Below are 56,873 nucleotides of genomic sequence, written 5' to 3'. Positions count from 1 at the left end.
TGCGCGCCGCTGCCAGCGAGGATCACTTCCAGTACCTGGGGCGAGATCTTGCAGCCGCAACCCGCGCCGTGGCTGTACTGGGTAAGGCGAATCGGCTCGTTCATGGTGGACCTCAAGCTATCAAGTGGACGGGATTCTACCAGACAGCAAAAGGCCGGCTGGGCTCTTGTGAGCACAGCCGGCCTGTTTGTTTCAACGCTTACTGGCGGGCAGCGAGCAAACGCTTGTGGCGGTTGCGCCGCGCGATGTTCAAGCACTCGATGGCTGCCGAGAAGGCCATGGCCGCGTAGACGTAGCCTTTTGGCACATGGGCACCGAAGCCTTCGGCGATCAGCGTCATACCGATCATGATCAGGAAGCCCAGGGCCAACATCACCACGGTCGGGTTATCGTTGATGAACTTGGCCAGCGGTTCAGCCGCCACCAGCATCACAATCACCGAGGTCACCACGGCAATGATCATGATCGGCAAGTGTTCGGTCATGCCCACCGCCGTGATGATGCTGTCGATTGAGAACACCAGGTCAAGCAACAGGATCTGCCCGATGGCCGCCGCGAAACCAATGGTCACGGCGTTGCCAACCGTTGCTTTCTCTTCGGGCTCCGGATCCATGCTGTGGTGGATCTCGGTAGTCGCCTTCCACACCAGGAACAGGCCGCCGGCGATCAGGATCATGTCCTTCCAGGAAAACGCCTGGCCGAACACCTCGAACACCGGCGCCGTGAGTTGCACGATAAACGCGATGGTACTCAGCAGGCCCAGACGCAATATCAGCGCCATGCTGATACCGATGCGCCGTGCCTTGGCCCGGTGCTGCTCGGGCAACTTGTTGGTGAGAATCGAGATGAAGATCAGGTTATCGATGCCCAGCACGATTTCCATGACGATCAAGGTGGCCAGTGCGACCCAGGCCGTGGGGCTGGCAGCCAGTTGTAAAAGGTAATCCATGGTTCAGTCCTGACGTTGTGCTGGGAAATTAGGCTTCTTTGCTGTTCGATTCAGACGCTTGTTCTTGCTGATCGTCCTTTTTTTGCGGCGTGATCAAGCCTTGAGTCGCTTCACTCAATGCCTGCTCGGCGGCCTTGTGGGTGTCATCGATGGCTTGCTTGGCCGACTCAGTGGCTTTGCCCAGCACCTGCTGTGCGCTTTTTTCCACCTGATCGCAACCGCTGATCATCACTAATGAAAGCGCAAGCAACGACGCCGCACCGAGAGAATTGAGTTTCATGATGTATTCCTCGTTAGAACCATTGGGTCCAAATAGTGGCCCCGCGATAGCGAGGCATTCTATGCAGGCAAACACTTCAGGAAAATTCGTATTTTTTTCGCTTATACTTCGGTTTTTACGAAGTGACTACACCGATGCTCAATTACCGACAGTTGCATTACTTTTGGGTAGTGGCCAAGACCGGCAGCATCGTGCGCGCCTGTGAGCAGTTGAACCTCACCCCCCAGACCATCAGCGGACAGATCAGCCTGCTGGAGCAAACCTTCGGTATCGCGCTGTTTCAACGGGTCGGCCGCCAGCTTGAACTCACCGAAGCCGGGCGTCAGGCCCTGCCCTACGCCGAACAGATGTTCCAGACCGGGAATGAATTGGAGGCCATGCTGCGCGCGCAACCCAATGAACAGCAGATTGTGTTTCGCGTCGGCGTCGCGGATGTGGTGCCCAAGTCCATCGTTTACCGGCTGATCGCACCGACCATGGAGTTGAGCGAGCCGATCCGTATCACCTGTCGCGAAGACAAACTCGAACGGTTATTGGCCGACCTGGCGATCCAGCGCCTGGACCTGGTGATTTCCGACAGCCCCATGCCCACGCACCTGGACATCAAGGGCTACAGCCAGAAGCTGGGCGAATGCGGCATCAGTTTTTTCGCCACCCAGGCACTGGCTGACCGCCATCGCGGCGATTTCCCACAATGCCTGCAAGGCGCGCCGTTGCTGATCCCAGGCGCAGAGACCGTGGTACGCAGCCGTTTGCAGCGCTGGTTCGCCGAGCAGCAGATCCAACCGAAAATCATCGGTGAATTCGACGACAGCGCCCTGATGCAAGCGTTTGGCCAATCCGGCAGCGGGATTTTTATCGCCCCCAGCGTGATCGCCGATGAGGTTGTGCGCCAGTACGGCGTGGCGTTGATCGGCCAGACCGATGCAGTCACCGAGTCGTTCTACGCGATCTCGGTGGAGCGCAAGGTCAAGCATCCCGGCATTGTGGCGATTACCGAGGGCGCACGGCGCGAGTTGTTTACCGCCCTGCCCTGACCGGTCAGGCGCTGGACGCGACCGGTTGTCTGGCAGTCATCAACCATAGCGCCAGCAGGATCGACACCAGGATAAACGCGGATGCTGCAAACCCCAGTCTGCCCAGGCCAAAAGTGTCGATCACATGCCCGCCGACCAACGCCCCCAGACCAATGCCCAGGTTGCCCGGGCAATGTTCAGCGACGCGGCAAAGGCCGGGGCATGGGGCGCGGCCTTCATCAGTCGCACATGGCTGACCAGAAACATCGCGGCCTGGGTGACGAACCACACGGCCATTGCCGCCGCCAGGGCCAACGCCGGAGTGAATCGCCGGCACCAGCGCCACCATGCCCGCGATCATGAACCCGCAGAACACCATGGACGCAGCCCGGCCTGGGCGCGGGTGACCGAATGCCGCACAGGTCGGGCCGTTGGCAGCGGCATGCTAGACTTCGCGCCCTGTTTCTTACAGAACATTCCGCCCGTACTGCTGCGTCCTATTAAAAAAACTAGAGACAACTGTTTATGACTGCTGCCCCCACCCTGTTACAACGACTGATGCGCGTCAGCCTGGTCACCCAAATCGTCATCGGCCTGATCGCCGGGATTCTGCTGGCCCTGCTCCTGCCCGAGGCCGCCAGGGCTACCGGTTTTATTGGCAAGGTGTTTGTTACGGCGTTGAAAGCTGTGGCGCCGATCCTGGTGTTTGTGTTGGTGATGGCGTCGATTGCCAACCATAAGCACGGCCAGGAAACCCATATCAAACCGATTCTGTTCCTGTACTTGCTCGGCACCTTTGCCGCAGCCGTCGTGGCGGTGGTTGCCAGCATGTGGTTTCCGTCGTCGCTGGTACTCGCCAGCCATGACGTCACCGTCAGCGCGCCGGGCGGCATCGGCGAGGTGCTGCAAAGCCTGCTGCTGAGCGTGGTGGACAACCCGGTGAGCGCACTGATGAACGCCAACTTCATCGGCATCCTGGCCTGGGCCATCGGTATGGGCATCGCCATTCGCCATGCGGGCGCTACCACCCGCACCGTGCTGGACGATTTGTCCAACGGCGTGACCCTGATCGTACGTGTGGTGATCCGCTTTGCGCCGCTGGGTATCTTCGGCCTGGTCGCGTCGACCCTGGCCACCTCCGGCTTCGGCGCACTGCTCGGCTACGCGCACCTGCTGGTGGTACTGATCGGTTGCATGCTGTTCGTGGCACTGGTGGTCAACCCGGCGATCGTGTTCTGGAAGCTGCGTCGCAATCCCTACCCACTGGTGCTGATGTGCCTGCGTGAAAGCGGTATTACCGCGTTTTTCACCCGCAGTTCGGCGGCGAACATCCCGGTGAACCTGGCCTTGAGCAAGCGCCTGGGCCTGCATGAAGACACTTATTCAGTGTCGATTCCACTGGGGGCCACCATCAACATGGCCGGGGCCGCGATCACCATCACGGTATTGACGCTGGCGGCCGTGCACACCCTGGGCATCAGCGTTGATCTGCCAACCGCCGTGCTGCTGAGTGTGGTCGCCGCCGTTTGTGCCTGCGGCGCCTCGGGCGTGGCCGGCGGCTCGCTGCTGCTGATCCCCCTGGCCTGCAGCCTGTTCGGTATCCCAAGTGAAATCGCCATGCAGGTCGTGGCTGTCGGTTTCATCATCGGTGTGTTGCAGGATTCTGCGGAAACCGCACTCAACTCCTCCACCGACGTGCTGTTCACCGCTGCCGCGTGCCTGGGCAAGGGCGAACAGGCGGCTTAACCAGATACAAAAAAGCCCAGGGTGGTTCTTGATTGAACCACCCTGGGCTTTTTTTGTGAGCGGTGCTTAGAAAGCGCCCATGTAATCACGCTTGCCCACTTCCACACCGTTGTGACGCAGCAAGGCGTAGGTGGTGGTGACATGGAAGAAGAACTGCGGCAGGCCGTAGGTCAGCAGGTAGGATTGGCCGCTGAAGCGCTTCTCTTTAGGCGTGCCCTGGCGGGTGATGATCTCGATGCCTTCCTTGCCGTCGATCTGTGCTGGCGTGATGGTATCGACGAATGCCAGGACCTTGGCGATCAGCGCTTGCAGCTCGGCGAAGGTCACTTCGTTGTCTTCGTATTTCGGCACTTCGATTTCAGCCAGGCGGGCGGATACGCCCTTGGCGAAGTCGACGGCGATCTGCACCTGGCGCACCAGCGGAAACATGTCGGGGAACAGGCGCGCTTGCAGCAAGGCGTCAGGGTCGATGTTCTTGGCGGTGGCGTGGGCTTCGGCTTTGTTCAGCACATCGCTCAGGGCGTTGAGCATTTGCTTGAAGACTGGGATGGAGGCGGCGTACAGGGAAATAGTCATGACAGTCTCATCGGTAATGGCAGGGTTGGAACCAGCGGCGATTATAGCCATGCCTGCCGCTTGTCTTTTATTTTTTCAGGATTAGGCTAGTGGGCTTCACTGCATAGGGAACGCGCGATGACCGCCGAGCACGACACCGACACCCCTGAGCCGCGCCTGAACAGCACGGAAATCCGCATTCTGGGCTGCCTGATCGAAAAACACGCGACCAACCCGGAAACCTACCCCCTGACCCTCAATGCCCTGGTATTGGCCTGCAACCAGAAGACCAGCCGCGAGCCGGTGATGAACCTGACCCAGGGCCAGGTCGGCCAGAGCCTGCGCGCGCTCGAGGGCCAAGGCTTTACGCGCTTGGTGATGGGCAGCCGCGCCGACCGTTGGGAACACCGCGTGGACAAAGCCCTGGAGCTGGTGCCAGCACAGGTGATTCTGATCGGGCTGCTGTTTCTGCGCGGCCCGCAGACCGTCAACGAGCTGCTGACCCGCAGCGCACGCATGCACGACTTTGAAGATGCCGAGCAAGTGGTGCATCAGCTCGAACGCCTGATCTCGCGCGGGCTGGCGCTGCTGGTACCGCGTCAGGCGGGGCAGCGCGAAGACCGTTACACCCATGCGCTGGGGGACCCGGCCGATATCGAGGTGATCATGGCCGCGCGGGGCAATCCGGTGGAGCGTGGGGCTGGTGTGCCTGTGGAGCGCATTGAAGAACTGGAAGCGCGGATCGCGGCATTGGAGGAGCGCCTCGCACAGCTGGAACAGGCCTGACTCGGTAAAAAATGTGGGAGGTGGCCTGCCCCTTCCCACATGGCTCAACCCTCTTTCTTCAGCTTCGGGCAAACGCCACGGCCTTTTCGAACTGTTCCTGGGTCGGCCGAACGCCGGTGTACAGCACGAACTGCTCCAACGCCTGGATCGCAATCACTTCCAGGCCAGTGATCACCCGCTTGCCCTGGGCCCGCCCTCGCACGATCAATGGTGTTTCGGCGGGGATCGCCACCACATCAAACACCGTCTCGGCGTTATCAACAGCATCAGCGTCAAATGCCAGCGCGTGCGCCTCAGGCCCGCCAGTCATGCCGATCGGCGTTACGTTGATCAACATCTGCGGGCGTAATTCTCCCAGTTCGGCTTGCCACGCATAACCCAGGTTCTGCGCCAATTTGCGCCCTGTGGCTTCGTTACGCGCCACAATTACGCCGTTGGCATAGCCACCATCACGCAAGGCACTGGCCACGGCCTTGGCCATGCCTCCGCTGCCGTGCAGGGCAAAGGTCGACGCCTGCGGCACTGCGTGTTTTTTCAGCAGTTGCTCGATGGCGATGTAGTCGGTGTTATAGGCCTTGAGGTGGCCGTCGGTGTTGACGATGGTGTTCAACGAGTCGATGGCTTGAACCGAATCGTCCAGTTCGTCCACCAGGACAATGGCCGCTTCCTTGAAGGGCATGGACACCCCGCAGCCCCGCACGCCCAATGCGCGTATACCGCCGATCGCGCCGGGTAAGTCCTGGCTGCTGAACGCCTTATAGTAGAAATTCAGACCCAACTGTTCGTACAGGTGGTTATGAAAGCGCAGGCCGAAATTCCCGGGACGCGCCGACAGCGACATGCACAGCTGGGTGTCCTTGTTGGGGTGCATCTGCATGGATAACTCCTTTGAGTAAGCAAATCGGTACAGACCTTACACAACCTTTACCTTGCGGCCGTGCTGTTTTTCAGAAATACGTTGTCTTAAAAGTATCCCCGCGACATTACTTGAGTCTATTGATTGCAGACCACAAGCGCAGGGGCTAACCGAGGAATGACCATGATTCGTACAATCCCCAAGATCGCCTTGCTGGTGGGTGCACTCGCGATGGCAGGCCAGGCTTCCGCCCACGGTGGTGGATGGGCTGGGCCGGCCGCCTTGGGTGCCCTGGTCGGCGCCGCCGTGGTGGGCTCCGTGGTTGCCAGCCAACCCCGTGAGGTCTATGTGCAACAGCCGGTCTACGTGCAGCCGCAGCCGGTGTATGCCGCACCGCCGCCGGTCTATTACGCCCCACCACCACCGGTGTATGTGCAGCAACAGGTGTATTACCGCCCGGCACCGGTGTATTACGGCCCGCCGCGTGGGTATTACGGCCCGCCCCATGGTTATTACCGTCGCGGCTGGTAAGCCTTGCGCATCACGCCTGAAACCGGGCCTCGCCTTCGGCGGGGCCTTTTTTTGCGTGTGACGTCCGGTTTTATCGCTCCAAGGTCGCTCTGAGAACAATGCCCCGGCCAAAATCCCACATTATTCAAGTCGAAAGTCTACTTGCCCCACGGGGCCCGGCGCTGTCATGTTTGTGTCACGACACGCTTTCACTATCCTTCCTGTCCACCCAATAACAACAAGGACGACTGACCATGCCCACACAAAACCCGCATCGCACCGCTGGCCTCTGTACGTCCAGCAAGGTCTATAGCGCCCTCACTGAACTCAAGCACCTGGAAGGCCACCGCAGCGCGAAGTTTCTGGCGTTGCTGGCAGAAAATCTGGTGCGCAAGGGCCTGCTCAATGAGCAGGAAGTGGTGAGCATGCTTGATCAGGTGGTCGACTGACGCCTGGCGTTGATGTCGACTATCGAGCCAGGTGATTTTTCCTGAGCCGCCCGCCCCCGTAAGGTGACCTCCATTGCGATTGGAGGTATCTATGCCCACTGTTCAAATCATGTCCGTCATCGGCAGCGCCGTCCCCGCCCCGCTTCGCGCTCTGGGTGTGCTCGCCTGCTGGTACCTGGTACGCGATGGCGAGGCCATCAGCGGCCCGCTTACGTCCTTGTCCGCCGCCGAACAACAACTGCAGCAAGCCACCCGCTTCCGGTTGCACGCCTGAGGTTACGGCAATGGCAGTTTGACCCGCGGTTTGCTTTCGACAAACAGCGCCCAACTGGAGATGAACAGCGCCGCCACCAGCGGCCCGATCACAAATCCGTTGAGGCCAAACACCGACAGGCCGCCCAGGGTCGAGATCAGGATCAGGTAGTCCGGCATCTTGGTGTCCTTGCCCACCAGAATCGGGCGCAGCACGTTGTCCACCAACCCGATCACAAACACACCGAACAAGCCCAGCACCACGCCCTGCCAGATCGAACCACTGAGCAGGAAATACGCAGCCACCGGCGCCCATACAATCCCCGCGCCCACCGCCGGCAGCAGCGACAGAAAGGCCATCAACACCGCCCAGAGCAACGCGCTGGGAATGTCCAGGAACCAGAAAATCAAACCGCCCAACGCGCCTTGGGTCACGGCCACCAGCACGTTGCCCTTGACCGTGGCGCGCACCACCCGGTTGAACTTGAGCTGCAACCGGCGTTTCTGCGGCTCGGCCAGCGGCACTGCGGTGCGAACCTTGCGCACCAGTTCCGGGCCGTCGCGCAGCAGGAAGAACAGCAGGTACAGCATGATGAAAAAGCTCACCAGGAAATCGAACGTACCCTGGCCGAAGCTGAACGCCTGGGTAGCGAAGAACTGGCTTCCCTGCATCGCGCTTTTGACGATTTTCTCGCGCAGCCCGTCCAGGTCGCCCATACCGAAGCGGTCGAGCAAATGCTGGAAGTACGGCGGCAGGAAGTGCTTGAACTGCTCGATATAACTGGCCACGTCGAGCTTGCCGCTCTCAATGTTCTTGTAGAGCGTCGCCCCCTCTTGCACCAGCAAGGCGCTGGTGATGATCACCGGCAAGATTGCGATCACCAGGCACACCGTCAGCGTGGTCAGGGAGGTCAGGTTGCGGTTCCAGCCAAACCGTTGCTGCAGTCGACGTTGCATCGGCGCAAAGATGATTCCCAGGATCACCGCCCAGAACACCGCGCCGTAGAACGGCAGCAATATCCAGATGAAGGCGATGGTCACCAGCGCCAGCAGCAACAGCAGGGTTTTGAATTGCAGGTTAGTTTGATTCATGTCCGATCCATGTCAAAAAAGCAGGCCGCGCGTGTGCGTCCCGGTGCTTAGTCCACCGCAAATCCTGGGAGTGCCATCTTTGTTGCGCTAAGCGTAGACGCAGATCAATAAAGCCCGGTGTCGCTTGCACTACCCTCGCGCCTTTTTGCGACCCAAGCCCATGCCCCCAGTCATCGCCCCCGAACTGCTCGCCCCTGCCGGCACCCTGAAAAACATGCGTTACGCCTTCGCCTATGGCGCCGATGCGGTGTACGCCGGTCAGCCGCGTTACAGCCTGCGCGTGCGCAACAACGAGTTCGATCATGCCAATCTCGCTCTTGGCATCGATGAAGCCCATGCACAGGGCAAGCGCTTCTATGTGGTGGTCAACATCGCCCCGCACAACGCCAAGCTCAAAACCTTCCTCAAGGACCTGACCCCGGTGATTGCCATGGGCCCGGATGCGCTGATCATGTCCGACCCCGGGTTGATCATGCTGGTGCGTCGGCACTTCCCGCAGATGCCGATTCACCTGTCGGTGCAGGCCAATACGGTGAACTGGGCCAGTGTGGAGTTCTGGCAGCAGCAAGGGATTGGCCGGGTGATTCTCTCGCGCGAGCTGTCCCTGGAGGAGATCGACGACATCCGCCAGCAGGTGCCAGCCATGGAGTTGGAGGTGTTTGTGCACGGCGCGTTGTGCATGGCCTATTCCGGGCGCTGCCTGCTGTCGGGTTATATGAACAAACGCGATGCCAACCAAGGCAGTTGCACCAACGCGTGCCGCTGGAAATACCAGGCCACGCCGGCGGTGGAAAACGCCACGGGGGATATCGTTCAGCAATACCAGCCGGAACCGACCCTGGGCATCGGCACGCCGACCGACCAGGTGTTCCTGTTGCAGGAGGCCAACCGCCCCGATGAGCAGATGCCCGCGTTCGAGGATGAGCACGGCACCTACATCATGAACGCCAAGGACCTGCGCGCGGTGCAGCATGTGGAGCGCCTGACCCACATGGGCGTGCATTCGCTGAAGATCGAGGGCCGCACCAAGTCGCACTTCTACTGCGCGCGCACCACCCAGGTGTATCGCCAGGCCATCGACGATGCCGTGGCCGGTCGCGCCTTTGATCTCAGCCTGATGACCAATCTCGAATCCCTGGCCCAGCGCGGCTACACCGAAGGATTCCTGCGCCGCCATGTGCACGATGAGTACCAGAACTATCAGAACGGCAGCTCAGTCTCCGAGCGCCAGCAGTTTGTCGGCGAGTTCACCGGCGAGCGTCGCGGTGAGCTGGCCGAGGTCAAGGTGAAAAACCGCTTTGCCGTGGGCAATCACCTGGAACTGATGAGCCCGGCCGGCAACTTTCACTTTGATTTGGACACTTTGCACAGCAGCAAGGGGGAAGCCATCGAGGTGGCGCCGGGAGACGGGCACACGGTGTATATACCTGTGCCCGCGCAGATGGACCTGCGTTTCGCGCTGTTAATGCGTGACGTCTGACGGCTTCAGATCCTGAACTGACCGACCAGTTGCCCGAGGCGCTGACCAAGGTCCGCCAGGCTGCGAGAAGTTTGGGCGCCCAGTTGGGTTTCATCGGCGACTGTGTCCACTGCCACGGCAATCTGATGCACGCTGCGGTTGATCTCTTCGGCCACCGCAGTCTGCTGCTCGGCCGCGCTGGCGATCTGTGCGTTCATGGAGTTAATGGTGCCGATCAACTGAGCCATGGTGTCCAGCGACGCCCCGGCTTCGTTGGCCTTGGCCGAGGTGCCGTCGCCGGCATCACTGGAGCGGCGCATGGCGTCCACGGCGGCTTCGGTGCCTTTTTGCAGGCGGTCGATCATGCCCTGGATTTCCTGGGTGCTGGTCTGGGTGCGACTGGCCAGGGCGCGCACTTCGTCGGCGACCACCGCAAAACCACGGCCGGCCTCGCCTGCCCGCGCAGCTTCGATGGCAGCGTTGAGGGCCAGCAGGTTGGTCTGTTCGGCAATCGAACGGATCACGCTGAGCACACTGACAATCGATGACACATCCTGCTGCAAGCTGTCGAGGGACACGCCGCTGCTGCGAATGTCGTTCACCAGCGCATGGATCTGCGCGATGCTGCCGTCCACCACGCGCTTGGCGGCCTGGCCTTCGGCGTCGGTCTGTTGCGCCGCCACCGATGCACCCTGGGCGCTGCGTGCCACTTCTTGCGCGGCGGAAGACATCTGGTTGATCGCGGTGGCCACCTGATCGGTCTCATGGCGCTGACGCTCCATGGCCTGCTCCGAGCGCTGGGCCTGGTCGGACACCTGGCCCACCAGCCCGGTCAATTGCGCGGTCATTTCGGTGATCTGGCGCACCAGACCATGGATCTTGTCGACAAAGCGGTTGAACGCCCCCGCCAGGTCGCCCAACTCATCCTGACTGGTGATGGCCAGGCGGCGGGTCAAATCGCCTTCGCCGGCGGCAATGTCATCGAGGTTGGCTTTCATCAAATGCAGCGGCCGCAGGATGGTATTGGCCAGCAGCATGCCGGCAGCCGCGATCACCAGCAGCACCACCACGGCCAAGCCCAGGATGCTCAACAACACGCCTTCCATGCGTTTTTCGACCTTGGCCTCGACCACTGCTACCTGGGCTTCGATGCCATCAAGGTTGACCGACGTCCCGATCACCATGTCCCATTTGGGCAGGTATTCGGTGTAGCCCATCTTGGGCACCAGTTCGGTCTGACCGGGTTGGGTCGAGCTGTATTGCAGGTAGTGCGTGCCGTCCTTGCCGACCTTGACCAGATCGCGGTTGACGTAAACGCCGTTGGGATCGCGGTTGTCCTTGAAGCTTTTGCCCACGCCATCGGGGCTGTTGCCTTTGAACAGGCGGATAGTCTCGGAGTCGTAGCCGAAGAAGTAGCCGTCCTTGCCGTAACTGGTGTTGGACAACAGTTTGACCACCTGGGCCCGGGCGGCCGTATCGCCGGGCGCAGCCGCGTCGTAGAGCGGCTTGATGGTGGTCATGGCCACTTCCACATAACTCTGCAGCGTGGCCTTGGCATCGTTAAGCAGGCGCTGGCGGGTTTCATCCACCTCATTGCGCGCCTGCCCCTGGAGAATCCACACGGTGGTCAGGCTGATCACCAGAGCAAACAGCAACACCGGTACAACGGCGAGGGACAGGACTTTGGCCTTCAGACTCAGACGCATGGCTTTTCTCTCTTATTGGGCGACTTGAGAGGTATATCGGCCGCGGGCGCAGGTTCTGTAGACGGCAATGTGTTTGTGGGTGGGCTTGTTGGGGGAATCTGATATGGCCCGCTCACCACAACAAGCCCCATTCACCACCGCAGCTCCCTCACAGATAGCCACGAGGGCGGACAACAAGGATCAAAGCGTCATCGCGGCCAGCCAGCCAAAGGCCAGCAATGGCAGGTTGTAGTGCAGAAAGGTCGGCACCACGGTGTCCCAGATGTGGTGGTGCTGGCCGTCGCTGTTCAGGCCGGAGGTCGGGCCCAGGGTGGAGTCCGACGCAGGCGAGCCGGCATCGCCCAACGCGCCCGCCGTGCCGACGATGCACACGATGGCCATCGGGCTGAATCCCAACTGCACGCACAGCGGCACAAAAATCGCGGCGAGGATCGGCACCGTGGAAAACGACGAGCCAATGCCCATGGTCACCAGCAAGCCCACCAGCAGCATCAGCAAAGCGCCGACGCCACGGCTGTGCCCGATATAGGCCGCCGAGGCTTGCACCAGCGAACGCACGTCGCCGGTAGCCTTGAGCACCTCGGCAAAGCCTGAGGCGGCGATCATGATGAAGCCGATCATGGCCATCATTTTCATGCCTTCGGTGAACAGGTCATCGGTGTCGCGCCAGCGCACGATGCCCGACACCGAGAAGATCAGAAAGCCGGCCAGGGCGCCGATGATCATCGAGTCCAGCCACAGTTGAATGATGAACGCCGCAGCAATCGCCAGGCCGGCCACCAGCAGGGTCAGTGGGTTGTACTGCACCGCCACTTGCTCGACCCGCTCGATTTTCTTCAGGTCGTACACGCGCTTTTTGCGGTAGCTGAAAAACACCGCCACCAGCAGGCCGACCACCATGCCCAGGGCCGGCAGGCTCATGGCGTGGGTCACGTTGACCTGGCTGATGTCCACGCCGCCGTTGGCCACATTGGCCAGCAGGATCTGGTTGAGGAAGATATTGCCGAAGCCCACCGGCAGGAACATGTAGGGGGTGATCAGACCGAAGGTCATCACACAGGCAATCAGACGGCGATCCAGTTGCAGCTTGGTCAGCACATAAAGAAGCGGCGGTACCAGCAGCGGAATAAACGCAATGTGGATCGGCAGGATGTTCTGCGAAGCAATCGCCACCCCCCCCAGCAGGCCGATCAACAGCCATTTGACGTGGCTGCCGCCGCTGGCTTCCTGGCGGTCGACCAGCAACAGCGCCTTGTCGGCCAACGCGTGGGCCAGGCCGGACTTGGCAATCGCCACCGCGAACGCTCCAAGCAGCGCGTAGGACAACGCCACGGTCGCCCCGCCGCCCAGGCCGCCGTTGAACGCCTTGAGCGTGGCCTCGATGCCCAGGCCACCGGTCAAGCCACCCACCAGGGCGCCGACGATGATGGCGATGACCACATGCACACGGGACAGGCTGAGCACCAGCATGGTGCCGACCGCGGCGATGACTGCGTTAATCATGGTTACCTCAAGCAGAAACATAAAAAACAGGCATGCCCACGCCTGGGTGGCCGTTGGCTGGAAACCCGCGTGCAGGCTTTAAAGGAGGTCTTATTAGAGGGCGCGCACTTTGCAGCAGGCGGGGCCACATGTCAAAAAACGACGCCGATTTCAGGTTTAAATTGAACGTTTGAATAAAGAAGCGTCTGTGGCGGCCGATACGCCTTTCTCTGTGTGTTCAGGTAAGGATGTACCGATGTCGCTTAGACAACTCTCCATTCAATGGAAAATCACCCTACTCGCCGGCCTCTGCCTGCTGGGGATCGTGACCCTGCTGGTGGGGTTGTCGTTGTACCGCATGGCGCAGAGCTCGGAGCAGGTTCAGGCCGCCAGCATGCACATGCTCGATACCGCCGCGCAGGCGCGCATTGAGGCCCAGGGCGAAGCGCAGGCACTGGGCATTCGTCGCCAGTTCATGGACGCCTACCAATACGGCCATGGTTTTTCCCGCCAGGTGCTGTTTTTGCGTGAACAGGCCGAAAAACGCTTCCTCGACGCCTTTGACACCCGCGAAGACCTGACCCGCCAGGTCAGGGCGGCATTGCAGGCCAACCCGGAACTGCTCGGTATTTCCCTGGTGTTCGAAGCCAATGCCCTGGACGGCAAGGACGAATTGTTCGCCGGTCAGGCAGAGCTGGGCAGCAACGACAAGGGGCGCTTCGCCCTTTACTGGTCGCAGCCGACGCCGGGAACGCTCACCTCGATGGCGCTGCCGGAAAGCGACATGACCGACACCCGCGTCGGCTCCAGCGGCGAAAAAGCCAACGCCTGGTTCACCTGCCCGCGCACCACGCTCAAGCCCTGCGTGATCGAACCCTACTTTTATGTGATCGACGGCCACAACGTGCTGATGACCAGCATCGTGTTTCCGTTGACCGTCAACGGCAAAGTCATCGCATCGTTGTCGGTGGACATCAACCTCAACAGCCTGCAGGCCGTCAGCCAGCAAGCCAGCCAGAAGCTCTATGACGGCCAGACCCAGGTCAGCATTCTCAGCCCCACCGGTGTGCTGGCCGGCTACAGCGCCGATGCCGGCAAGCTGAGCCAACGCCTGGACCAGGTCGACACCGTCAGCGGCGCGCAGTTGATCAGCGCATTGGCCAGCGGCCCACAGACCCGCAGCGTGCGTACCGACCATCAGCTCAAGGTGCTCGCGCCCTTCGCGCCGATCCCCGACGGCAAGCTGTGGGGCGTGCTGCTGGATGTGCCGGAACACGTGCTGGTGGGCCCCGCCCAAGCGTTGAAGGCGCAATTGGATGCCGACAATGCCCGTGGCACGCTGCTCGAACTCGGCCTCGGCCTGTTGGCGGCGGTCATCGGCCTGATCCTGGTGTGGCTGATGGCCCGCAGCGTGACGCGGCCGATCCTGGGCGTGGCGCACATGCTTGAAGACATCGCCAGCGGAGAAGGCGATTTGACTCGGCGCCTGGCGTACGCCAACCGGGACGAACTGGGGCAACTGGCCGGCTGGTTCAACCGCTTCCTGGATAAGCTGCAACCGATCATTGCCGAGGTTAAACGCTCGGTGCAGGACGCCCGTGGCACCGCCGACCAGTCGGCCGCAATCGCCACCCAAACCAGTGCCGGCATGGAGCAGCAGTACCGCCAGGTCGATCAAGTGGCAACGGCCTCCCACGAAATGAGCGCCACCGCCCAGGACGTGGCCCGCAGCGCGGCCCAGGCGGCCCAAGCGGCGCGCGATGCCGACCAGGCCACCCGCGACGGCCTCACGGTAATCGACCAGACCACGACCAATATCGGTCATCTCGCCGCGGACATGAGCACGGCCATGGCTCAGGTTGAAGGCCTGGCCGGCAATAGCGAGAAAATCGGCTCGGTGCTGGAAGTGATTCGCGGCATCGCCGAGCAGACCAACCTGCTGGCACTCAACGCCGCCATCGAAGCCGCCCGCGCGGGCGAGGCCGGGCGAGGGTTTGCAGTGGTCGCCGATGAGGTGCGCAACCTGGCGCGGCGCACCCAGGAATCGGTGGAGGAAACCCGCCTGGTGATCGAGCAATTGCAAAGCGGCACCGCAGACGTGGTCGGCGCCATGGGCAATAGTTATCGCCAGGCCCAGGGCAGTGTCGAACAGGTCGGCCAAGCAGTGACCGCGTTGCGCCAGATCGGCGAGGCGGTCACGGTGATCAGCGACATGAACCTGCAAATCGCCAGCGCCGCCGAAGAGCAGAGCGCGGTAGCCGAGGAGATCAACAGCAACGTGGCGACCATTCGCGATGTGACCGAGTCACTCTCGGAGCAGGCCAATGAATCGGCGCGGGTGAGCCAGGCGCTGAACAGCCTGGCGAATCAGCAGCAGGGCTTGATGGATCAGTTTCGCGTTTAGTACCCCTGCACCGCTTCCGATATGCAGACCTTCCTTGTGGGAGCCGCGCTCCCACAGTGAGATGGCACCGCCTCAGGCGTGGCGCTTGGGTAACTCGATCAACACCTTGAGCCCACCCAATTCGCTCTCCTGCAACTGCAACACCCCGCCCCACACCTCGACGATATCCCGCACGATCCCAAGGCCCAGGCCGTGGCCATCGATTTGTTCATCCAGGCGCGCGCCGCGGCTGAACACCTGGTCACGTTGGGTTTCGGGGATGCCGGGGCCGTCGTCTTCCACTGCCAGCAGGTAGCTGTGCTCGGTTTGGCTGACGCTCAGACGAATGTACGCGTCCGCCCACTTGCAGGCGTTGTCCAGCAGGTTGCCCAACAGCTCAAGCAAATCTTCGCGATCCCAGGGCAGGTGCAGGCCGGGTTCGGCGTGACAGCTGAGGTCCAGGTGTTCACCGTGGATCATGCTCAGGGTGGCCAACAGACCGGGCAGTTCCTTTTCGCAGTCGAACAACGCGCCCGGCAGGGTTTCGCCAGCCAGGCGGGCGCGGTTGAGTTCACGGTTGAGGCGCTGCTGCACCTGCTCCAGTTGTTCGCGCAGCAGTTTGCTCAGTTCGGGGCGGTCCTTGAGCGCCTCGCTCGACGCCGCGCTCAGCATCACGGCCAACGGGGTTTTCAGCGCATGCCCCAGGTTGCCCAGCGCGTTGCGCGAGCGCTTGAGGCTGTCTTCGGTGTGGGCCAGCAGGTGGTTGATCTGCGCCACCAGCGGCTCCAGCTCCAGCGGCACCTGGGTGTCGAGTTGCGAGCGCTGGCCCTGTTGCAACTGGGCGATCTGGTTACGCGCGGTTTCCAACGGGCGCAAGGCGCGGCGTACGGTAAGCCGTTGCAGGATCAACACCAGCAGCAGCGCCGCCAGGCCCAACACCAGACCGATCTGACGCATCAGCCGGAAACTTTCCCGTACCGGGGTGTAGTCCTGGGCCACGCTGATGGAAATCGATTGGCCAAAGCGCTTGTAGTCCGAACGCAACACCAGCAATTGCTGACCTTCAGGCCCCAGTTGCAGGTTGCCCTTAAGCCCGGCCTCGGGCAGTTGGGGCAGTTCCTGATCCCACAACGAGCGCGATCGCCAGTGGACGTCGGCAAAGTCGATACGAAAGTAATGCCCGGAAAACGGCCGTTGATAAGCCGGCGACAGGCGCTGTTCATCCAGCTGCACGCCGTTGGGCCCACGCACCAGCGCCACCAGCAGGTTTTCGGAATCGTTGCGCAACCCCGCTTCCAGGTAGCGCTGCAAACCGGCTTCGAACAACCACAGACTGGTTTGCGCCAGCACCACGCCGACGATCACCATCACGCTGATCAACCCCAGGCTCAAGCGCCGTTGGATCGACCTCATGCAGGGTTGGCGCCAAACAGATAACCCTGGCCGCGCCGGGTCTCGATCACGCTACGCCCCAGCTTACGGCGCAGGTGGTTGACGTGGACTTCCAGCACGTTGGAATCGCGTTCGGTTTCGCCGTCATACAGATGTTCGGCCAGATGGCTTTTGGACAGGATCTGCTCGGGGTGCAACATGAAATAACGCAACAGGCGGAATTCAGCGGCGGTCAGCTGGATCTCGTCGCCATCGCGCAGTACACACTGGCGCCCTTCATCCAGATGCAGGCCGGCGGCTTGCAGGGTGGGCTGGTTGGCCCGGCCGTGGGAGCGGCGCAACAGCGCCTGGATGCGCAGGTATAACTCTTCGGGGTGAAAGGGCTTGCTCAGGTAATCGTCGGCGCCGGCCTTGAGCCCTTCGATACGTTCGGCCCAGGAGTCGCGTGCGGTGAGGATCAGCACCGGAATCGCCAGCGCGGCGGCACGCCATTGCGCCAACACCTCAAGGCCGGGCAAACCGGGCAGGCCAAGGTCGAGGATGATCAGGTCATAGGGCTCGCTGCGCCCCTGGTACACGGCGTCACGCCCATCGGCCAGCCAGTCGACGGCGTAGCCCTGGCGTTGCAGGCCGGCCAGCAGCTCATCGGCCAGGGGTACATTGTCTTCCACCAGCAGCAGGCGCATCAGTCTTCCTCATCTTTAATCAGCGCACCGGACGTGGCATCGAGTTTAATCTCGCGCACCACCCCCTCGGTGGTCACCAGTTCCACTTCATAGGCATATTGCCCGTGTTTTTTCTCAAGCTCAGCCTCCAGCAAACGCGAGCCTGGGTAGCGCGCCATGGCCTGATGCAGCAGTTGCTCCAGCGGCAGGATCACCCCCTGCTGTCGCAAAGCCAGGGCTTCGTCCTGGTTGAGGTCGCGAGCCTGCAGACCCGAGCAGAACACCACGAGCAACAATGCCACTCGACTGCCGGTGCGTAAATTTTCCTTCATTACGTATCCTGATGATTCTTGAGAACCTGGCCGGTGAGCGCGTCCAATTCAACGTCCCACTCAATGCCGTTGTTATCACGCACTTCGACTTCGTAGACGTACTTGCCGTAGTCCTCGTCCAGGTCGGTGTCCAACAGCGTGGAGCCGGGGTGCAGGGCCAGTGCCGTGGCTTCCAGTTCGTCAAACGCAACAATTGTAACAGTGGCCGGCACAACCCGCGGTTTGTCCGGGTCCACGGCTCCGGCCTGAGTCGCCGTGAAGGCGATGATAGCGGCGGCGACCAGAGCTGTGAGGCGCTTCATGATAAGTCTCCGTTACATGATGTTTTTCCTACGCCGGCCACCGTACCTGCTGCAACTTAACTGAAACTGAATTGCCACCATGGCAATTGCGGGTAAGCCTTTTCCCACAACCTGCGAGATTTCCTATACTGCCCCGCTCGCTTCAATAGAGACCGGTATGACAGCCATCCACATCAAGTTTCCCGCCCTGACCCTCAAGGCCGGCAACCGCGCGTTCACCCGCATCCGCGAACAGGGTCTTGCGCCCGCAGACGTCGGCATCCTTCCCGGTGCGGCTGGCGGCCCCAAGGCCCTGGGCATTCAGGGCTTGGACCTGGCCCTGTTCGGCGACTGGCTGGCCCGCGCCCCGCGGGAGCGGGCGTTGATCGGCGCGTCCATCGGCTCATGGCGCTTTGCCAGCGCCTGCCTGCCCGACCCCGTGCAAGGCTTGCTGGAGCTCGGCCGGCTGTACAACGAACAACGTTTTGCCAAGGGCGTCACCATGGCCGAGGTGAGCCAGAGCTGCCGACGCATGCTCGACGACCTGCTGGCCGGCCGCGATGCGCGGGTGCTGGACAACCCCCACTACCGCCTGAACATCATGGTGGTCAAAAGCCACGGCCTGCTCGCCGATGATCACCGTGGGCGCCTGGGGCTGGGCCTGTCGTCGGTGATCGCCGATAACCTGCGCGGCCGTGCGCGGTTGTCGCGGCATTTCGAACGACTGATCATCCACGACCCGCGCCAACCGCCACCGGTACACCCGTTACAGGATTTCCCCTCGCGCTTTCTCGACCTGGACCTGGGCAACCTGCGCCAGGCGCTGCTGGCCTCGGGCTCGATCCCGATGGTGATGCAAGGCGTGCGCGACTTGCCGGGGGCCGGCGCCGGCACCTACCGCGACGGTGGGCTGTTGGACTACCACCTCGACCTGCCGTACCACGGCGATGACATCGTGCTGTACCCGCATTTCACCGACCGGGTCATCCCTGGCTGGTTCGACAAAGGCCTGCCCTGGCGGCGCAGCAATCGGCAGGGTTTGCAGAATGTGTTGCTGCTGGCGCCGTCCAGGGAGTATCTGGCCCGCCTGCCCTACGGCAAGCTGCCCGACCGTAGCGACTTCAAACGCTTTTTGGGCGATGACCCGAGCCGCAACAAATACTGGCAAACCGCGATGAGCGAGAGCCAACGGTTGGGGGATGAGTTTCTGCAACTGGCGGATAACGGCAAGCTGGGCGAGCGCTTGCAGGCGCTTTGACCGAGCGGCATGCGCGGTGGCGGATCAAGCTGCTAAACTCGCCGCCTGCCAGATACCTGACCGAGCTGAAAATACTGTGGAAATCTTCAAAGAGTTTACCTTCGAGTCCGCCCACCGCCTGCCGCATGTACCGGACGGCCATAAATGCGGGCGCCTGCATGGGCATTCGTTCAAGGTGGCGATCCACCTGAGCGGCGACCTGGATCCCCATACCGGCTGGATTCGCGACTTCTCGGAGATCAAGGCGATTTTCAAGCCGCTCTATGAACGCCTCGACCACAACTACCTCAATGACATCCCAGGCCTGGAAAATCCGACCAGCGAAGTGCTGGCCAAGTGGATCTGGAATGAGCTCAAACCGCTGTTGCCGGAACTCAGCGCGATCCGTATCCATGAGACCTGCACCAGCGGCTGCATCTACCGCGGCGAGTAAGCCTGGGATGTGAAAAACCCACCTGTTGGAGCGAATCACCGGCCTGGTCCCGGACTTCGCCCAGCGGTGTTCGACACCGATGCTCGACGTACCCGGCGCCGTCATAGAGGCTGACCGAATCCTACTGGTACGCGAATTGACCGACGGCTGCTGGGCCGTGCCGGGCGGCTACGCGGCTATCGGTCTGTCAGCTGCGCAAAACATCGTCAAGGAAATCCGCGAAGAGGCCGGGCTCACGGCAACGGCACGGTCGCTCTACAGCGTGACGGGTGGACCAAGTGACGCGGATGGCGGCCTTCGAGACCACACAGCCATTGTTCGACGGATCCATTTTGTATCACCGTTGCACCGCTTTCGTGCCTGACTGGGAGCGGCCACTCAACCCTGCATTTGTCCCCTGTTTAGCTATAAATACTGTGCACGCTGCACAGCAGCCACCGTGCGCCCGTCACTGCTGCGGATATGGCACGCGCGGTGCAACGGGCCTGCGTCACTCATTCAGGGAGCAAGGCACATGACGCAGCAAGAACCGGGCAACGATTACCCCTTAAGCGAAGTCCCCATGCATGCGCGCAAGGGCCTGGCCTCGACGGCCATGGTGCTGTTGGGCTTTACGTTTTTTACCGCGACCATGTTTGCCGGGGGCAAGCTGGGCGTGGCGTTCAGTTTTACCGAGATGCTCGGCGTAGTGGCCATAGGCAACCTGCTGCTGGGTATGTATGCCGCTGGCCTGGGCTATATCGCCTTCAAGAGCGGCTTGAACTCGGTACTGATGGGGCGCTTCTGTTTTGGCGAAATGGGCAGCAAGCTCAGTGACTTAATCCTCGGTTTCACCCAGATCGGCTGGTACGCCTGGGGCACCGCCACTGCCGCCGTGGTGTTGGGCAAGTATTTCGAACTGAGTCAGGGCAGCGTGCTGGCCTTGATGGTGGTATTCGGCCTGATGTTTTGCGCCACGGCCTATGTGGGTTACCGCGGGCTGGAGATTCTGTCTTACATCGCGGTACCGGCCATGGGCCTGTTGCTGTTTCTGTCGATGTGGGTTGCCACTCAGAAAGTCGGCGGTTGGGACGGTCTGCTGGCGGTGGTGCCCACCAGTGAGTTGGACATGTCCACGGCAATCACTCTGGTGTTCGGTACGTTCGTCAGCGGTGCAACCCAGGCCACCAACTGGACACGGTTTTCCCGCTCGGCCAAGGTGGCGGTACTGGCCAGCCTGATCGGTTTCTTTATCGGCAATGGCTTGATGGTGCTGATCGGGGCCTACGGCGCGATCGTTTATCAGCAACCTGACGTGGTCGAGGTGTTGCTGCTGCAAGGCTTTGCCATGGCGGCGATGGCCATGTTGCTGCTCAATATCTGGAGCACCCAGGACAACACCATCTACAACTTTGCCGTGGCCGGCTGCAACCTGTTGCGCACCCGACGCCGCAAGACCGTGACCCTGGCCGGCGCGGTGATCGGCACCCTGCTGGCACTGCTGGGCATGTACGACATGCTGGTGCCGTACCTGATCCTGCTGGGCACGGTGATCCCACCGATCGGCGGGGTGATCATGGCGGACTTCTTTTACCGCTATCGCGGCCAATACCCGCGCCTGGCCGAGGTTCGCCTGCCGGCGTTCAACTTGACGGGGTTGGTGGCGTATGCCGTGGGCACCGTGCTGGCGTTCAACTCGCCGTGGGTCGCGCCGCTGGTGGGCATCGCTGCCGCCTCGCTGACCTACATCGTGCTCACCGCCGTGTTGCGTGTACGTGTGCCTCTGGCTGACGCCCAGGCATGAGCCTGACCGTCGCCGACGGCTGGCCGATTGGCTGAGTCTGATGCCTACCCTGGCAGCCTGGTTCCATGAAAATGCTAACCTGATGGCCGCCGTCCAGCGCCTGGCCCTGCACCGCAACCCCCTGACGCACCGCGTCCAGCGCATCGAAGCCCTGTGCGGGCTGTCGCTGGATAATCATATGACCGCCTGGACATCGGCATTGCCCTGATGATCTGGCGGCTGTCTGCCTGATTGTTTTCAGCCAAGAGGAACTTGCCCATGCACATCATCAACGCCCGCCTGCGCAACCGTGAAGGCCTGCATGATCTGCACCTGGAAAATGGCCGGATCGCCAGCATCACCCTGCAAACGGCAGCGCCGCTACTGGCGACCGATGACCTGGATGCCGCCGGCAACCTGGTGATTCCACCGTTCGTGGAACCGCATATCCACCTGGACGCCACGCTCACTGCCGGCGAACCACGCTGGAACATGAGCGGTACGCTGTTTGAGGGCATCGAATGCTGGGGCGAACGCAAAGCCACCATCACCGAAGAAGACACCCGGACCCGAGCCACGAAAACCATCCAGGCCCTTGCCGCCCACGGCATTCAGCACGTACGCACCCACGTCGATGTGACCGACCCGGACCTCACGGCGCTCAAAGCGATGCTGCAAGTGCGCGAAGACAGCGCGCACCTGATTGATTTGCAGATTGTCGCGTTCCCCCAGGAAGGCATCGAGTCATTCCGCAATGGCCGCGAGTTGATGGAAGAGGCCATTCGCCTGGGCGCCGATGTTATCGGTGGCATCCCGCACTTTGAATACACCCGTGACCAAGGTGTGAGTTCGGTGAAGTTCCTGATGGACCTGGCCGAACGCACCGGCTGCCTGGTGGACGTGCACTGCGACGAAACTGATGACCCCCACTCACGCTTCCTCGAAGTGCTGGCCGAAGAAGCCCGCAGCCGCGACATGGGCGCGCGGGTCACTGCCAGCCACACTACCGCCATGGGTTCTTACGACAACGCCTACTGCGCCAAGCTGTTTCGCCTGCTGGGGCATTCGGGCATCAGCTTCGTCTCGTGCCCGACCGAAAGCATCCATTTGCAAGGCCGTTTCGACAGCTTCCCGAAACGCCGTGGCGTGACACGGGTCAACGAACTGCTCGAAGCCGGCATGAACGTGTGCTTCGGCCAGGACTCCATCGTCGATCCCTGGTACCCCCTCGGCAACGGCAACATCCTGCGGGTGCTGGAAGCCGGGTTGCACATCTGCCATATGCTCGGCTACCGCAACTTGCAAAATGCCCTGGACCTGGTGACCGACAACAGTGCCAAGGCGATGGCTCTGGGTGATCGCTACGGTCTGGAACCTGGCCGCCCCGCCAACCTGCTGATCCTTTCTGCGGACAGTGACTACGAGGTGATTCGCAGCCAAGGCCTGCCGCTGTATTCGATTCGCGATGGCAAGGTGTTGATGAGACGTCATCCGGCTCAGGTGGAGTTTGTGTAGCCCTGCAGTTCAGACAATAGAGTCGATATCCAACGGCTGCGCCCTGCCCCGCTCGTTATCTTGGCTGGGTGGGATGCTGGCGACTTGGGACAGTGCTCGATTCTCACGATGACTGAACCAGCGCTTGAGGCTTGGTTGCAAGTGGGCGGCCAGGGCCTGACTGCCGTACACATCGCGGGCCTCGAGGCGGCGCCAGCGAAGGTTTTGCAGGCGTTCACGGCTGCGGTGCAAGCGGTCGATTTCGGCATTCAACGGCTCGTGATGTTCGTAGCCACGGTCGTTGGCCGGTCGATGTCGGGTCAGTTCCCGGCGCTTGTCCTGCAGCTGTTTGCGCATGGACGCAAGGGCATGGTCGAGCAGCTCAAACTCCCTTTGGGTCACCAGCGGGCCGTTGCTGTCCAGGGTTTGTTGCCAGCGACGCAACGTCGCCCAGGCAGCCGGAATATAGCTGGCGGTCATGAAGTGCTGTTTGTATTGCACCAACTGTTTGATCAGCCCATCGCGCTCAGGCATATCGCCCTGATTGCGTAGCGCCCGATTGCGGCCTGACTCTTCGATTGACTCGCAACCCGGTTTCCACAGGATGGATGAGTGCGTTCCATCCGGGAGAATAATCGGCATGAAGTGTTGTTGCTCGCCGTGGTGCTGGTACGGGTTACCCCCGACACGCACCAGGCCGGCGGCGAACATCAGGCCACCCGCGCTGGGCGCACTGAACAGCGTGACGGCGCCCGGGACCCAGAGTTTGGCGGTGGTGTTCATCCAAGGCGCCGGAACACTGGGAACGGGGTCATTGTGGTTGACGATACGATGATGGATCAGAGCCGCTGCGCCAGCCGTGAATTCCGAGTCGCCAGCCCGCGGGGCACCGTAGGTGTAGAGAAGGACGTTGTAGTTGGCCTCGGAAATTCGGCGCAGCCCTTGAGCCAGAAGCAACGCAATGGCACCGCCAAGGCTGTGGCCACAGATGATAATGCGCTGGCCGACATGGAACTGGTCGAGGTAGCGCAACACGAAATGACGCAACGCGCGGTAGGCCTGGTAAAAGCCTTCGTGGGCCTTGCCGACGCCATCAGCGAAAGGAACCTGATGGGCGTTGCAGAGATGATGCCGAGGGAACCCGGCTCGCCCCCCACTGCCTGATGTGCAAGGATGTCACGCCGGACCTCGTGCGTTGACCGCAAAATCAAGGATTTTTCATGACTGCCATCCCCACCTCCGCGCCCGTGGTTCCCGGGCGGCTTGAGCAAATGTCCACCCGTATTGCATTTTTCATCGCTGGCTTCGGCATCGCGGCCTGGGCGCCGCTGGTGCCCTATGCCAAAGCGCGGGCACAGCTGAATGAGGGCACGTTGGGCCTGCTGTTGTTGTGCCTGGGGGTGGGCTCGATCATCGCGATGCCGGCGGCTGGCGCCTTGGCCTCCCGCTATGGTTGCCGACGTGTATTGAGCGCCGGCACGATCATGATCTGCCTGGCCTTGCCAATGCTGGCAACGGTCAGCTCGATCCCGTTGCTGATCGCCGGGTTGTTCCTGTTTGGCGCAGGCCTCGGCACCGTGGATTCCACGGTGAATTTGCAGGCGGTGATCGTTGAACGGGCCAGTGGCAAGACCATGATGTCGGGCTTCCATGGGTTGTTCAGCCTGGGGGGTATTGTTGGCGCCGCCGGGGTTTCGGGGTTGCTGGGGCTGGGCATGTCGCCCTTGCAAGCCACCTTTGTGGTAATCGTCATCATGGCGCTGGCACTGCTGAAGGCCGGCCCACACTTACTGCCTTATGGCAGCGAAAGCTCGGGCCCGGCGTTCGCGATTCCCCATGGCGTGGTGCTGTTTATCGGCTGCCTGTGCTTTATCGTGTTTTTGGCCGAAGGCGCGGTACTCGACTGGAGCGCGGTGTTCCTCAGTGGCGAACGCGGTCTTGATGAAGCCTACGCGGGCCTCGGTTATGCGGCCTTCGCACTGACCATGACCGTCGGACGGCTGACCGGCGATGCCATCGTGCGGCGCCTGGGCGCTGCCCGAGTGATCGTGATCGGCGGCGCACTGGCCACTGCCGGCCTGTTATTGGCGACCTTGTTGCCAACATGGGAAACCGCACTGCTGGGCTATGCATTGGTGGGGGCCGGCTGTTCGAATATCGTGCCGGTGCTCTACACAGCGGTGGGCAAGCAAACGGTCATGCCGGAACATATCGCAGTGCCGGCGATCACGACCTTGGGGTACGCCGGGATTCTCGCCGGCCCCGCTGTGATCGGTTTTGTCGCCCATGGCAGTAGCCTGAGTACTGCCTTCGTGCTGATAGCCTTGTTGCTGGCGGGTGTGGCCATCAGCGGCAAAATTCTAAAAGTGTAAGCACAGTGTTCATCGCGCTTTATAAGCCTCGTCTTGTTCGAGCCAGCGCTCGAGGCTCTTGTTGCTGAGCCAGCCGTCCTTTTGAAACGGGCCAAACAAGCGCGTGGCGTTTGCACGTTCGAGTGCGCTCAGTAAACCTGGACGTTCAACGATGTTCTTTGCCGTATAGACGCAAAACTCGCTGTACCTGGGCCTGGGCATGCCGGTGAACGGGTCAAGCACCGGTACACCCTGTTGATCAACGGCATAGGGGTCCTGCATGACGGTTTTGAGCGTGGCAATTTCGACGTACTGGTGTTGTTCGAAGAGATATGTCCGGTCCTGGGTCCTGTCTCTCAATTGCTCAAACTGCCCTTGCAGCGCCTGAACCACGTGGGCGTTGCTTTTGACGTGAAACGGATCCTGGCTGAACACGCCAGGTGAGCTGTTGCCCTGCAACGCCTGGGCCGCGCCCCTGAGGCTATCGCGCGTGATATAGCCGTCGCGACTCAAAATGGCATCGCTCAGCCGTGGACGCTTGAGTATTTCGCCGACTACCTGAATCGCTCGATCCCGCTCCTCGCTCTCACCCTGAGGTTGCGCGCCAATACGTTGCAATGACGACCAGGTCAAACGCCCGTCGCTGATGAACGGGTGCAGCAGGCCGAAGGCTTTTTCCAGGGCGGTTGCCAGTTGGCTATCGGTGGAAGTGGCACCGGGTGGGGGAAGGTTGGCGCGCGCAGCAGGTAAATTCTGCAACGCCCGGTGATGCAGCACCGACACTGACGCGCGCGGTTGCAGGGGCCTGCGAGGCTCTCCGATTGGGCGCTCAGAGTACGGTGCTTCCAGCGTTTCAGCGGATGCGGCCGGTGCTGGCGCGGTGGTTCGCAGGGCTGGCCCGTCAAGGGCCAAGGGTCGAACGTGAGGTAGTGCACCCTCGATTGTCATGGACTCTCTCCAACGCTTTCCAATACGTACCTGCCCGATGCTCGCCAGCATGGCGATTGAAACCATCAAATGGGTTCAACTCAGACAAGTGCCTCATGTGTGGCTGGGCGAACACGACAGTTCCAGATGATCGTCGAATACAGATGACAGCATGTAAAAACGCCGCCAGGACGCCCTTTACCGACGCCACCAGGCTGCCAGACTGTTGATCAGTCCGGTGTATCTGAGTGAGGGCGTGTCATCACCGTTCACCTTCCCGGTGGCGAGCATGCCCCGGGAAAAGTCATCCGCGACCGGTGCCTGGAATTTGCGCTGGCCTTCGAAGGTCTTCATCCGTCGGGCTTCCACCGCATGCATGTGCGGCGCAGTCAGAGGGTCTTGCACGACGTGGTCATTGCTGAGGACCGGCGCACCGGCATCCTGGGCACTGTGAAAGCGGTCCTGACCACCGTGTTGGGGAGAATTAAACGAGGTTGACGTCATTTTTAGCCCTGGTTCGGGATCTGAAACGCGACCGATTCGATCAACGTCGGTATCACCTATGTGGCAAACCCGCGTAAACAGTTCCTGACAAAACAACAGCAGGCGCCGTCATCAGGTGACGGCGCCTGGGTATCGATCAGCGGGAAAGCAAATAAAGCGCTCGCCAACTGATTCGACCGTCACCGTCACGCCCGGCAAGATTGTCCATGATCGTCAGCACGTCGCTGCGCTTGAGAATTTCCTGGGCCAGTTGGATGACGTGATCCTTGGAAGCGTTTCCGCTCGGCCGCTGCGCGGCCAGCCCCCTCAGCTCATTGAAACTCAGCTGCCCATCCCAGGAATTGCTCTTCAACGCATTGAAATGCTTGAGCATCTCGCCCGCCAACTGCTTGTCAGTCTTGTACTTGAAGGCGTTCTTTCCTTTTATGACCACGTTGACATTTTGCCGGTCGATCAGCCCGTCCAATGCCCCGGTCGACGTGTTCCGGTCAAGGGCACTCATAAGTTCGGGACGCCTTAGCAGTTCATTGGCCAGGCGAATGTTTGCGTTCGTGACGGGATCGAACGACCAGCCCTTTTTCGCCATCGCGTAGATGCTGTCAGCACTCACATACCCAGGTTTCAACGGGTCGCTGAAAGCGTTGAAGTGCCGCTGCAACTGCTGCGCCAGCTGTTCATTGGTTTTGCGTGCGTAGTGCGGGTGTGGCTTGCCTATCGGGTTCGGGTACGGTTTATCACCATGAGGGTTGGGGCGCGACGGTGCATGGCTGCACGCCGGATCCGGTTTTGCCGGTGGCCTGTGGTAGCCCGGCCCCATGGGTGGGCGATGCCCTGAAAACCATTGGCTCATCCAATGCTTGAACGCGTCCATAAAGCTCGACAGCGCCGGTGCGCTAAGGTTGGGGGCCAGGTGCTCGACAGGAAGATGACGCCCTGTTGAAGGGTAATGTTTGCCGAACACCGGCCCGCCCTGGCCCTCACGCGGCACAAAGCTGACGTTCGCAGCAGTGTTGACCACAGGCGCCGGTCGACCGGCTTTGGTCTCAGGCTTGGAATGAATCTGCGAAAGATCAGTGGGTGATGAGGCAAATGCGGGTGTATCGGACATCGATACCGACATAATTTTCTCCAGTAGGGTGGATGCGATCTTCAGCTTGTCGCTCCAACGCATGTCGAAGCCCATCAGCTAGCCCATGTGTGGCGTTTATGTCGGAATCGGTTCCTGATCCCACAGGGATAGGTCCTGCGGGGCTGTAAGAAATAGGTCTATTGCTGATCGCGGCGAGTTAGTCCAGGTTTACCCCTTACAGCGCCTGCCGGAGGCGGCTCAATTTCTCCCGGCTGCCGCACACACTCATCTGGCACCATTTGCGCAGTTTGTTCTTGGAGCTGTCCAGAAAGATCCAATCGCAGTCGGTGGCGGTGCAACTCTTGAGTTCGCGAAGATCAGTGCTGACCAGCAGTTGCGTCGCATCGATCGCCAGACGCCCGATCAACATCGCGCTCAGCGCCTGGGCATCAGCGCAGGGTTTCCATTCCCAGGCCGGCAGGCCTTCGACCGAACGCAGCACCCGCCGGCCCACTCCTTGCTGCAAGCCGAGGTTGATCTGCTGCAAGGCTTCGTCGGGGGCCGCCCGCCCCAGCGACAGCGGATAAAACGCCGCATACAGGCACTCCCGGAAGGCAATCACGGCGTCCAGATCCGGCTGGTAGGAGATAGGCGAGTCGAACACCATTGGCCTGTACGCCTCGAATTCCTGGGCAGAGACCAGCGAGGCATGCAGCGCCCATTCAAAGAAGAATTGAAAACTGGTGAGCCGTTCCTCCAGCACTTTGAGTGCAGAGCCAGGGCGGCGGCCATTGGTGGTGTTGATAAAGTCCAATACCCGGGCCCCGCCAATCAAACGAATCGATTTTGCAGTACCCGTGAAATGTGTCATGACTGCTCCTGAAACGCGGTAGTGCTGCGATGGCGCAGATTACCTTGTTTTCCGGACATGCAAACACCGGCACTGCGGTGCAAAGACCAGCGGCTATGTGTGATCGTCGTTGCGTGCCAGCCAATCGAGGATCACCTCCACCGACTGCGCAACGCAAAGCGCCCGGGTATCCAAATGAACCTCCGGAAAAACCGGCACATCATAGGGGGAATCAATCCCGGTGAAGTGCTTGATCAATCCTTGGCGGGCTTTCTTGTATAGGCCTTTAGGGTCGCGTCTCTCGGCGGTTTCCAGTGGCGCATCCACATGCACTTCAACAAAAAACTCATTGCCGATGATCGAGCGTGCGTAATGCCGGCTGGCGGACGATGGGGAGATCAGCGCCACGATCACCATCAGCCCGGCATCGAGCATCAGGCGCGCCACTTCCGCAACCCGCCGAATGTTCTCATCACGGTCACGGTCGGTGAAACCCAGGTCCCGGCACAGCCCTGCGCGCACCGAATCACCGTCGATGATGCAGGTCAGGCGTCCTTGCGCCTGCAGGGCCATGTCGAGCGCATCGGCGATGGTCGACTTGCCGGATGCGGAGATGCCCGTCATCCAGATGACCCTGGGCGTCTGCCCCAGGCGCGCGCGCTCGGCGCGCGGATGGCTGAAGGCAAAGGCATGCAGATCCGGGTTTGGGCCCTGCGCAACATCACTCATGGCCGCTGACCCTCCATCGGCAACACCTGCGGTTTACCCAACATGACGACCATCACGCATTGCACGAACAGCAACAATGCAACCACCCAATAGACGCTTGAGAACGAGCTCGTCAGGTCCTTGGAGAACCCACCCAGAAAGTTGCCGCAGACCCCGCCCAGGCCAATCAACACGTTAGCGATACCAAAAGCCTGGGTCAGCCGGCTGACCGGTACGATCTGCCCGATATAGCTGGGTACCAGGCCGAAGATCGGGTAGAACGCCAGCGCGAACAAAAACGCCGCCAGATAAAACAAGGGCAGGCTGTTGAAACAGAACACCAGGACGGCGGCCAGGCCCGCACTTAAAAAGCACATCGCCAATGACGTGCGCACCCCGACCTTGTCAGCCATCCACCCCACCAGAAACCCCGAGGCCATGCCCACCGCCCCCAGGGTCGTCCAGATAAAACCGGTGTCCTGCACCGACACCCCCAGTTCATCGCGCAAGTACGGCGCCAGGTAGGTCTGGAACGGCAGCAATGCCATACCGTTGAGAAAGGCAATCGCCCACGTCAGGTACAGCGAGCGGCTCAGCCACGGGGTGTGGCTGTCCGCCGACGCTGAACGTTGCCGCGCAGCACCGCCCTCTTCGGCCGTGCCCAGCCTGCGCAACAAGTACCAGGCCGCGACGCATAAGGTCACGGAGATCAGGCCCGCGGTCAGCCAAATCGAGCGCCAGCCCCCCTGCAGGGTCAGAAACGACACCAACAAGCCGTTGATAAACACGCCGTAGCTGGTGCCACTGGAAATCAGCCCCATGACCCGCGAACGATTACCGGGGCTGAAGCCCTTGGTGACGATCTCTGCCAACGGGATATACACCGAGGCGGAACAGCCACCGAGCAGAATCAGCAGTGCACCGGACAACCAGATGCTGTTGCTGACACTCAGCCCCAGCAGCGCCAGGGAGGTAATCACCGTGGACACCAGACTGATTTTCCAGCCGTCGACGTAACGGCTGATCAGACTGGTCACCGAGGAGAACAGCAGGAAGCCGATCTGCGCTCCACCCGTGATCAGGCCTACGGTGGTGTAGTCGAAGCCGATGTCTCGGCGCATGTCCACCACCAGGTTGGCGAAGAGGTAGACGCCAAAACCGTAGGTGCTGGCCACGAAGCCGGTCAACACCACCGCGAGCACGATACTGTCCAGTGGACGGGCGTGCCCCTGCACCAGTGTGGTCATGCCGGCTTCCTCGCACTGGCGACCGCAGTGTGGATAACGAAATCACACTGCATCATGTCGTAGTCGGGCTGGAAATCACCGTAACTGCGATGGTCTGAAAAGCCTGACGCGAGTACCTCGGTGGTCAACTCGCCGGGCAACAACGGATAGACCTTCAGCCGATACTGCTCTTCGTTATCAAACGAGTAGATGAACTCGCACAGGTGTTGATCGACCTGCCCCAGGGTGACCGACGCGTGTTTGCCGCAGTAGTAGTAATTGCCGCTGGATTTGAAGTTGCCGGCGCGTATGGCGAAGAAATTGCGCTGGTCCACAATCAACAGGCCGCCCGGCTTGAGCAAGGCCCGGAACTTTTCCAGTACTTCGCACCGGGCCTTGGCCTCAAACACATGGCACAGCGAACTGCCCAGGCACACGACGGCGTCAAATTGACCCAGCTCTTGAGGATCAAGTGACAGCCAGTCGCGGTAATGGGACTGGATATCCAACCCCCGCTGCCTGAAATTCGCCCGCGCCTTGGTCAACATGGTGCTGCTGCCATCGGTGGCGACCACATCGAACCCCGCCTGTTTGAGCTGCACCGCATGAAAACCGCTGCCCGTCGACACGTCGATCACCGACCTCACGCCGTGCCGTTTCAGCACGTCTTCAAAAAAGCCGTTCTCGCCTGCCTTTCTTTTGTCCCAGTCGATCAAATCATCCCAGCGTTCGACGAAACTCTTTGAGTATTGCGCGGCGTAACTGGCGACTTCGTTGTGTTTGCGCCCAGACATCTGATTCATCACACACCTACCAGGTTGAATTTTTGAACGCCGAGTACTTGCCCGCCAACTCATTGGCAAACTCGGCAGACTGCTCGATGGACATGGTTTTTTTGGAGTACCCCAACATCGCCTGCATCACGGCCATGCACTGCGGGTTGTAGGTGACCGAGCCGTCGCAATGGATTTCATCGATGCCGTCGTGGCTTTGGCAGATGCTGTTGAGGCGCACCGCCTCGTCCTGTGGGCAGGCGTCGCAGAACTGCACCTGGATCTGCCCGTTGTGCAACCACACCGGGTAGCCGCCAGGCAGCCCCAACGGGCCCGGCGCATGCACCAGTACCGGCGTGGCGGAACACAACCCTTCGATCACGGTGACTGCCGAGCACGCGGTGAGGAACTGCCCGTCCATGCCTCCCAGGCGGCGGAACTCGGTCTTGACCGTGGAAAAAATCGCCTCGTCCGGCGGGCGTGCCACGCTCGGGCGGTCGCGCACCTCGTACAGCAGGCGGTAGCTGGCGCGCGGCGGCAACCCACCGCGCGGCACGTAGTGGCTGAAATAATGCTGGGCGTACAAGCACACCTGCACATCCGAGGGCGCACACTCGAGCAGGCGCGCGATGGCGAAGCGCACGGCCGGCACCAGATTGGCCACATTGCCTACGCCGATATCCGGCGCCAGGCCAACCCTGGCCAGAATCGGATTGACCGCATCGGGAAAGGCCGCGTTGATGGTCCTGGTGACGATGCCGGAGGCTTTTACCGCCTGCATCAAGTGATGCATCAGCGTCAGGTGCATCGGCAGCCAGGGGCCAAATTGGGCCTGGTCCAGTTGTTCGAATGTGAGTTTGGGCAAACCGGTAATGACCCGCCATGACTGCAATGATGCGCAATTGACAGATATGTCCGGCGCCTCTTCGCGCAGGATCTGCGTCACCCTGTCGACATCCGTCAGGTCGGCGATCACCGGTTTGATCGCGATGTACTGCCCCAACTGCGCACACGACAGCGCCACCAGGTTGCACAGGCGCAGGGTCGCTTCCTCATTGCGCCCCAGCACCACGAACTCGAAGGCATTTTTGGGCCCGAGAATCTTTAGGATTTGCAGGCACAGGTTACCCGCGCCTACCAGCAGCAGTTTTTTCCTGGGGGTCGACGGGTTCATCGTGGGTAAGCCCCGTTGTCCACCGGAATGACTCTGCCGCTGATGTGGCGCATGGCATCGCCGATCAACAACAAAATGACCTGCGCGACGCCACTTGGCAGGATCGGGTCCTTGAGGATTTCCTGGCGCGCGTACTCGGCGCGGCGGTATTCGGGGATGGTGTCGTAGATGGCTGTGTCGTGGATCAGCGCCGGCGACACCGCATTTACCCGTACGAACGGCGCAAAATTCCAGGCGTTGGCTTTGGTCAGCCCGATCACCGCCGCCTTGGTGGCGCCGTACAGCGCATCGCAACTGCCCACTTCTCCGGCCACCGAGGCAATGTTGACGATACTGCGTGGAGCCTCGTGGGGCATTTCCCGTTCGGCGAAGTCTTTGGAGAGGTAGACCAGCGCCTTGAGATTGACATTGAGGATGTCGTCAACTTCTTCATCGCTGTACTGGTAGACACTTTTGCCGTGGTAAATACCGGCGTTGTTCACCAGTCCATAAATCGTGGTGTGACGTGTGTATAACGCCGGAATAAAACCCTTGATGACTGCATTGTCCGAAAAGTCTGCAACCCGGGTTTCCAGGACCTGCGGTCCGTACAGGCGCTGCAAGTTATTTAAACCATCGGCATCTTTATCGGCAGCAATCACGAAATAACCTTGATTGATAGCCTGCTCTACTGTCGCCCGGCCAATCCCATTGGCGGCACCGGTGATAATCAACTTCTTCATCCAACAGTCCTTATTGACAAAATTCATTCATGCGCGCGTAAAAAGGCCGGTGATAGTCGTACAAGGCTTTCAGTTTGGGAGAGTGATCGAGTACATCGCTGTCAACTTGCTGATTATCCGGCAACACAATACGCTCACTGTTTTCCGCCGCGACGTGCCAACTTCTCCAGGTTTTCCACTGCGACGGGCATTCGCGTTTCCAAGTCATCGCATGGGGCAGAAATTCAATCTGCAAGTGATCACACAACTTGCGCATCACGCGCTCGGGTTCGGCGGCCAGATCATCGGCATTTATCACATAGGGCACGTGCCCGGTCAGTTTGGTCACCACGCAAAAGATCTCGTACAAGGCTTTATGCCCGATGGCCTGCAACGGCATATCCGGGTGTACTCGATGATGGGAAACAATACTGCTGGCGGGTTCGCGAATAATAAAAATATTGTGTTGTTGGACCAGAAAGTCTTGATCGACTTTCAAGTCATCCAGGCAGTGGTAGCACATATCTTTATGGAACACGTTGCCCTGGGTTTTGGCCTCGATCAGTTGCGCTTTTATGCCCTCGTACGTGGTGGGCAAACTGTGGTCCCACTCATCCGACGGGATCGCCGACGCCTCGCAGAACGCCATGTGCGCGAAGGGCTCGTGGAACACCTGGAAGTCCCCGCGTTCGATAAACACCCGCTCCAGCACTGTGGAACGCGAGCGCGGATGCGCCCATAAACCCACCATTTTATTCATGCCGGCACCCCGTATTCAGCGGCGAGGACGGCGTTGAGCGACAGGCTGAAGGGTTTGGCCGTCGGGCACAGGCGCACGCAGTAATCGGTCAGGCGACGGTGCGCGCTGTTGGCCTCAGTGCAGGCGTTGATAAACGCCTCATGGTTGCCGAAGTCGTAGGGTTCGATGCCGTCGAGCAAAAAGGCTTCGCAGAAGTACGGAATGCCGATGAGTTTGGCGAACGTGGCCGGCGGCGCCTGCACCGGTTCGCTGGCCGGCGCCACCGGTTTGCCGTGGCTTTCGCGCTCGATCAGAAACTCCACCACGTCCGGGGTCAGCGTGTAACAGGTGGCGGTCAGTCCGGTTTTCTCCAGATGCCAGCAGTGTTTGTGGCCGCGCTCATCGATGTCGACCTTGATACTGGAGAGCAGGGTTTTAACCGGTACTTTCGAGGCCGCGACCAGGGCTTGTATCTGCTGGTAAATCAACAGCTCGGCCCAGCGCAGTTCCTCTGGTGCCAGCGCCAAGCCGCGCTCTGCCGCTTGCAACGCAAACTCCGGCTGGCAGGCGAAACGCCCGATCATGAAGGTGATCACGTACTTGCAAGGGCCGGTGTCGATGCCGTTGCTGCGTGCAGTGGCCAAGCCGCGTTCTAACGCCTGGATACCGGCCTGGAACTGAGAAACGGTAAAACAGAACGTGATATTGACCGAGACGCCCTGGGCCACCAGCTGTTCGACCGTCGCGATCCCTTCGAGACTACCCGGCACCTTGACCATCACATTCGCAGCCAGGCGATGCAGCTCCAGCCCTCGAGCGGTCATGCGCTCGGCGCAGCGCACATCCGAAGGGTCGACCTGAGCGCTGATCCAACCGTCGGCCTGCGCCGAATGTACCCACAAGGGCTTGAGTGCCGAGGCGCCTTCGCTGATCACCTCGTTATACAGTTTGTTGCGCAACGCCCCGCAGGACAGCCCTGCCAGGTTAAAACGGGAGGACCAGTATTCACGTTTATCGAGGATCGCCGCCGTCACCAGCCGAGGGTTGGTGGTCACGCTGCTCAAGCCCCAGGGCTGCGACAGCTCATCCGGCATCAGCTGCTCGATGTGCGCGACCGCTGCCGGGTACTTATCCAACAAGTGCCTTTTATAGGGCGCGTAGACCACCGGCGATGAATCCCACCACACTTCTGAACATTGATCATTGCGTTTAAGCCGTTCTATATAACCTTGTGTGCCCACGACGCCTGCTCCTTCAGTGGCTCGGTTAATAAGCGTCAATAATTCACGCATATCGCAAAAGGGTGTCGCACCGGCCTCGGCCAATGCGGTATGCCGATGCAGCGGACCAAAACCCAGAACTTTTATAGTGGCGGCGACAGCCGCTTGAATGCCGACCACACTGTCTTCAATAACCAGGGCATCACGTACATCAACGTTATACGTAGCGCACGCGGTTAAAAACACCAAAGGATCAGGTTTCCAACGCCCCAGTTCATAACAACTGAATATTCGTCCTTCAAAGTACGGTAACAACCCAGTGAGGCGTAAACAGTGTTCTATTTTGTTACGCGGCGCACTGGAGGCCACGCAATAAGGGATTGTCAGGCCGTCCAATACATCACTGATGCCATCGGTGGCTTTCAACTCGAGTGTTAACGCGGACAATGCCCGCGTTCGAAAGTCCTCTTCAAACGTCCTCCCCAAACTAACATTTAATAATTCCTCGGCTTCACGCAGGCACTCGCCAACTTTTCGCCCACGAAAGCGCTCAATGAAATAAGCACGGTCCAGTGCCTGACGCTCATGCACAAGAGCATTAAGCATGGAGATCAATACAGACAGGGTGATCTCTTCACTTTGGACAAGTACACCGTCGCAATCGAAGATGACTAACTTGGGCAACTGCGCTGCCCCCTGCTCTGGTAGTTCCCCTATAACGGCCGATAGACACATAGGCTTCTCTATATAGGTGACTCCGCGTGACTTCTGAACTACCGGCGGAGCGAGTTGAGGTGTGCCTATAAGACACGTGAGCAAAAATCCTGTCAAACGCTTTTGAGCGGTTTTTTAGTATCTTATGGTTATTTTTTATAGTTCTGTTATTCCATTTATCACCATGGTTGTAGTCGTCAAAATCACACGGCTGAACTTCCCTTGCTCACGGTCAGTCAGCTGACGTGAACTCACGAATTTCAAGGTCGGGTGGGCAATGCATATCTCGTTGGAGCAACAAGTGGCACTGGTGACGGGCGCCAGTTCCGGCATCGGTGCCGGCGCGGCCAAGGCCCTGGCGCAAGCCGGTGCGGCCGTGGTGCTGAATTACAACCGCCAGGCGGCACCGGCCGAGGCGTTGGCGGCGCAGATCAATGCCAACGGTGGCCGGGCCATCGCGATTGGCGCGGACGTGTCCCAAGAGGCCGATGTCGAGCGGCTGTTCGCTCAGACGCTGGAGGCGTTCGGGCACCTGGATATTCTGGTGGCCAACTCCGGCCTGCAAAAGGATGCCGCCGTGGTCGACATGAGCCTCGACGACTGGAACAGCGTGATCGGCGTCAACCTCACCGGCCAATTCCTGTGCGCCCGGGCCGCAGTGCGCATCTTCACGCGCCAGGGCGTGCGCGAAGGCGTGTCACGGGCCGCCGGCAAGATCATCCACATGAGTTCGGTGCATCAAGTCATCCCCTGGGCCGGCCACGTGAACTACGCCGCGTCAAAGGGCGGTGTGGAGATGCTGATGCGCACCCTCGCCCAGGAAGTCAGCGCGCAGCGAATCCGCATCAATGGCATTGCACCGGGGGCGATTCGTACGGCGATCAACCGTGCCGCCACCGAGGGCGCGGCCGAACAGCAATTGCTGAAATTGATTCCCTATGGCCGCGTCGGCGACGTGGAAGACGTCGCCAACGCGGTGGTCTGGCTGGCCAGTGATGCGTCCGACTATGTGGTGGGCAGCACCTTGTTCATCGATGGCGGCATGAGCCTTTATCCGGAGTTTCGTGACAATGGTTGATTTGAAAAACGAACCCCAAAGCGCCATCGATGCGCACGGCATCATCGGTGATATGCGCACAGCGGCCCTGGTGAACGATAAAGGCAGCATCGACTTTTTGTGCTGGCCGGAATTCGACAGCCCATCGATTTTTTGCGCACTGCTGGATACGCCGGACGCCGGCACTTTCCAGCTCACCCCCAACCTGCCCAACGCGCGCCGCGAACAGATCTACCTGCCCGACACCAACGTGCTGCAAACCCGCTGGCTGAGCGATGAAGCGGTGGTGGAGATCACCGACCTGTTGACCATCAGTGAGTCCCCCGATGACCTGCCCTTGTTGATCCGCCGCGTGCGCGTGGTCAGCGGCACGGCCGACTTTCACCTGCGTTGTGCGGTGCGCCATGACTACGCGCGTGCCGCCACCCACGCCAGCGTCGATCACGGCGCGGTGTGCTTCAACGCCGAAGGTCATCCCGGCCTGCGCCTCTCTGGCAGCCACCCGCTGCAGATTGAAGACGCTGCCGCGGTGGCCCATTTCACCCTCACCCAGGATCAAGGCGCCGAATTCGTTCTCGGTGGCCAGGACGATGCGCGCGTCGACAGCAACGGCACCGACCTGGCGCTGGCCCATACGTTGCAGTTCTGGCGCGGCTGGATCGCCCAATCGAATTACCGCGGGCGCTGGCGCGAAATGGTCAACCGCTCGGCCCTGGCGCTCAAGCTGCTGACCTCGCGCAAACACGGCGCGATTATCGCCGCCGCCACTTTCGGCCTGCCGGAATCACCCGGCGGTGAACGCAACTGGGACTACCGCTACACCTGGATCCGCGACGCCTCGTTTACGGTCTATGCGTTCATGCGCCTGGGTTTTGTCGAAGAAGCCAACGCTTATATGCGTTGGCTCAGGGGCCGGGTCAGCGACTGCTGCGGTCAATCGCTCAAGATCAATATCCTCTACGGTATTGACGGCCGTCAGGAACTGCCCGAAATCCACCTGGATCACCTGAGCGGCCACGGCGGTGCCAGGCCGGTGCGCATCGGCAACGAAGCGGTCGACCAGGTCCAGCTGGATATCTACGGCGAGTTGATGGACGCGGTGTATCTGGTCAACAAGTACGGCGAAGCCATCTCCCACGAGGGCTGGAAACACACGGTGGAAGTGGTCGATCAAGTGTGTGAAGTGTGGAACAGCAAAGACGTGGGCATCTGGGAAATGCGCGGCGAGCAGCACCACTTCCTGCATTCGCGGCTGATGTGCTGGGTGGCGCTGGACCGCGCGATCCGCCTGGCCTCCAAGCGCTCGCTGCCGGCGCCTTTCGCGCGCTGGGACCAGACACGCCAGGCGATTTACGCCGACATCTGGAGCAACTTCTGGAACGAAGAGCGCGGGCACTTTGTGCAACACATCGGCAGCACCGCCCTCGACGGTTCGATGCTGTTGATGCCGCTGGTGCGCTTCGTCGCGGCCACCGATCCGCGCTGGCTGAGTACGCTGGAAGCGATCCAGAAAAGCCTGGTGCGCGACGGCATGGTGTACCGCTACCGCAACGACGACAGCCGGATCGACGGACTGCAAGGCACCGAAGGCGCGTTCACCGCCTGCTCGTTCTGGTACGTCGAATGCCTGGCCCGCGCCGGCCAGGTGGAGAAAGCCCACCTGGAATTCGAGCAATTGCTGCGCTACGCCAACCCGCTGGGGCTGTACGCCGAAGAGTTCGACAGCCAGGCTCGGCACCTGGGCAACACGCCCCAGGCGTTGAGCCATTTGGCACTGATCAGTGCGGCGACGTTTCTGGACCGCAAGTTGAGTGGGGAGAAGACCGTATGGCAACCTTGAGACGAACGCCCGTTAGAAAACCGATGCCGCGTGATGTTGAGCTAGAGTGTTTATTCTTCTGGCCAACCGACAGGCGCCCCTCATGATCACCGCTCCCTCGCTGCATTACGTGCGCACGTCGATGCTCGACATCGCCTACGAAGCCCATGGCCCTGCCGACGGCGAGCCGGTGATTCTGCTGCATGGGTTCCCTTATGACCCGCGCGGCTATGACTCGATTGCGCCGGTGCTCGCCGAGCGTGGTTACCGGGTGCTGGTGCCCTACTTGCGCGGGTACGGCCCGACACGCTTTATCAACGATCAGGTGATGCGTTCCGGGCAACAGGCGGCGCTGGCGCAGGATCTGCTCGAGTTCATGGATGCGCTGTCTATCCCGCGCGCCATGCTGGCGGGGTATGACTGGGGTGGACGCGCCGCGTGTATCGTCGCGGCGCTGTGGCCGCAACGAGTCCGTGGGTTGGTGACAGGCGACGGCTACAACATCCAGGACATCTCAAAGTCGCCCGCCCCGCGCGCGCCGGAGACGGAACACCGCCTGTGGTACCAGTATTACTTCCATACCCCGCGCGGCGTGGAGGGTTTGACCGCCAACCGTCGCGGGTTATGCAAGCTGCTGTGGTCGTTGTGGTCGCCGTCGTGGGCCGCGGGGCCTGGGCTGTATGCGCACACGGCGCCGTCGTTCGATAACCCGGATTTCGTCGAGGTGGTGATTCACTCTTATCGCCATCGCTTCATGTATGCGCCCGGCGACCCGGCACTTGAGTTCATCGAGGAGAAACTCGCTGAGCAACCGTTGATCTCGGTACCCAGCATTTCGTTGTGCGGTGCCGATGATGGCGTCGGTCCGCCGTCGGAAGTGGACGAGGATGTGCAGCACTTCAGCGGCTTCTACCGGCGTCAGGTGTTGCCCGGCGTGGGCCACAATATTCCTCAGGAGGCGCCCGGCGCCACCCTTGAGGCACTGTTGGAATTGCTCGCCTATGACACTGGCGAAAAGCGTTCACGGTAAGCCTGGGGCGTCACCGCCAAAGCCCGCAGGAAGCTGCGCCGCAGGGTTTCTTCACAGCCAAAGCCACACTGCACGGCGATGCGTTTGATCGACGTGTTGCTGTGCGCCAACTGCCGGCGCGCGGTCTCGACGCGGATCAGTTCGACGGCGCGGGCCGGGGTCTGGCCGGTTTCAGCGCGGTAGTGGCGCACGAAACTGCGCTCACTCATGCCGACCTGGGCCGCCAGGGTCGAAATGTTCAGGTCCAGGCTGAGGTGTTCGGCGATCCAGGCGTGAAGTTCAGCGAAGCGGCTGTCCCCTTTTTGCAGGGACAACGTGACGCTGAACTGCGACTGGCCACCAGGGCGCTTGAGAAACACCACCAGGTGCCGCGCCACTTCCAACGCCACCGCGCCGCCCAGGTCTTGCTCCACCAGGGCCAGGCACAGGTCGATGCCCGCAGTGACCCCGGCCGACGTCCACACGGCGCCTTGCTGGATAAAGATCGGGTTGGACTCCACCGTCAGCGCGGGAAACTTGCGCGCCAGTTCTTCACAGCGCGTCCAGTGAGTGGCCACGCGACAGCCGTCGAGCATGCCGCTGGCGGCCAGCAGGAATGCGCCGGTACACACCGAGGTCATGCGCCGGGTGTGCCGGGCTTTTTCGCGCACCCAGTCCACCAGCGCCAGGTCTTCGGCGGCGCCGTAAACGCCCCAGCCGCCGGCAATCACCAGGGTGTCGCACGGCGCATCGGCGGCGGGCAAAGGCTCGGCCACCAGCGCCAGGCCGGCGGAGGTCATCACCGGTTCCGTTTGCGCCGCAATCACCGAGACCGCGTACGGCAATGGCTGGCCGCGCTGGCGGGCCAGGTCGTTGGCGGAGGCGAACACCTGCAGCGGCCCGGTCACGTCGAGCACTTGAACATTATCGAAAGCAAGGACGTGGACGATTCTGGACATGGTTGGCGTGATTGGTGGGTTCAATGGCGTATTCGCCAAAGACTAGGCCTCTAGAGTGGAGCCGTCCACCCCTTTATTGGAGCGTCATTGATGACCTTGCAGATCGGCTTTGTGTTGTTTCCCGGCATCCAGCAACTGGACCTGACCGGCCCTTATGACGTGCTGGGTTCGCTGCCGGATGTGAAGTTGCACCTGGTGTGGAAAGACCTGGCGCCCGTCACCTCCAGCACCGGTCTGGTGTTCACCCCAACCACGACTTATGCCGACTGCCCGAACCTGGATGTGCTGTGCGTGCCCGGCGGTTCCGGGGTGGGTGCGTTGATGGAAGACCCGCACACCCTCGACTTTCTCAAAGCCCAGGCCCAGACCGCGCGCTATGTGACGTCGGTGTGCACCGGCTCGCTGGTGCTCGGCGCCGCAGGTTTGTTGCGCGGCCGCAAGGCCACCACCCACTGGGCTTATCACGACATGCTCGCGCCGCTCGGCGCCATCCCGGTGCAGGAGCGCGTGGTACGTGACGGCAACCTGTTTACCGGCGGCGGGATCACCGCAGGCATTGATTTCGCCCTGGTGCTGGCGGCAGAGCTGTACAGCGAAGCGGCGGCGCAGTTGGTGCAGTTGCAGATCGAATACGCACCGGCGCCGCCGTTTGACGCGGGCAGCCCGCAGACGGCGCCCGCGCATGTGCTGGAAGAGGCGAAAAAACGCACGGTGGACTCGCGCAAGGTGCGCGGTGAAATCACCGCACGGGCGGCTGCGCGCCTGGGCTGATGCAACCGATGTGACTGTAGCTGTGGCGAGCGGGCTCGCCACACACCCCCTCCCCCTGGCCCGTCGCGGCGCAACATGATCACCCCACGCACCCCAAAAATGATGCTGGCCCCCGCCCTGCGCAGCGACTAGAATGCGAAACATTATCAATTAAGACTGCTGCGCCAGGATGCCCATGTCGAGCGATCCCCCACTGGACCATGCCGCTATCGGCCAGCTGTACCATGCCCATCACGCCTGGCTGCGCAGTTGGTTGAACCGCCGCACCGGTTGCCGTGAACATGCCGCCGACCTGGCCCAGGAAACCTTCGTGCGCCTGCTCAATGCGCGCAAGCAGCAGACCTTGCAGCAGCCACGTGCCTACCTGAGCACCATCGCGCGCAGCCTCATGATTGACCACTACCGGCGTCGGGAACTGGAACGCGCCTATCTCGAAAGCCTCGCGCATTTTCCTGAAATCGAGGTGCCGTCGGAAGAAACGCGGCGGCTGATCCTCGACAGCCTGGAACGTATCGACCGCCTGCTCGACCAGCTCAAGCCGCGCGTGCGGGAGGCGTTCCTGCTCGCACAACTGGACGGCCTGACCTGCGCGCAGATCGCCGAGCGCCTGGATGTGTCCAAGGCGACGGTAGAACGTGACCTGTCCAAGGCACTTCATGCTTGCTATCGGTTGCGCTATGTCGAACTTTGATCCGCGCCTGGTGGACCAGGCAATCCAGTGGATGATCACTCTGCGCTTCAATGTCGCCGACGACGCCAGCACTGCAGCATTCGACCGTTGGTTGCACACCAGCGCCGAACACGAGCAGGTGTGGCAGCGGGTGGCGACGATGAACGATGATTTCAGCCAACTGCCGGCGCAGGTCGGGCGCCATACCCTGCGCGGTGCGCGTCAACGCATCAGCCGTCGTGAAGGCTTGAAATTGCTGGGGCTGGTGGCCGGTGCGGCGGGCTTGACCTGGCTCGGCCGCGACTACACGCCGCTGCCGGCCCTGATGGCCGATTACCGTACCGTCACCGGTGAACGGCGTCTGGTGACGTTGAACGACGGCAGCACGGTCCAGCTCAACAGCGCCACCGCCCTCGATACCGCGTTCAATCAGGAGCGACGCCTGGTGCAACTGCGCCAGGGTGAAATCCTGGTGAATACCGGTGCCGACCGCAGGCCTTTCTGGGTCAAGACGCGTGACGGTTACCTGCACGGCCTCGACACGCGCTTTCTGGTGCGCGAAGACGCCCAGGGCACGTTACTGGCCGTGCAACAGGGCCGTGTGGCGCTGTTTGCCGATCGCCCAGACGCCGGCGCGCGTCAGGTGATCAATCCAGGCGAGCAGGTGGTGTTCGACCGCAACGGCATCCGCCCTCCCGCCGCCAACGGCCTGGACCCCTGGGCCTGGAGCGACGGGGTGATCAGCGCGCAAAACATGCGCCTGGATGACTTCCTCGCCGAGCTGAGCCGTTATCGCAATGGCGTGCTGCGCTGCAGCGAAGCGGTGGCCGGGTTATGCGTATCGGGCACTTATCAGTTGGACGACACTGATCAAGTGCTCACCCTGGTGGCGCACTCCCTGAAGCTTGATGTGACGTACCGCAGCCGTTATTGGGTGAGCGTTTCAGCGCGCGTATGAACGCGAAAAATAAATGAGGTGAATTCGCATTGCCGTTCGACCTGTAAGGAAAGGCCGATCAACAGGCCAGTTCTGTTCACTTCCTTCAGGAGCATCCCGCGGTCATGCAAGCGTTCCCCTCCCAACGTTCCCCCTTCAAGCGCGCGGTACAGGCCGCGGTGCTCGGTGCCTGCCTCAGTGGCGCGGCCGCGCCGACGGTCGTGCTGGCTGACAACACGGCCAGCGATACCCAGGCCCACGACTGGAACATCGCCGCCGGCGCCCTCGCCCATGCACTGGACCAGTTCGCCCGCCAGGCCGGCATCAGCCTGTCGTACGACGCCACCAGCGTCGCGGGCAAGACCAGCCCAGGCCTGAGCGGCCGCTTCGACCGCGAACAGGCCCTTGGCCAACTGCTGCGTGGCCAGGGCCTGCAAGCCCAGCGTCAGGGCAACAGCACCTGGCTGCTGTTACCGCAAGTGGCCGATACCGGTGCACTGAACCTGGGCGCGACGATGGTCACCGGCGAACGCCTGGGCGCCACCACCGACGGCACCGGTTCCTACACCACCGGCGCGGTAACCATCGGCAAAGGTGAACACAGCCTGCGAGAGACGCCGCAATCGGTCAGCGTGATCACCCGCCAATTGATGGACGACCAGCAGCTCACCACCATCGACGACGTAATGGAGCGCACACCTGGTATCACCACCTACGCATCGCCCATGGGCGGCAAGTATTTCTATTCCCGTGGGTTCAAGATGCTCGGCCAGTACCAGTACGACGGTGTGCCGCTGGACATGGGCAAGGACTACGTTCAAGCCGACAGTTTCAGCGCCAACATGGCGATCTACGACCGCGTCGAAGTGCTCAAAGGCGCCGCCGGGATGCTCAAGGGCGCGGGCACCGCCAGCGGCGCGGTGAACTTCGTGCGCAAGCGGCCCCAGGCCAAGCCCACCACCAGCCTTTCGCTGTCCGCCGGGACCTGGGACAACTACCGCGCCGACGTCGACACCGGTGGCCCGCTCAATGACAGCGGCACGGTGCGCGGACGCGCGGCGATCAGCCAGCAGCATCGCGGTTCCTACATGGACATCCAAAAGCGTCAGGACCAGGCGTTCTACGGCGCGCTGGACATTGACCTGAGCCCCGAGACCACCCTGGGCGTCGGTGCCAGCTACGAAGATGTGGACGCCACCCCGTGCTGGGGCGGTCTGCCGCGCTACGCCGACGGCAAAAGCGCCAACCTCAGCCGCTCCACCTGCCTGGGCCAGTCCTGGAACGACTGGCAAAGCCGTCGCGCCACGTTCTTCGCCGACCTCACCCATCAGTTCAACGATGACTGGAAACTCAAGGTGGCGGCCGTGCACAGCCGCAACCTGCAAGACACCAAGTACGCCGCCAGCGAAGGCACCATTGCCTACGGCAACCCGGCACCCACGGCCGGCTCCTACGCTGCATTGATGGACTACGACCACAAGGACTTCGGCCTGGACGCCTACGTCGACGGCAAGTTCCAAGCCTTCGGCCTGGAACACGAGCTGATCCTTGGCGCCAACGGCAGCCGGGGTACCCAGGACGACGTGTACGCGATCCAGAGTCTTGCCTTGCGCCAGAGCATCTATAACCCCAACCACCACTTCCCGGAACCGGCCAACAGCAGCTTCTGGCCGAACATGTACCGCGGCGGCACGGTCAAGGAAACCGCCACCCAATACGGCACCTATGCCACCTTGCGCCTGCGCCTGGCGGAACCGTTGATGCTGATCGTGGGCAGCCGCGTGAGCTGGTATGAGAACCGTCGCCAGTCCAATAATCTGGCCTGGGGCGAATGGGCGGTGCAGGACGCACGCACCAGGGAAACCGGCGAGGTCACGCCGTTTGCCGCGCTGATCTATGACCTCGACGAGCACCTGTCGGTGTACGCCAGCTATGCGGATATCTTCCAGCCACAAAGCTCCTACGCCACCGTCGACGGCGCCGCGCTCAAGCCGAAAATCGGTGACAACTATGAGCTGGGCATCAAGGGCGAATGGTTCGATGGGCGCCTAAACAGCTCCCTGGCCCTGTTCCGCTCCGTCGAGAAAAATGGCGCCGAATCCGACTACACCACCCAATGCGCGACCTCCGCCGATGGCTATTGCTACACCGACAAAGGCAAGGTGCGCGCCCAGGGGGTGGAAGCCGAAGTCAGTGGTGAACTGCTCGAGCGCCTGCAACTGTTCGGCGGCTACACCTACACCCAGACCAAGTCACTGAGCACCATCGATGTGGCAAAGGAAGGCGGTGTTTCCAACACCTATGTGCCCCGCCACATGCTGCGTCTGTGGGGTGATTATCAACTCGACGGCGCGTTGTCGAAATGGAGCGCGGGCACCGGCGTCAACGCCCAGAGCGGCAATTACCGCGTACAAACCATCAAGCTTGAACAGCCCGGTTACGCGACGTGGAACGCACGCGTGGCGTATCGCATAGACGACACGTGGACCGTGGCGTTGAACGGCAATAACCTGTTTGATAAAACCTACTACAGCACCGTCGGCACTGCTTCCTGGGGCAACTTTTATGGCGAGCCGCGCAACTTTACCGTGAGTTTGAAAGGCAACTTCTAAACCCACACCTCCCCGGTTGTGGCGGGGCACTTGATACGCCCTGCCATACCTCTTGTGCCGGCCCTTGCTACCGTCTTTTGACCCAGAACGTGTCGAATACGACCTGGCGTGCATCTCCAAGTGTGCGGTTTGACTTGTACATCGCCTTTATAACGGTCACGGCCGTCCTGTCCACCAAGGAAATCTATTGATGAACACCCTCAGCGGATTGATTCCCTGCATCATTTCCGGTGGTTCGGGCACGCGGCTGTGGCCAGTGTCGCGCCAGAACATGCCCAAGCCCTTCATGCGCATGCGTGACGGCCAAAGCCTCCTGCAGAAGACCTTCCAGCGCGCCGCCAAACTGCCGGGGGTACACTCCGTGCTCACGGTGACCAACCGCGACCTGTTGTTTAGCACCCTCGACGACTACCGCGGCGTCAACACGTCCAGGCTGCATCTGGACTTGCTGCTCGAACCCTTCGGCCGCAACACCGCAGCGGCCATCGCCGTGGCGGCGCTGCATGTGCAGGAACACTTCGGCGACGATGCGCAGTTGCTGGTGATGCCCGCCGACCATTTGATCCTCAATGAGATGGCATTTGCCGAGGCCGTCAGTCAGGCACGCGACTTGGCCGATGCAGGCTACCTGGTGACCTTCGGCATCCAGCCCGATCATCCGGAAACAGGCTTCGGCTACATCGAACAAGGTGAACAGCTGAGCCATGGCCACCGGGTCAAACGCTTCGTCGAGAAGCCCGACCTGGCCACCGCCCAAGGCTATCTCGACGGCGGCAAGCACCTGTGGAACGCCGGCATGTTCTGCTTCAAGGCCAGCACGCTGGTGGACGAGCTCGCCGCCCACGCACCCGACGTACTTGAAGCCGGCCGCGCCTCGCTCAGCCGCAGCCAAAGCCTGCAGAACGATACCTCGCGCCAACGAGAGCTGGACGCGGACGCCTTCGGCCGCGCGCCGGACATATCCATCGATGTGGCGCTGATGGAAAAGTCCAGCCGGGTGGCAGTGGTGCCCTGCGATATAGGCTGGAGCGATATCGGCTCGTGGGAAGCCCTGCGTCAACTCACGCCCAGCGACGCCCATGGCAATCAGGTCAACGGCGAAGCGATTTTGCATGATGTGCACAACTGCTACATCGACTCACCCAGGCGTGTGCTGGGCGCCGTAGGCGTGCGTGACCTGATCATCGTCGACACCCCCGACGCGCTGCTGATCGCCGACGCCCATCGCAGCCAGGATGTGCGCTTCATCGTCGCCGAACTCAAGCGCCAGAACCATCCGGCGTACAGGCTGCACCGCACCGTCACGCGGCCATGGGGCACCTACACCGTGCTGGAGGAAAGCAGCCACTTCAAGATCAAGCGCATCGTGGTCAAGCCCATGGCGTCGTTGTCGCTGCAGATGCATCACCACCGCAGCGAACACTGGGTGGTGGTCAGCGGCGCGGCGCAGATCACCAACGGCGAGCGAGAGTTTTTAATCAACGCCAACGAGTCCACCTACATTCCGGCAGGCCACAAGCATAGGTTGACCAACCCAGGCATCATCGACCTGGTGATGATCGAGGTGCAGAGCGGCGAGTACCTGAGCGAAGATGACATCGTGCGCTTCGATGACGTCTACGGCCGCGCACCTGGCTGAGTATCCGGGCATTCGCAGCAGGGTGAGCGAAGTCTTCCTGGCGGTGGCGCTATTTCAATCATCCAGCGGTTGCGGGGCGGCTTTGCTGCCAGGCTTGACGGGTTTGGCGCCCTTGACCGGCGCGGGTGGAGCGGGTTCCGGCTCGGCTGCGGCTGCGGCTTCTTTTTCGGCCATAGGCATCTGGTCGATGGTGCTGAAAAACTCTTTCAGGTCGAGGCTGTCCGGGGGCACAGTCTTCTCAAGTTTCTTCTCGCCGTCCTTGCCGATCAGGATCGCTTTCGTACCGCTGCCGGCGCCGAGCTTGAGCGCACGAATCAGCGCATTGGTTTCCGGGGGCGTGAGTTTTTTGCTGTCTTTGGGGTCCTTGGCGAACTTCTCGCCTTCGGCACCGATACTGCCGAATTTCACGGTGTAGAACACCATGCTGCGCTCTTCGAAGGACTGCTTGGTGGCGGGCTCTTCCAGCTGTTTCTTGAGCGTCGCCAACGTCGGGTTACCGGCATCGAGTTCAACCACCACCAGCGGACGGGCTTTGCCCAGGTCCTGCTTGAGCGGATTATCATCAGCAGCCAACAGCGGCCCCGTAAAAGCCATCAAGGTAGCCAGGGTCAGCGACCGGATGAGCATGCGCACCTCCTTTGAATTCCATGCAGGGTTCTTGAGTTTCATGTCTGCGACAGCCAAATTCAAGGATGATTCCTACACAACTTTAAGAAAGCGTAGGTCAGGACACCCGCTACGCAAGGGGTTGAGGGGCACATCGGTGATTGTTTCCTCAGATTGCGGAAACATCATGAGACCTCCCACTGCGGCCAATGTCGCGCAAACACCGGCGCCACAATGGGGTCGGCATCCACCCGCGCCAGCGTCTGGGCAAAACTTGGCGCCAGGGAGCTCAATGCCTTCCGAGCATCGTCCCAGCGCGACACCGCTGCCGCCATGAGGCCCAGTGCATTGGGCTGGCCACTGGGTGCAAATAATTGTTCGGCGAGCTGATCGGCGAACACCACCCAGGCCTGGTGCAGGTAGCGGCGGGTGCCATTGACCAATTGTGTCTGTAGTGCTTCGTTGACGTCGCCCAGCCAGCGTTGCGGGTAGTCGATGATGCCGATCGCCGAGTAGCAATTGGCGGCGATGTACACCAGCCCGCGCAGGATCTGACCACGGTTGCCACTCAATAACTCGCTGGCCGGAAACTCCAGGCCCAGGTGGACCAGGATCGCCGCGCTTTCCGTCAGCACCTGCCCATCCGGGGTCACCAGGGTAGGCACCTGTTTGAGCGGGTTGATACGTGCCAGCGCGTCGCTGCCCTCGCCTTCGGCCCAGGAAGCGGCGTCCACCCGATACCATTGCACCCCACAGCGCTGCAGGGCGATTTCGATCATGCACGAGCCGGATTCGTCGATGCCATAGAGTGTGAACATGCGGTTACCCTCGTCGGTAATCATCCTCGGGCCACCACAATGCAGTGCCTGAGCACAGCGACGCAAGTGCGCTAAAACAAGCCCATTTGCCCGCCGACCAGCGTGCTGAAGTCATCGTTCACGAACGGCAAAATCGCGTCGGCCACCGGCTGTAATTGCCGGGTGACGTAGTGGTCGTAGTCGATAGGGGCTTGCCGTATTTCCAAGGGCTCCGGGCCGTTGAGGCTGATCACGTAGCTGATCCAGCCTCCGCGCTGATACTGGCGCGGGCGTCCCAGGCGGTCGTTGTACGCATCGGCCAGGCGCGCAGCACGCACATGGGGCGGCACGTTGCGTTCATAGTCATCCAGTTGCCGGCGCAGGCGCTTACGGTAGATCAGCAATTCGTCGAATTCGCCGCTCAGGGTACGACGCACATAGTCGCGGATGTAGTCTTGATGGGGTTGGCGGTGAAAGATGCGCTGGTAGAGTTCCTGCTGGAAGCGCCGCGCCAGTGGAGACCAGTCGCTGCGCACGGTTTCCAGGCCCTTGTAGACTATGTCTTCACTGCCATCGCTACGGGTGACCAAGCCTGCGTAGCGCTTCTTGCTGCCCTCCTCCGCCCCGCGGATGGTGGGCATGAGAAAGCGCGTAAAGTGGGTTTCGTATTGCAACTCCAGGGCACTCTTCAGGCCGAACGCCGTGTGCAGATGCTCACGCCACCAGTCGTTGACGTGCCGCACCAAGGCTTGGCCGATGCGGCTCGCGTCTTCCTGGGAATGGGCATTGCCGAGCCAGACGAACGTGGAGTCGGTGTCGCCATAGATCACTTCATAGCCCTGGGCTTCGACCAGTTCGCGGGTCTGGCGCATGATCTGGTGACCACGCATGGTGATCGAAGAGGCCAGCCGCGTATCGAAAAACCGGCAACCGCTGGAGCCGAGCACACCGTAGAACGCGTTCATGATGATCTTAAGGGCTTGGGACAGCGGCGCGTTATGTTCGCGCTTGGCCACTTCACGGCCTTCGGACACCCGCGCAACGATGGATGGCAGACAGTGTCGCGTGCGCGAAAAACGTGCACCGCGAAAGCCTTCAACCGAATCGCGGTCGTCAGGGTGCTTGAGGCCTTCGATCAAGCCAACGGGGTCGATCAGGAAGCTGCGGATGATCGATGGGTAAAGGCTTTTGTAGTCGAGTACCAGCACTGACTCGTAGAGACCGGAACGCGAGTCCATGACAAACCCACCGGGGCTGGCTTGGGGCGGTTTGTCCCCAAGGTTGGGCGCGACGAAACCCTGGCGGTGCATCAACGGCATGTACAGGTGTGTGAACGCGGCCACCGAACCACCGTTGCGGTCAGCTGGCAGGCCGGTGACGCTGGCCCGTTCCAGCAGGAACTTGAGTAGTTCGGTCTTCTCGAAAATCCGCGTGACGAGTTCACAGTCTTTAAGGTTGTAGCGCGCCAGGGCGGGTTTGTCCTCGGCGAACATGCGGTTGATTTCATCCATGCGCTGGTACGGCGTGGCGATATCCTTGCCTTCGCCCAGCAAGGTTTGTGCGACGTTTTCCAGGCTGAAGGATTCAAAGCTCCATGTGGCCGAACGCAGCGCTTCGATCCCATCGATAATCAGGCGCCCCGCCGCGGCGGCGAAGTAATGGTTGCGGCTGCCGTGTTCACGCCAGGCCATCGGCTCTTCGCCGCGCCCAAGCATGAGCGGCACGTTGAGGCGCTGGGCATGTTCGTGCAGCACACGCAGGTCGAATTGCACCACATTCCAGCCGATGATTGCATCCGGGTCATGGGTGGCGAGCCATTGGTTGAGGCGTTCAAGCAGTTGCGCGCGGGTGTCGCAGTAGTCGAGTTTGAAGTCCACCGTGCCAGCATTGTTCGGTGGGCCGAGCATGTACACCTGACGCTCGCCGCAGCCTTCGAGGGCGATGGAATACAGGTCGCCCTGGGCGGTTGTCTCGATGTCCAGGGACACCAGCTTGAGCGGGGGGCGGTAGTCGGGCGCGGGTTTCATTTGCGCCTCGCACAGGGTGCCGTTGGCATCGGGCGTGCCGCCGAACCAGACCGGGGCGGTGATGTAGCGCTCCATCATGTAGCGTTCGGGTGGGCGTACGTCGGCTTCATAGACATCGACACCGGCCGCACGCAGGCGCTTTTCCACGTCCATCAACTGACGGTGCTGGCGGGTGTAGAGGCCCAGGACCGGGCGATGATGGAAATCGCACAACTGCAGGGGGCGCAATTCTATATCGCGCTCGCCTTTGAGCAGCCAGTCGAGAGGCTTGCGATGGGCTTCGGGAATAAACATTACCGAAGTCTGCACAGGTAGGCGGATAAGCCGTGGCCCCTGGTCAGTGGCCAGCCAGAAACTGACCTCCGTGCCCGCCGGGGTATCGCGCCAATGCCGGGTCAGGACAAAACCCTGCTGTAAATCCACCGTGCCACACCTCAAGAATCGCGTTCAGGTGCTGATTCTACGCGGCATCCGCTCGAACACGGCAGGTAAACGCCCACGCCGGGCGTAAGTTCACAAACTTTTTGCCTGGCGCTAAGAACAATTGCGATCATTTGCGCTGGAGTCGTTCGCGGATTGAGGAGGTGCAACGTCTTTTGCCTTTTCCTCACATCGACGGTTCGCCGTCAGGATCGACCCTACCCTTCTGTACCCGACTCACTGTGCTGCTGCCTGAGCGTTGCCGGCCACGTCGCAGGCCGGTTACCGCAAAGGATACAAACCGGTGGTGACATGAGTTCTGACAGCCTGTACGGCATCATGCCGCGTCAGATCATATCCACCGATGCCCATGTTTTGGTTCACGCCCGGCGCGCATTGTTCAGATAGTTTTCGATATTGCCCATCTGCTCATCCCAGCCACGGGAGTTCATCTTGAACGCTTTTTGCCGCCTGGCCGAGGGTATGTTGTCAAACCCGGATTCGACTACCCGCAGCAAAATACCTGGAGCGCGGTCCTCAATGGTGAATTCCACCAAGGTCGGGGTCTCGTTGTCATAGTCCACCCCCACCTCTACCGCGAACGGATGCCACCAGAAAGAGAACAGTGTTTGCGGCAGGATACGTTCGATCTTGGCCTTCCAGATCACATGTTCGTAACCTGGATAAGTAATCGGCGCCGTAATGGCATCACCCGCGTTAAAAGTCTTGCCCGTGAGGGCGATGCCAAACCACTGGCCGAAGTGCTCGGCGTTGGTGAGTGCTTCCCACACCTGTTTACGTGAAGCGTTAAGCAGAACCTTGCGCTCTATGCGATCTAATACGTGCATATGTCACCTCCTCCATTGACAGTAGGAGACATCAAACAATGCGCAACCTGAGGTTGTACGCAATGATGATGACACCATCCTTGAACCGACAATACGTTATGACTGACCCGCTGAATGGAAGTTGCTTCTGTAAAGGTGTGCGCTATCAGGTGAACAGCCTGGACATGCCTATCAGCCACTGTCACTGCAGCAGTTGCCGCAAAGTGCATGCGGCGCCGTTTGTCGCGACCGCAGGGGTGATGCGCGCGCATTTTCGTTGGACGCAAGGTGAGGCGTTGCTATCGTCCTTTGAATCTTCACCGGGCAAATTCAGGCATTTCTGCTCGCGCTGCGGCTCACACTTGATGGCCGAGCGTAGGCAACAGCCTCATGTGATCGTGCGAGTGGCGACGCTGGATGATGATCCGAGCGTCAGGCCCACCTCGCACATCTGGACCGCGCATGATGTGCCCTGGCTTGCCTATGACGGCGTAGAGCGCTGGGCTGAGTGGCAGGGTTGAATCAGACGTGAGGATCACCCGGAGCTTTCGCCGGTGCTGCGTATTGCGGCTTGAGGTGGCCTTGCTGGTCAAGCAGCCAGGCGTCCATGATCTGCCGTACCACGGGCCCTGCGACACGACCACCGGCTTCGCCGTTTTCGATCATCACCGAGATTACAATCTTAGGGTGTTCCGCAGGAGCGAAGCCGACGAACAAGGCGTTATCACGGTGGCGCTCCAGGGTCTTCTCACGGTTGTAGCGTTCGCCCTGCTTGATCGCGACTACCTGCGCGGTACCGCTCTTGCCTGCGATGCGGTATTGCGCACCTTGCGCCGCCGCACGGGCGATACCACGTGGGTCGTGCATCACCAATTGCATGCCATGGTTGACCTGCTCCCAGTCACGCGGATCCTTCAGGACAACGTTAGGCATAGGGTTTTCGTCCACCGGCGGCACGCCATCGATAGTCTTGGCCAGGTGCGGACGGTTCCATACACCTTTGTTGGCGATCAGCGCGGTGGCCTGCGCCAATTGCAGCGGTGTTACTTGCATATAACCCTGGCCGATACCGAGGATCACCGTTTCGCCCGGAAACCAAGGCTGACGGCGGGTAGCGCGCTTCCAGGCTTGAGATGGCATCAAGCCGGCTGACTCTTCGAACATATCCAACGACACTTTCTGGCCAAGGCCGAATTCAGCCAGATAGTCGTGCAGACGGTCGATGCCCAGCTTGTGGGCCAAGTCGTAAAAGTAGGTGTCGTTGGAACGCATGATGGCGGCGTCCATATCCACCCAGCCGTCGCCGCTGTGGTTCCAGTTGCGGTATTTATGGTCGAAGTCGGGCAATTGGTAGTAACCGGGATCGAAAACGCGTGTCTGGGCGGTCACTACACCACTGTCGAGACCGGCGATGGCGACCTCTGGCTTGATGGTCGAGCCCGGCGCGTATAACCCTCGAAGCACACGGTTGAATAGCGGCCGGTCAATAGAATCATGCAGCGCGGCGTATTCCTTGAAGCTGATGCCGGTGACAAAGAGGTTCGGGTCAAAACTCGGTTTACTGACCATGGCCAGTACCTCACCGGTCTGCGGGTCGAGCGCGACTACCGAGCCACGGCGGTCACCAAGGGCTTCCTCGGCCGCTTCCTGGAGTTTGACGTCGAGGCTCAAGACAATGTTCTTACCGGGGACGGGATCGGTGTGCTTGAGCACTCGCAGTACACGTCCCTGGGCATTGGTCTCGACTTCCTCGTAACCCACATGGCCGTGCAACTCCGATTCGTAGAAACGCTCGATACCGGTTTTACCGATCGATTGCGTCCCCCGGTATTCCACCGAATCGAGGGCTTTGGATTCTTTCTCGTTGATGCGTCCTACGTAGCCGATGGAGTGCGCGAAGTGAGCGCCTAATGGGTAATGACGAACGAATTGTGGTTCTACGTCCACACCTGGCAAACGGAATTCGTTCACCGCCAGCACCGCAATTTGCTCTTCGGTCAACTCGTAAAACAACGTCACAGGAACGAAAGGGTGTCGCGCTTGCTTCAGCGCCTTATCGAACACAGCCCGGTCTTCGGCAGGCAGGTGCAGCAGGTTTATTATCGCGTCCAGCTCACCCTTAAGATCGGTGGTGCGCTCGCGGGTGATGGTCAGGTTGTAGCTCGGACGGTTGTCGGCCAGCACCACGCCGTTTCGGTCGTAGATCAGCCCGCGCGTCGGGGTGATGGGGAGCACGTGGACACGATTGTTTTCGGAGATCGTGGAGTGATAGTCGTACTGCACGACTTGCAGGAAGTACATCCGCCCCACCAAGGCGCATGTAATGCCAATGACCAACAACGCGCAGGCGAACAGGCGCTTATTGACCAGGCGATTCTCTTTTTCGTGATCCTTGATCGGTATAGGTTCAGGCATTTCTACAGCATCTCTTTGAAGAAGGTCGACGCCGCGTCCTGCGTATAAAAGTCAGTCCTTGTGAAAATGTGCTGCACCATACCAAAAATGCGGAAACACTTTGCATCGATTTCCCCAACGGCATGTTGAGAATTTTATCAGGGATCGTAGCAATGACCTCTCCCCGTACTTTCCGAGCGCCCAAAACAAAACCCCTGTCTGCGTAAGCAAACAGGGGTTCTGGAATTTAATCTTGACGATGACCTACTCTCACATGGGGAAACCCCACACTACCATCGGCGATGCATCGTTTCACTACTGAGTTCGGGATGGGATCAGGTGGTTCCAATGCTCTATGGTCGTCAAGAAATTCGTGTACTGACTCGTGACCAAACGGCCTCGCTTCAGCAAATTGGGTATGTGACAGCTTTCGGTGTTTTGCGATCTACAAACTTTCGGTTCGTCTCGTCTTCACACACCGCAATCTGATGCCTTTTCAGGTTCTCAAATTGCTTGGGTGTTATATGGTCAAGCCTCACGGGCAATTAGTATTGGTTAGCTCAACGCCTCACAGCGCTTACACACCCAACCTATCAACGTCGTAGTCTTCGACGGCCCTTCAGGGAACTCAAGGTTCCAGTGAGATCTCATCTTGAGGCTAGTTTCCCGCTTAGATGCTTTCAGCGGTTATCTATTCCGAACATAGCTACCCGGCAATGCCACTGGCGTGACAACCGGAACACCAGAGGTTCGTCCACTCCGGTCCTCTCGTACTAGGAGCAGCCCCTCTCAAATCTCAAACGTCCACGGCAGATAGGGACCGAACTGTCTCACGACGTTCTAAACCCAGCTCGCGTACCACTTTAAATGGCGAACAGCCATACCCTTGGGACCGGCTTCAGCCCCAGGATGTGATGAGCCGACATCGAGGTGCCAAACACCGCCGTCGATATGAACTCTTGGGCGGTATCAGCCTGTTATCCCCGGAGTACCTTTTATCCGTTGAGCGATGGCCCTTCCATACAGAACCACCGGATCACTAAGACCTACTTTCGTACCTGCTCGACGTGTCTGTCTCGCAGTCAAGCGCGCTTTTGCCTTTATACTCTACGACCGATTTCCGACCGGTCTGAGCGCACCTTCGTACTCCTCCGTTACTCTTTAGGAGGAGACCGCCCCAGTCAAACTACCCACCATACACTGTCCTCGATCCGGATAACGGACCTGAGTTAGAACCTCAAAGTTGCCAGGGTGGTATTTCAAGGTTGGCTCCACGCGAACTGGCGTCCACGCTTCAAAGCCTCCCACCTATCCTACACAAGCAAATTCAAAGTCCAGTGCAAAGCTATAGTAAAGGTTCACGGGGTCTTTCCGTCTAGCCGCGGATACACTGCATCTTCACAGCGATTTCAATTTCACTGAGTCTCGGGTGGAGACAGCGCCGCCATCGTTACGCCATTCGTGCAGGTCGGAACTTACCCGACAAGGAATTTCGCTACCTTAGGACCGTTATAGTTACGGCCGCCGTTTACCGGGGCTTCGATCAAGAGCTTCGCGTTAGCTAACCCCATCAATTAACCTTCCGGCACCGGGCAGGCGTCACACCCTATACGTCCACTTTCGTGTTTGCAGAGTGCTGTGTTTTTAATAAACAGTCGCAGCGGCCTGGTATCTTCGACCGGCATGAGCTTACGGAGCAAGTCCTTCACCCTCACCGGCGCACCTTCTCCCGAAGTTACGGTGCCATTTTGCCTAGTTCCTTCACCCGAGTTCTCTCAAGCGCCTTGGTATTCTCTACCCAACCACCTGTGTCGGTTTGGGGTACGGTTCCTGGTTACCTGAAGCTTAGAAGCTTTTCTTGGAAGCATGGCATCAACCACTTCGTTAACTAAAAGTTAACTCGTCATCAGCTCTCGGCCTTAGAATCCCGGATTTATCTAAGATTCCAGCCTACCACCTTAAACTTGGACAACCAACGCCAAGCTGGCCTAGCCTTCTCCGTCCCTCCATCGCAATAACCAGAAGTACAGGAATATTAACCTGTTTTCCATCGACTACGCTTTTCAGCCTCGCCTTAGGGACCGACTAACCCTGCGTCGATTAACGTTGCGCAGGAAACCTTGGTCTTTCGGCGTGGGTGTTTTTCACACCCATTGTCGTTACTCATGTCAGCATTCGCACTTCTGATACCTCCAGCAAGCTTCTCAACTCACCTTCACAGGCTTACAGAACGCT

The 56,873-nt window shown here is 60.5% G+C and carries 52 protein-coding genes, 2 rRNA genes and 5 pseudogenes (2 of these 59 cut by a window edge); 25 read left to right on the top strand and 34 right to left on the bottom strand.

The genetic code is table 11. The annotated features are described in order from the left end of the window. The 3 genes from selD to PSH59_RS09755 form a co-directional block, all read right to left on the bottom strand. On the bottom strand, positions 1-104 hold the 5' end (the start) of the coding sequence (selD, locus tag PSH59_RS09765; RefSeq protein ID WP_305394908.1) for a selenide, water dikinase SelD. The gene continues 931 nt to the left of window position 1, outside the view; the window shows 104 of its 1,035 coding nt (coding positions 1-104); it begins with the start codon at positions 102-104; its stop codon lies off the left edge, out of view. A 95-nt stretch (positions 105-199) separates the two neighbouring features. Further along, a complete protein-coding gene (locus PSH59_RS09760) occupies positions 200-949 on the bottom strand; it encodes a TerC family protein (protein ID WP_248081270.1) in 750 nt (249 codons plus the stop codon). A 28-nt stretch (positions 950-977) separates the two neighbouring features. Further along, the gene (locus PSH59_RS09755) at positions 978-1,229 is read right to left on the bottom strand and encodes a hypothetical protein (protein ID WP_248081267.1); all 252 of its coding nucleotides are present in this window, start codon (positions 1,227-1,229) and stop codon (positions 978-980) included. Positions 1,230-1,363: 134 nt separating this feature from the next. Here PSH59_RS09755 and nhaR point away from each other — a divergent pair, with 134 nt between their 5' ends. Continuing rightward, positions 1,364-2,266, top strand: a complete 903-nt coding sequence (nhaR, locus tag PSH59_RS09750; RefSeq protein WP_017526765.1) for a transcriptional activator NhaR — start codon at positions 1,364-1,366, stop codon at positions 2,264-2,266. Between the two features lie 4 nt (positions 2,267-2,270). Here the strand turns inward: nhaR and PSH59_RS09745 are convergent. Beyond that, positions 2,271-2,630, bottom strand: a pseudogene (locus tag PSH59_RS09745) (MFS transporter); the annotation flags it as partial. A gap of 140 nt (positions 2,631-2,770) precedes the next feature. On the opposite strand from PSH59_RS09745, the gene sstT reads away from it, so the two are divergent. Beyond that, positions 2,771-3,991, top strand: coding sequence for a serine/threonine transporter SstT (sstT, locus tag PSH59_RS09740; RefSeq protein ID WP_305394907.1), 1,221 nt, complete (start codon positions 2,771-2,773; stop codon positions 3,989-3,991). Positions 3,992-4,057: 66 nt separating this feature from the next. Here the strand turns inward: sstT and PSH59_RS09735 are convergent, their stop codons facing one another. Further along, positions 4,058-4,567 carry a DUF1993 family protein gene (locus tag PSH59_RS09735; RefSeq protein WP_248081260.1) on the bottom strand — a complete coding sequence of 170 codons (510 nt, stop codon included), beginning with the start codon at positions 4,565-4,567 and terminating at the stop codon, positions 4,058-4,060. A 117-nt stretch (positions 4,568-4,684) separates the two neighbouring features. On the opposite strand from PSH59_RS09735, the gene PSH59_RS09730 reads away from it, so the two are divergent. Continuing rightward, positions 4,685-5,332, top strand: coding sequence for a YceH family protein (locus tag PSH59_RS09730; protein WP_248081257.1), 648 nt, complete (start codon positions 4,685-4,687; stop codon positions 5,330-5,332). 58 nt (positions 5,333-5,390) lie between these two features. On the opposite strand, the gene PSH59_RS09725 is transcribed toward PSH59_RS09730, so the two are convergent. Further along, entirely contained in the window at positions 5,391-6,209 is an 819-nt protein-coding gene (locus PSH59_RS09725) for a shikimate 5-dehydrogenase (RefSeq protein WP_305394906.1), read from the bottom strand. Between the two features lie 156 nt (positions 6,210-6,365). Here PSH59_RS09725 and PSH59_RS09720 point away from each other — a divergent pair, with 156 nt between their 5' ends. The 3 genes from PSH59_RS09720 to PSH59_RS09710 all read left to right on the top strand — a co-directional run bounded on the left by PSH59_RS09720 (position 6,366) and on the right by PSH59_RS09710 (position 7,421). After that, positions 6,366-6,719 (top strand): hypothetical protein, encoded by a 354-nt coding sequence (locus PSH59_RS09720; protein WP_034096854.1) that lies wholly within the window; start codon positions 6,366-6,368, stop codon positions 6,717-6,719. Positions 6,720-6,952: 233 nt separating this feature from the next. Then, positions 6,953-7,147, top strand: a complete 195-nt coding sequence (locus PSH59_RS09715) for a hypothetical protein (RefSeq protein ID WP_003173044.1) — start codon at positions 6,953-6,955, stop codon at positions 7,145-7,147. A gap of 91 nt (positions 7,148-7,238) precedes the next feature. After that, positions 7,239-7,421: a hypothetical protein gene (locus tag PSH59_RS09710; RefSeq protein WP_248081251.1), complete on the top strand. Its 183-nt coding sequence runs from the start codon at positions 7,239-7,241 to the stop codon at positions 7,419-7,421. Positions 7,422-7,423: 2 nt separating this feature from the next. Here PSH59_RS09710 and PSH59_RS09705 read toward each other — a convergent pair whose 3' ends face one another. Next, on the bottom strand, positions 7,424-8,491 hold the full coding sequence (locus PSH59_RS09705) for an AI-2E family transporter (RefSeq protein ID WP_248081249.1): 1,068 nt from the start codon (positions 8,489-8,491) through the stop codon (positions 7,424-7,426). 160 nt (positions 8,492-8,651) lie between these two features. Between PSH59_RS09705 and yegQ the strand changes: the two genes are divergently transcribed. Next, positions 8,652-9,971, top strand: a complete 1,320-nt coding sequence (yegQ, locus tag PSH59_RS09700) for a tRNA 5-hydroxyuridine modification protein YegQ (RefSeq protein WP_305394905.1) — start codon at positions 8,652-8,654, stop codon at positions 9,969-9,971. Positions 9,972-9,976: 5 nt separating this feature from the next. On the opposite strand, the gene PSH59_RS09695 is transcribed toward yegQ, so the two are convergent. Further along, positions 9,977-11,656, bottom strand: a complete 1,680-nt coding sequence (locus tag PSH59_RS09695) for a methyl-accepting chemotaxis protein (RefSeq protein ID WP_305394904.1) — start codon at positions 11,654-11,656, stop codon at positions 9,977-9,979. A 180-nt stretch (positions 11,657-11,836) separates the two neighbouring features. Further along, entirely contained in the window at positions 11,837-13,156 is a 1,320-nt protein-coding gene (locus PSH59_RS09690) for a Na+/H+ antiporter family protein (RefSeq protein ID WP_305395286.1), read from the bottom strand. Positions 13,157-13,394: 238 nt separating this feature from the next. On the opposite strand from PSH59_RS09690, the pseudogene PSH59_RS26270 reads away from it, so the two are divergent. Continuing rightward, positions 13,395-14,636 (top strand): annotated as a pseudogene (locus tag PSH59_RS26270) (chemotaxis protein); the annotation flags it as partial. A 150-nt stretch (positions 14,637-14,786) separates the two neighbouring features. Further along, complete coding sequence (locus PSH59_RS26265) at positions 14,787-15,542, top strand: methyl-accepting chemotaxis protein (protein WP_370694416.1); 756 nt, start codon at positions 14,787-14,789, stop codon at positions 15,540-15,542. Positions 15,543-15,614: 72 nt separating this feature from the next. Here the strand turns inward: PSH59_RS26265 and PSH59_RS09680 are convergent, their stop codons facing one another. From PSH59_RS09680 to PSH59_RS09665, 4 genes are read right to left on the bottom strand one after another with little or no spacing between them, the layout of a single operon-like run. Next, positions 15,615-16,934 carry a sensor histidine kinase gene (locus PSH59_RS09680; protein ID WP_305394903.1) on the bottom strand — a complete coding sequence of 440 codons (1,320 nt, stop codon included), beginning with the start codon at positions 16,932-16,934 and terminating at the stop codon, positions 15,615-15,617. Further along, positions 16,931-17,599, bottom strand: a complete 669-nt coding sequence (locus PSH59_RS09675) for a response regulator transcription factor (protein ID WP_305394902.1) — start codon at positions 17,597-17,599, stop codon at positions 16,931-16,933. Before PSH59_RS09675 ends, PSH59_RS09680 begins: the two co-directional genes overlap by 4 nt. Next, complete coding sequence (locus tag PSH59_RS09670; protein ID WP_248081231.1) at positions 17,599-17,910, bottom strand: PepSY domain-containing protein; 312 nt, start codon at positions 17,908-17,910, stop codon at positions 17,599-17,601. Before PSH59_RS09670 ends, PSH59_RS09675 begins: the two co-directional genes overlap by 1 nt. Beyond that, a complete protein-coding gene (locus tag PSH59_RS09665; RefSeq protein ID WP_248081228.1) occupies positions 17,910-18,212 on the bottom strand; it encodes a PepSY domain-containing protein in 303 nt (100 codons plus the stop codon). The genes PSH59_RS09670 and PSH59_RS09665 overlap by 1 nt, the downstream gene beginning before the upstream one ends. A 157-nt stretch (positions 18,213-18,369) precedes the next feature. Between PSH59_RS09665 and PSH59_RS09660 the strand changes: the two genes are divergently transcribed. The 6 genes and pseudogenes from PSH59_RS09660 to codA all read left to right on the top strand — a co-directional run bounded on the left by PSH59_RS09660 (position 18,370) and on the right by codA (position 23,159). Next, positions 18,370-19,449, top strand: a complete 1,080-nt coding sequence (locus tag PSH59_RS09660) for a patatin-like phospholipase family protein (protein ID WP_248081225.1) — start codon at positions 18,370-18,372, stop codon at positions 19,447-19,449. Between the two features lie 76 nt (positions 19,450-19,525). Further along, positions 19,526-19,882, top strand: a complete 357-nt coding sequence (gene queD, locus PSH59_RS09655) for a 6-carboxytetrahydropterin synthase QueD (protein WP_003173033.1) — start codon at positions 19,526-19,528, stop codon at positions 19,880-19,882. Positions 19,883-19,907: 25 nt separating this feature from the next. Next, positions 19,908-20,150 (top strand): annotated as a pseudogene (locus tag PSH59_RS09650) (NUDIX domain-containing protein); the annotation flags it as partial. A gap of 246 nt (positions 20,151-20,396) precedes the next feature. Next, positions 20,397-21,665, top strand: coding sequence for a cytosine permease (codB, locus tag PSH59_RS09645; protein ID WP_305394901.1), 1,269 nt, complete (start codon positions 20,397-20,399; stop codon positions 21,663-21,665). Positions 21,666-21,705: 40 nt separating this feature from the next. Continuing rightward, positions 21,706-21,873 carry a helix-turn-helix domain-containing protein gene (locus PSH59_RS09640; protein ID WP_248081219.1) on the top strand — a complete coding sequence of 56 codons (168 nt, stop codon included), beginning with the start codon at positions 21,706-21,708 and terminating at the stop codon, positions 21,871-21,873. Positions 21,874-21,923: 50 nt separating this feature from the next. Beyond that, entirely contained in the window at positions 21,924-23,159 is a 1,236-nt protein-coding gene (gene codA / locus PSH59_RS09635; protein ID WP_248081216.1) for a cytosine deaminase, read from the top strand. A 9-nt stretch (positions 23,160-23,168) separates the two neighbouring features. On the opposite strand, the pseudogene PSH59_RS09630 reads toward codA, so the two are convergent. Beyond that, a pseudogene (locus PSH59_RS09630) lies at positions 23,169-24,257 on the bottom strand (lipase family protein); the annotation flags it as partial. A 101-nt stretch (positions 24,258-24,358) separates the two neighbouring features. On the opposite strand from PSH59_RS09630, the gene PSH59_RS09625 reads away from it, so the two are divergent. Beyond that, positions 24,359-25,510 (top strand): MFS transporter, encoded by a 1,152-nt coding sequence (locus PSH59_RS09625; RefSeq protein ID WP_305394900.1) that lies wholly within the window; start codon positions 24,359-24,361, stop codon positions 25,508-25,510. A 9-nt stretch (positions 25,511-25,519) separates the two neighbouring features. On the opposite strand, the gene PSH59_RS09620 is transcribed toward PSH59_RS09625, so the two are convergent. From PSH59_RS09620 to PSH59_RS09565, 12 genes and pseudogenes are all read right to left on the bottom strand, one after another. Next, entirely contained in the window at positions 25,520-26,488 is a 969-nt protein-coding gene (locus tag PSH59_RS09620; protein ID WP_305394899.1) for a type III secretion protein, read from the bottom strand. 126 nt (positions 26,489-26,614) lie between these two features. Beyond that, positions 26,615-26,920: a type III secretion protein gene (locus PSH59_RS09615; RefSeq protein ID WP_305394898.1), complete on the bottom strand. Its 306-nt coding sequence runs from the start codon at positions 26,918-26,920 to the stop codon at positions 26,615-26,617. A gap of 136 nt (positions 26,921-27,056) precedes the next feature. Continuing rightward, a complete protein-coding gene (locus tag PSH59_RS09610) occupies positions 27,057-28,103 on the bottom strand; it encodes a type III secretion effector protein (protein WP_305394897.1) in 1,047 nt (348 codons plus the stop codon). 121 nt (positions 28,104-28,224) lie between these two features. Next, entirely contained in the window at positions 28,225-28,860 is a 636-nt protein-coding gene (locus PSH59_RS09605; RefSeq protein WP_305394896.1) for a CGNR zinc finger domain-containing protein, read from the bottom strand. A 93-nt stretch (positions 28,861-28,953) separates the two neighbouring features. After that, on the bottom strand, positions 28,954-29,568 hold the full coding sequence (gene cysC, locus PSH59_RS09600) for an adenylyl-sulfate kinase (protein ID WP_305394895.1): 615 nt from the start codon (positions 29,566-29,568) through the stop codon (positions 28,954-28,956). Continuing rightward, the gene (locus PSH59_RS09595) at positions 29,565-30,794 is read right to left on the bottom strand and encodes a nitrate/nitrite transporter (protein ID WP_305394894.1); all 1,230 of its coding nucleotides are present in this window, start codon (positions 30,792-30,794) and stop codon (positions 29,565-29,567) included. The genes cysC and PSH59_RS09595 overlap by 4 nt, the downstream gene beginning before the upstream one ends. After that, the gene (locus PSH59_RS09590) at positions 30,791-31,576 is read right to left on the bottom strand and encodes a bifunctional 2-polyprenyl-6-hydroxyphenol methylase/3-demethylubiquinol 3-O-methyltransferase UbiG (RefSeq protein WP_305394893.1); all 786 of its coding nucleotides are present in this window, start codon (positions 31,574-31,576) and stop codon (positions 30,791-30,793) included. The genes PSH59_RS09595 and PSH59_RS09590 overlap by 4 nt, the downstream gene beginning before the upstream one ends. A 7-nt stretch (positions 31,577-31,583) precedes the next feature. Further along, positions 31,584-32,720, bottom strand: coding sequence for a hypothetical protein (locus PSH59_RS09585; protein ID WP_248081185.1), 1,137 nt, complete (start codon positions 32,718-32,720; stop codon positions 31,584-31,586). Further along, positions 32,717-33,442, bottom strand: a complete 726-nt coding sequence (locus PSH59_RS09580; protein WP_305394892.1) for an SDR family NAD(P)-dependent oxidoreductase — start codon at positions 33,440-33,442, stop codon at positions 32,717-32,719. Before PSH59_RS09580 ends, PSH59_RS09585 begins: the two co-directional genes overlap by 4 nt. 10 nt (positions 33,443-33,452) lie before the next feature. Next, positions 33,453-34,181: a sulfotransferase family protein gene (locus tag PSH59_RS09575; RefSeq protein WP_305394891.1), complete on the bottom strand. Its 729-nt coding sequence runs from the start codon at positions 34,179-34,181 to the stop codon at positions 33,453-33,455. Then, the gene (locus PSH59_RS09570; protein ID WP_305395285.1) at positions 34,178-35,401 is read right to left on the bottom strand and encodes a transaldolase family protein; all 1,224 of its coding nucleotides are present in this window, start codon (positions 35,399-35,401) and stop codon (positions 34,178-34,180) included. The genes PSH59_RS09575 and PSH59_RS09570 overlap by 4 nt, the downstream gene beginning before the upstream one ends. Positions 35,402-35,572: 171 nt before the next feature. Continuing rightward, positions 35,573-36,115: pseudogene (locus PSH59_RS09565) on the bottom strand (HAD family hydrolase); the annotation flags it as partial. A 256-nt stretch (positions 36,116-36,371) separates the two neighbouring features. Between PSH59_RS09565 and PSH59_RS09560 the strand changes: the two are divergent. The 3 genes from PSH59_RS09560 (at position 36,372) to PSH59_RS09550 (ending at position 40,000) form a co-directional block, all read left to right on the top strand. Beyond that, positions 36,372-37,172: a glucose 1-dehydrogenase gene (locus PSH59_RS09560; RefSeq protein WP_248081179.1), complete on the top strand. Its 801-nt coding sequence runs from the start codon at positions 36,372-36,374 to the stop codon at positions 37,170-37,172. Next, positions 37,165-38,991: a glycoside hydrolase family 15 protein gene (locus PSH59_RS09555; RefSeq protein ID WP_305394890.1), complete on the top strand. Its 1,827-nt coding sequence runs from the start codon at positions 37,165-37,167 to the stop codon at positions 38,989-38,991. The genes PSH59_RS09560 and PSH59_RS09555 overlap by 8 nt, the downstream gene beginning before the upstream one ends. An 82-nt stretch (positions 38,992-39,073) precedes the next feature. Beyond that, positions 39,074-40,000, top strand: a complete 927-nt coding sequence (locus PSH59_RS09550; RefSeq protein ID WP_305394889.1) for an alpha/beta fold hydrolase — start codon at positions 39,074-39,076, stop codon at positions 39,998-40,000. On the opposite strand, the gene PSH59_RS09545 is transcribed toward PSH59_RS09550, so the two are convergent. Then, the gene (locus PSH59_RS09545; protein ID WP_305394888.1) at positions 39,970-40,938 is read right to left on the bottom strand and encodes a GlxA family transcriptional regulator; all 969 of its coding nucleotides are present in this window, start codon (positions 40,936-40,938) and stop codon (positions 39,970-39,972) included. The genes PSH59_RS09550 and PSH59_RS09545 overlap by 31 nt on opposite strands. A gap of 90 nt (positions 40,939-41,028) precedes the next feature. On the opposite strand from PSH59_RS09545, the gene inhA reads away from it, so the two are divergent. The 5 genes from inhA to PSH59_RS09520 all read left to right on the top strand — a co-directional run bounded on the left by inhA (position 41,029) and on the right by PSH59_RS09520 (position 47,567). Next, positions 41,029-41,709, top strand: coding sequence for an isonitrile hydratase (inhA, locus tag PSH59_RS09540; protein WP_305394887.1), 681 nt, complete (start codon positions 41,029-41,031; stop codon positions 41,707-41,709). 175 nt (positions 41,710-41,884) lie between these two features. Next, entirely contained in the window at positions 41,885-42,400 is a 516-nt protein-coding gene (locus PSH59_RS09535; RefSeq protein ID WP_248081165.1) for a sigma-70 family RNA polymerase sigma factor, read from the top strand. Next, positions 42,387-43,337: a FecR domain-containing protein gene (locus tag PSH59_RS09530; protein ID WP_305394886.1), complete on the top strand. Its 951-nt coding sequence runs from the start codon at positions 42,387-42,389 to the stop codon at positions 43,335-43,337. Before PSH59_RS09535 ends, PSH59_RS09530 begins: the two co-directional genes overlap by 14 nt. Before the next feature lie 104 nt (positions 43,338-43,441). Then, positions 43,442-45,928 (top strand): TonB-dependent siderophore receptor, encoded by a 2,487-nt coding sequence (locus PSH59_RS09525; protein ID WP_305394885.1) that lies wholly within the window; start codon positions 43,442-43,444, stop codon positions 45,926-45,928. Between the two features lie 190 nt (positions 45,929-46,118). Beyond that, complete coding sequence (locus PSH59_RS09520; protein WP_305394884.1) at positions 46,119-47,567, top strand: mannose-1-phosphate guanylyltransferase/mannose-6-phosphate isomerase; 1,449 nt, start codon at positions 46,119-46,121, stop codon at positions 47,565-47,567. A gap of 54 nt (positions 47,568-47,621) precedes the next feature. On the opposite strand, the gene PSH59_RS09515 is transcribed toward PSH59_RS09520, so the two are convergent. The 4 genes from PSH59_RS09515 to PSH59_RS09500 form a co-directional block, all read right to left on the bottom strand. Continuing rightward, the gene (locus tag PSH59_RS09515; protein WP_305394883.1) at positions 47,622-48,194 is read right to left on the bottom strand and encodes a DUF4174 domain-containing protein; all 573 of its coding nucleotides are present in this window, start codon (positions 48,192-48,194) and stop codon (positions 47,622-47,624) included. A gap of 164 nt (positions 48,195-48,358) precedes the next feature. Beyond that, on the bottom strand, positions 48,359-48,991 hold the full coding sequence (locus PSH59_RS09510) for a glutathione S-transferase (RefSeq protein WP_305394882.1): 633 nt from the start codon (positions 48,989-48,991) through the stop codon (positions 48,359-48,361). Between the two features lie 71 nt (positions 48,992-49,062). After that, entirely contained in the window at positions 49,063-51,420 is a 2,358-nt protein-coding gene (locus tag PSH59_RS09505; protein WP_305394881.1) for a DNA polymerase II, read from the bottom strand. 377 nt (positions 51,421-51,797) lie between these two features. Next, entirely contained in the window at positions 51,798-52,265 is a 468-nt protein-coding gene (locus PSH59_RS09500; protein WP_248081150.1) for an SRPBCC family protein, read from the bottom strand. Positions 52,266-52,363: 98 nt separating this feature from the next. Here PSH59_RS09500 and PSH59_RS09495 point away from each other — a divergent pair, with 98 nt between their 5' ends. After that, positions 52,364-52,765, top strand: coding sequence for a GFA family protein (locus tag PSH59_RS09495; RefSeq protein ID WP_248081148.1), 402 nt, complete (start codon positions 52,364-52,366; stop codon positions 52,763-52,765). A gap of 1 nt (position 52,766) precedes the next feature. Here the strand turns inward: PSH59_RS09495 and mrdA are convergent, their stop codons facing one another. The 3 genes from mrdA to PSH59_RS09480 form a co-directional block, all read right to left on the bottom strand. Then, on the bottom strand, positions 52,767-54,659 hold the full coding sequence (gene mrdA, locus PSH59_RS09490) for a penicillin-binding protein 2 (protein ID WP_248081146.1): 1,893 nt from the start codon (positions 54,657-54,659) through the stop codon (positions 52,767-52,769). 230 nt (positions 54,660-54,889) lie between these two features. Continuing rightward, positions 54,890-55,005: ribosomal RNA gene (gene rrf / locus PSH59_RS09485) — 5S ribosomal RNA — on the bottom strand. A 157-nt stretch (positions 55,006-55,162) separates the two neighbouring features. Next, positions 55,163-56,873 (bottom strand): 23S ribosomal RNA (locus PSH59_RS09480); it runs 1,181 nt beyond the window's last position.

It is taken from the genome of Pseudomonas sp. FP2309 (assembly GCF_030687575.1).
Taxonomy (GTDB): Bacteria; Pseudomonadota; Gammaproteobacteria; order Pseudomonadales; family Pseudomonadaceae; genus Aquipseudomonas.
The sequence above is the reverse complement of the archived record's forward strand: the minus strand, read 5'-3'. Positions and strand labels throughout refer to the sequence as shown.

Coding starts and splice junctions, on each gene's coding strand:
- mrdA (WP_248081146.1), bottom strand. CDS start 54,659: ATGCCTGAACCTATACCGATCAAGGATCACGAAAAAGAGAATCGCCTG.
- PSH59_RS09555 (WP_305394890.1), top strand. CDS start 37,165: ATGGTTGATTTGAAAAACGAACCCCAAAGCGCCATCGATGCGCACGGC.
- PSH59_RS09545 (WP_305394888.1), bottom strand. CDS start 40,938: ATGTCCAGAATCGTCCACGTCCTTGCTTTCGATAATGTTCAAGTGCTC.
- PSH59_RS09695 (WP_305394904.1), bottom strand. CDS start 11,656: ATGCGTCTGAGTCTGAAGGCCAAAGTCCTGTCCCTCGCCGTTGTACCG.
- PSH59_RS09730 (WP_248081257.1), top strand. CDS start 4,685: ATGACCGCCGAGCACGACACCGACACCCCTGAGCCGCGCCTGAACAGC.
- PSH59_RS09675 (WP_305394902.1), bottom strand. CDS start 17,599: ATGCGCCTGCTGCTGGTGGAAGACAATGTACCCCTGGCCGATGAGCTG.
- inhA (WP_305394887.1), top strand. CDS start 41,029: ATGACCTTGCAGATCGGCTTTGTGTTGTTTCCCGGCATCCAGCAACTG.
- nhaR (WP_017526765.1), top strand. CDS start 1,364: ATGCTCAATTACCGACAGTTGCATTACTTTTGGGTAGTGGCCAAGACC.
- PSH59_RS09595 (WP_305394894.1), bottom strand. CDS start 30,794: ATGACCACACTGGTGCAGGGGCACGCCCGTCCACTGGACAGTATCGTG.
- PSH59_RS09620 (WP_305394899.1), bottom strand. CDS start 26,488: ATGCTGGCGAGCATCGGGCAGGTACGTATTGGAAAGCGTTGGAGAGAG.
- PSH59_RS09495 (WP_248081148.1), top strand. CDS start 52,364: ATGACTGACCCGCTGAATGGAAGTTGCTTCTGTAAAGGTGTGCGCTAT.
- PSH59_RS09530 (WP_305394886.1), top strand. CDS start 42,387: ATGTCGAACTTTGATCCGCGCCTGGTGGACCAGGCAATCCAGTGGATG.
- PSH59_RS09500 (WP_248081150.1), bottom strand. CDS start 52,265: ATGCACGTATTAGATCGCATAGAGCGCAAGGTTCTGCTTAACGCTTCA.
- PSH59_RS09680 (WP_305394903.1), bottom strand. CDS start 16,934: ATGAGGTCGATCCAACGGCGCTTGAGCCTGGGGTTGATCAGCGTGATG.
- PSH59_RS09720 (WP_034096854.1), top strand. CDS start 6,366: ATGACCATGATTCGTACAATCCCCAAGATCGCCTTGCTGGTGGGTGCA.
- PSH59_RS09510 (WP_305394882.1), bottom strand. CDS start 48,991: ATGTTCACACTCTATGGCATCGACGAATCCGGCTCGTGCATGATCGAA.
- PSH59_RS09705 (WP_248081249.1), bottom strand. CDS start 8,491: ATGAATCAAACTAACCTGCAATTCAAAACCCTGCTGTTGCTGCTGGCG.
- PSH59_RS09660 (WP_248081225.1), top strand. CDS start 18,370: ATGACAGCCATCCACATCAAGTTTCCCGCCCTGACCCTCAAGGCCGGC.
- PSH59_RS09550 (WP_305394889.1), top strand. CDS start 39,074: ATGATCACCGCTCCCTCGCTGCATTACGTGCGCACGTCGATGCTCGAC.
- PSH59_RS09760 (WP_248081270.1), bottom strand. CDS start 949: ATGGATTACCTTTTACAACTGGCTGCCAGCCCCACGGCCTGGGTCGCA.
- sstT (WP_305394907.1), top strand. CDS start 2,771: ATGACTGCTGCCCCCACCCTGTTACAACGACTGATGCGCGTCAGCCTG.
- PSH59_RS09575 (WP_305394891.1), bottom strand. CDS start 34,181: ATGAATAAAATGGTGGGTTTATGGGCGCATCCGCGCTCGCGTTCCACA.
- PSH59_RS09755 (WP_248081267.1), bottom strand. CDS start 1,229: ATGAAACTCAATTCTCTCGGTGCGGCGTCGTTGCTTGCGCTTTCATTA.
- codB (WP_305394901.1), top strand. CDS start 20,397: ATGACGCAGCAAGAACCGGGCAACGATTACCCCTTAAGCGAAGTCCCC.
- PSH59_RS09735 (WP_248081260.1), bottom strand. CDS start 4,567: ATGACTATTTCCCTGTACGCCGCCTCCATCCCAGTCTTCAAGCAAATG.
- PSH59_RS09580 (WP_305394892.1), bottom strand. CDS start 33,442: ATGAAGAAGTTGATTATCACCGGTGCCGCCAATGGGATTGGCCGGGCG.
- PSH59_RS09590 (WP_305394893.1), bottom strand. CDS start 31,576: ATGAATCAGATGTCTGGGCGCAAACACAACGAAGTCGCCAGTTACGCC.
- PSH59_RS09605 (WP_305394896.1), bottom strand. CDS start 28,860: ATGACACATTTCACGGGTACTGCAAAATCGATTCGTTTGATTGGCGGG.
- PSH59_RS09715 (WP_003173044.1), top strand. CDS start 6,953: ATGCCCACACAAAACCCGCATCGCACCGCTGGCCTCTGTACGTCCAGC.
- PSH59_RS09610 (WP_305394897.1), bottom strand. CDS start 28,103: ATGGGCTTCGACATGCGTTGGAGCGACAAGCTGAAGATCGCATCCACC.
- PSH59_RS09585 (WP_248081185.1), bottom strand. CDS start 32,720: ATGAACCCGTCGACCCCCAGGAAAAAACTGCTGCTGGTAGGCGCGGGT.
- PSH59_RS09670 (WP_248081231.1), bottom strand. CDS start 17,910: ATGAAGGAAAATTTACGCACCGGCAGTCGAGTGGCATTGTTGCTCGTG.
- cysC (WP_305394895.1), bottom strand. CDS start 29,568: ATGAGTGATGTTGCGCAGGGCCCAAACCCGGATCTGCATGCCTTTGCC.
- PSH59_RS09515 (WP_305394883.1), bottom strand. CDS start 48,194: ATGCTCATCCGGTCGCTGACCCTGGCTACCTTGATGGCTTTTACGGGG.
- PSH59_RS09710 (WP_248081251.1), top strand. CDS start 7,239: ATGCCCACTGTTCAAATCATGTCCGTCATCGGCAGCGCCGTCCCCGCC.
- PSH59_RS09560 (WP_248081179.1), top strand. CDS start 36,372: ATGCATATCTCGTTGGAGCAACAAGTGGCACTGGTGACGGGCGCCAGT.
- PSH59_RS09665 (WP_248081228.1), bottom strand. CDS start 18,212: ATGAAGCGCCTCACAGCTCTGGTCGCCGCCGCTATCATCGCCTTCACG.
- PSH59_RS09725 (WP_305394906.1), bottom strand. CDS start 6,209: ATGCAGATGCACCCCAACAAGGACACCCAGCTGTGCATGTCGCTGTCG.
- PSH59_RS09615 (WP_305394898.1), bottom strand. CDS start 26,920: ATGACGTCAACCTCGTTTAATTCTCCCCAACACGGTGGTCAGGACCGC.
- PSH59_RS09525 (WP_305394885.1), top strand. CDS start 43,442: ATGCAAGCGTTCCCCTCCCAACGTTCCCCCTTCAAGCGCGCGGTACAG.
- PSH59_RS09520 (WP_305394884.1), top strand. CDS start 46,119: ATGAACACCCTCAGCGGATTGATTCCCTGCATCATTTCCGGTGGTTCG.
- PSH59_RS26265 (WP_370694416.1), top strand. CDS start 14,787: ATGGAGCAGCAGTACCGCCAGGTCGATCAAGTGGCAACGGCCTCCCAC.
- PSH59_RS09535 (WP_248081165.1), top strand. CDS start 41,885: ATGTCGAGCGATCCCCCACTGGACCATGCCGCTATCGGCCAGCTGTAC.
- PSH59_RS09625 (WP_305394900.1), top strand. CDS start 24,359: ATGACTGCCATCCCCACCTCCGCGCCCGTGGTTCCCGGGCGGCTTGAG.
- codA (WP_248081216.1), top strand. CDS start 21,924: ATGCACATCATCAACGCCCGCCTGCGCAACCGTGAAGGCCTGCATGAT.
- yegQ (WP_305394905.1), top strand. CDS start 8,652: ATGCCCCCAGTCATCGCCCCCGAACTGCTCGCCCCTGCCGGCACCCTG.
- PSH59_RS09640 (WP_248081219.1), top strand. CDS start 21,706: ATGCCTACCCTGGCAGCCTGGTTCCATGAAAATGCTAACCTGATGGCC.